General features: G+C 31.4%; 33 protein-coding genes, 2 tRNA genes and 1 rRNA gene (1 of these 36 cut by a window edge). 17 read left to right on the plus strand and 19 right to left on the minus strand.

The genetic code is table 11. The features are described from left to right. Together L0U77_RS10485 and L0U77_RS10490 are read right to left on the minus strand one after the other, a co-directional pair. On the minus strand, positions 1-559 hold the 5' portion of the coding sequence (locus L0U77_RS10485; RefSeq protein ID WP_233901153.1) for an efflux RND transporter periplasmic adaptor subunit. 551 nt of this gene lie to the left of the window's left edge; only the first 559 of its 1,110 coding nucleotides appear in the window; it begins with the start codon at positions 557-559; its stop codon lies beyond the left edge, outside the window. 7 nt (positions 560-566) lie between these two features. Further along, positions 567-1,871 carry a TolC family protein gene (locus L0U77_RS10490; RefSeq protein ID WP_233901154.1) on the minus strand — a complete coding sequence of 435 codons (1,305 nt, stop codon included), beginning with the start codon at positions 1,869-1,871 and terminating at the stop codon, positions 567-569. Positions 1,872-2,021: 150 nt separating this feature from the next. Between L0U77_RS10490 and L0U77_RS10495 the strand changes: the two genes are divergently transcribed. Further along, positions 2,022-3,020 (plus strand): metal-dependent hydrolase, encoded by a 999-nt coding sequence (locus tag L0U77_RS10495; protein WP_233901155.1) that lies wholly within the window; start codon positions 2,022-2,024, stop codon positions 3,018-3,020. 282 nt (positions 3,021-3,302) lie between these two features. Here the strand turns inward: L0U77_RS10495 and L0U77_RS10500 are convergent, their stop codons facing one another. The 3 genes from L0U77_RS10500 to L0U77_RS10510 all read right to left on the minus strand — a co-directional run bounded on the left by L0U77_RS10500 (position 3,303) and on the right by L0U77_RS10510 (position 7,963). Continuing rightward, a complete protein-coding gene (locus L0U77_RS10500) occupies positions 3,303-3,884 on the minus strand; it encodes a methyltransferase domain-containing protein (RefSeq protein ID WP_233897932.1) in 582 nt (193 codons plus the stop codon). Between the two features lie 93 nt (positions 3,885-3,977). Further along, on the minus strand, positions 3,978-5,186 hold the full coding sequence (odhB, locus tag L0U77_RS10505; protein WP_233897933.1) for a 2-oxoglutarate dehydrogenase complex dihydrolipoyllysine-residue succinyltransferase: 1,209 nt from the start codon (positions 5,184-5,186) through the stop codon (positions 3,978-3,980). Between the two features lie 50 nt (positions 5,187-5,236). Further along, entirely contained in the window at positions 5,237-7,963 is a 2,727-nt protein-coding gene (locus L0U77_RS10510; RefSeq protein ID WP_233897934.1) for a 2-oxoglutarate dehydrogenase E1 component, read from the minus strand. Positions 7,964-8,254: 291 nt separating this feature from the next. Between L0U77_RS10510 and L0U77_RS10515 the strand changes: the two genes are divergently transcribed. The 6 genes from L0U77_RS10515 to bioA all read left to right on the plus strand — a co-directional run bounded on the left by L0U77_RS10515 (position 8,255) and on the right by bioA (position 12,121). Then, positions 8,255-8,328: transfer RNA gene (locus L0U77_RS10515), tRNA-Asn, on the plus strand. Positions 8,329-8,395: 67 nt separating this feature from the next. Next, a tRNA-Asn gene (locus L0U77_RS10520) sits at positions 8,396-8,469 on the plus strand. 51 nt (positions 8,470-8,520) lie between these two features. After that, positions 8,521-9,654, plus strand: a complete 1,134-nt coding sequence (locus tag L0U77_RS10525) for an aminotransferase class I/II-fold pyridoxal phosphate-dependent enzyme (RefSeq protein ID WP_233897935.1) — start codon at positions 8,521-8,523, stop codon at positions 9,652-9,654. Between the two features lie 17 nt (positions 9,655-9,671). Next, entirely contained in the window at positions 9,672-10,313 is a 642-nt protein-coding gene (bioD, locus tag L0U77_RS10530; RefSeq protein WP_233897936.1) for a dethiobiotin synthase, read from the plus strand. 86 nt (positions 10,314-10,399) lie between these two features. Continuing rightward, a complete protein-coding gene (locus tag L0U77_RS10535; RefSeq protein ID WP_233897937.1) occupies positions 10,400-10,678 on the plus strand; it encodes a GIY-YIG nuclease family protein in 279 nt (92 codons plus the stop codon). A gap of 177 nt (positions 10,679-10,855) precedes the next feature. Next, on the plus strand, positions 10,856-12,121 hold the full coding sequence (gene bioA, locus L0U77_RS10540) for an adenosylmethionine--8-amino-7-oxononanoate transaminase (RefSeq protein WP_233897938.1): 1,266 nt from the start codon (positions 10,856-10,858) through the stop codon (positions 12,119-12,121). On the opposite strand, the gene L0U77_RS10545 is transcribed toward bioA, so the two are convergent. Next, positions 12,107-12,655 (minus strand): cytochrome c oxidase assembly factor Coa1 family protein, encoded by a 549-nt coding sequence (locus L0U77_RS10545; RefSeq protein ID WP_233897939.1) that lies wholly within the window; start codon positions 12,653-12,655, stop codon positions 12,107-12,109. The two genes, bioA and L0U77_RS10545, sit on opposite strands and share 15 nt — an antisense overlap. An 85-nt stretch (positions 12,656-12,740) precedes the next feature. On the opposite strand from L0U77_RS10545, the gene L0U77_RS10550 reads away from it, so the two are divergent. After that, on the plus strand, positions 12,741-13,883 hold the full coding sequence (locus tag L0U77_RS10550; protein ID WP_233901156.1) for a beta-ketoacyl synthase N-terminal-like domain-containing protein: 1,143 nt from the start codon (positions 12,741-12,743) through the stop codon (positions 13,881-13,883). A 355-nt stretch (positions 13,884-14,238) separates the two neighbouring features. Next, entirely contained in the window at positions 14,239-15,339 is a 1,101-nt protein-coding gene (gene bioB, locus L0U77_RS10555) for a biotin synthase BioB (protein WP_233901157.1), read from the plus strand. An 88-nt stretch (positions 15,340-15,427) separates the two neighbouring features. Here the strand turns inward: bioB and L0U77_RS10560 are convergent, their stop codons facing one another. The 4 genes from L0U77_RS10560 to panB form a co-directional block, all read right to left on the minus strand. Next, on the minus strand, positions 15,428-15,760 hold the full coding sequence (locus L0U77_RS10560) for a hypothetical protein (protein WP_233898488.1): 333 nt from the start codon (positions 15,758-15,760) through the stop codon (positions 15,428-15,430). 33 nt (positions 15,761-15,793) lie between these two features. After that, complete coding sequence (locus tag L0U77_RS10565) at positions 15,794-16,075, minus strand: TM2 domain-containing protein (protein WP_101917847.1); 282 nt, start codon at positions 16,073-16,075, stop codon at positions 15,794-15,796. An 85-nt stretch (positions 16,076-16,160) separates the two neighbouring features. After that, positions 16,161-17,096, minus strand: coding sequence for a 2-hydroxyacid dehydrogenase (locus tag L0U77_RS10570; protein ID WP_233901162.1), 936 nt, complete (start codon positions 17,094-17,096; stop codon positions 16,161-16,163). A gap of 67 nt (positions 17,097-17,163) precedes the next feature. Beyond that, positions 17,164-17,982, minus strand: coding sequence for a 3-methyl-2-oxobutanoate hydroxymethyltransferase (panB, locus tag L0U77_RS10575; protein ID WP_233897943.1), 819 nt, complete (start codon positions 17,980-17,982; stop codon positions 17,164-17,166). Between the two features lie 176 nt (positions 17,983-18,158). Here panB and L0U77_RS10580 point away from each other — a divergent pair, with 176 nt between their 5' ends. The 3 genes from L0U77_RS10580 to L0U77_RS10590 are packed head-to-tail and all read left to right on the plus strand — an operon-like array spanning position 18,159 to position 19,720. Next, positions 18,159-18,731: a sigma-70 family RNA polymerase sigma factor gene (locus tag L0U77_RS10580; protein ID WP_233897944.1), complete on the plus strand. Its 573-nt coding sequence runs from the start codon at positions 18,159-18,161 to the stop codon at positions 18,729-18,731. A gap of 37 nt (positions 18,732-18,768) precedes the next feature. Further along, the gene (locus tag L0U77_RS10585) at positions 18,769-19,041 is read left to right on the plus strand and encodes a hypothetical protein (RefSeq protein ID WP_101917850.1); all 273 of its coding nucleotides are present in this window, start codon (positions 18,769-18,771) and stop codon (positions 19,039-19,041) included. Positions 19,042-19,078: 37 nt separating this feature from the next. Then, a complete protein-coding gene (locus L0U77_RS10590) occupies positions 19,079-19,720 on the plus strand; it encodes an O-methyltransferase (protein WP_233884701.1) in 642 nt (213 codons plus the stop codon). 3 nt (positions 19,721-19,723) lie between these two features. Here the strand turns inward: L0U77_RS10590 and L0U77_RS10595 are convergent, their stop codons facing one another. The 8 genes from L0U77_RS10595 to L0U77_RS10630 form a co-directional block, all read right to left on the minus strand. After that, positions 19,724-20,005 (minus strand): Sec-independent protein translocase subunit TatA/TatB, encoded by a 282-nt coding sequence (locus tag L0U77_RS10595; RefSeq protein WP_233884702.1) that lies wholly within the window; start codon positions 20,003-20,005, stop codon positions 19,724-19,726. Positions 20,006-20,079: 74 nt separating this feature from the next. Further along, positions 20,080-20,373 carry a FoF1 ATP synthase subunit delta/epsilon gene (locus tag L0U77_RS10600; RefSeq protein WP_101917853.1) on the minus strand — a complete coding sequence of 98 codons (294 nt, stop codon included), beginning with the start codon at positions 20,371-20,373 and terminating at the stop codon, positions 20,080-20,082. Between the two features lie 33 nt (positions 20,374-20,406). Continuing rightward, on the minus strand, positions 20,407-21,918 hold the full coding sequence (gene atpD, locus L0U77_RS10605) for a F0F1 ATP synthase subunit beta (RefSeq protein ID WP_101917854.1): 1,512 nt from the start codon (positions 21,916-21,918) through the stop codon (positions 20,407-20,409). A 182-nt stretch (positions 21,919-22,100) separates the two neighbouring features. Continuing rightward, positions 22,101-23,474, minus strand: a complete 1,374-nt coding sequence (locus L0U77_RS10610) for an OmpA family protein (RefSeq protein WP_233884703.1) — start codon at positions 23,472-23,474, stop codon at positions 22,101-22,103. A 239-nt stretch (positions 23,475-23,713) separates the two neighbouring features. Further along, positions 23,714-26,863, minus strand: a complete 3,150-nt coding sequence (locus L0U77_RS10615; RefSeq protein WP_233897945.1) for a UvrD-helicase domain-containing protein — start codon at positions 26,861-26,863, stop codon at positions 23,714-23,716. A gap of 170 nt (positions 26,864-27,033) precedes the next feature. Next, complete coding sequence (locus tag L0U77_RS10620) at positions 27,034-29,910, minus strand: hypothetical protein (RefSeq protein WP_233897946.1); 2,877 nt, start codon at positions 29,908-29,910, stop codon at positions 27,034-27,036. Between the two features lie 223 nt (positions 29,911-30,133). Beyond that, positions 30,134-32,932: a TonB-dependent receptor gene (locus L0U77_RS10625; RefSeq protein WP_233901158.1), complete on the minus strand. Its 2,799-nt coding sequence runs from the start codon at positions 32,930-32,932 to the stop codon at positions 30,134-30,136. Between the two features lie 227 nt (positions 32,933-33,159). Further along, positions 33,160-35,502 carry a TonB-dependent receptor gene (locus tag L0U77_RS10630; protein ID WP_233901159.1) on the minus strand — a complete coding sequence of 781 codons (2,343 nt, stop codon included), beginning with the start codon at positions 35,500-35,502 and terminating at the stop codon, positions 33,160-33,162. A 141-nt stretch (positions 35,503-35,643) separates the two neighbouring features. Here L0U77_RS10630 and L0U77_RS10635 point away from each other — a divergent pair, with 141 nt between their 5' ends. Genes L0U77_RS10635 through L0U77_RS10655 form a run of 5 tightly spaced genes read left to right on the plus strand, consistent with a single transcriptional unit; the run spans position 35,644 to position 40,365 of the window. Continuing rightward, on the plus strand, positions 35,644-36,300 hold the full coding sequence (locus tag L0U77_RS10635) for a metal-dependent transcriptional regulator (RefSeq protein WP_101917860.1): 657 nt from the start codon (positions 35,644-35,646) through the stop codon (positions 36,298-36,300). A 23-nt stretch (positions 36,301-36,323) separates the two neighbouring features. Further along, positions 36,324-37,235 carry a metal ABC transporter solute-binding protein, Zn/Mn family gene (locus L0U77_RS10640; protein ID WP_233901160.1) on the plus strand — a complete coding sequence of 304 codons (912 nt, stop codon included), beginning with the start codon at positions 36,324-36,326 and terminating at the stop codon, positions 37,233-37,235. Between the two features lie 54 nt (positions 37,236-37,289). Beyond that, entirely contained in the window at positions 37,290-38,030 is a 741-nt protein-coding gene (locus L0U77_RS10645) for a metal ABC transporter ATP-binding protein (RefSeq protein WP_101917861.1), read from the plus strand. Further along, entirely contained in the window at positions 38,030-39,160 is a 1,131-nt protein-coding gene (locus L0U77_RS10650) for a metal ABC transporter permease (RefSeq protein ID WP_233901161.1), read from the plus strand. The genes L0U77_RS10645 and L0U77_RS10650 overlap by 1 nt, the downstream gene beginning before the upstream one ends. A 44-nt stretch (positions 39,161-39,204) precedes the next feature. Further along, positions 39,205-40,365: a metal ABC transporter permease gene (locus tag L0U77_RS10655; RefSeq protein ID WP_101917863.1), complete on the plus strand. Its 1,161-nt coding sequence runs from the start codon at positions 39,205-39,207 to the stop codon at positions 40,363-40,365. Positions 40,366-40,969: 604 nt separating this feature from the next. On the opposite strand, the gene rrf is transcribed toward L0U77_RS10655, so the two are convergent. Then, positions 40,970-41,078 (minus strand): 5S ribosomal RNA (gene rrf / locus L0U77_RS10660). Between the last annotated feature and the right edge of the window lie 162 nt (positions 41,079-41,240).

Here is a 41,240-nt window from a genome sequence, read left to right on the forward strand (position 1 = left end):
CAATATTTTTACTCGTTATTACACCAGAAAAAGGAGCGGTTATATTCGTATATTTAAACTGCGAATTCACTTCATTCTTTTGTTGATTTGCCGCTTCTAAACCTGCTTTTGCCATTTGAAAATTAGCAGTTATATCATCCATTTCTTTTTGAGAAACACTATTTTCAGCTAATAAATTTTTAAAACGTGTAAAATCTTTTTCAGCATTTTTATACCCTACTTTTGCTTGAGTAATCCCTGCATTTACTTGCGCACGTTTTGCTTGTAAATCGGCATTATTGATGGCAATTAATAATTGTCCTTTTTTTACTTTATCACCTACATTTACATAAACTTCATTTACAAAACCCATCATTCGAGTACTTAAATCGGCACTTTGTACGGCTTGAGTTTTTCCGCTTGCAGTTACAAATAAACTTGAATTTGTTGCTTCCACTTTTTTGACTGTTACAGCAATTGGTATTGAAGTATCTTCTGATATTTTTTTGGTATCGTTTCCACAACTTGTTATTAAAAAGGATACAGAAACAAGTGCGATTGTGTATAAATATTTTTTCATCTTAAAATTATTCTTTGGTTAAAAATTGTACATAAGCCTTTGCGTAATTATGCTGAAAAACTGTTTGATAATATTCCAATTGTTTTTGTGCATATTTGGTTTCTGCGGATAATAAATCGGTAGTTTTTTCTAAACCTTGTTCGAACCTGTTTTTTTTAATTCGCAATAATTCAGCCGATTGTGATAATGCTAATTGTGTCAGATTTAAATTATTTTTAGCATCTATTAACATTCGTTTTGCACTATTAAGTTCCATGTTACTTTTAGCAAGATACTGCTCAAATGCAATTTCTGATTTATCTAATTCGGCTTTACTTTTTTGAGTTTTCCCAAAGCGTTTTGAACCTTTAAAAATATCCCAACTTAATTCAACACCAACTAAATAGCCATTTGCATCGGCTTTAAAAATTTCATCATCATATAACTCGTAACTTCCAAAAGCATTTAATCGAGGTAAAAAACTCATTTTATTTGCTTTATGAATATTTTTATAACCTTCTTTTGCAAAACGCATCGCTTTAATATCAGCCCTATTTTCGGGTAATTTTTCAATAGCAATAACATCTGATATTATAGTTAATGAATCTGATGGTTTTAAAATTACCGACATTTTATCATTCATCAAAACAGATACATAATTAGACGCATTTTCAATGCTACTTTTAGCATATTGCAATTGATTTGCTATTTCAGCAACACGAACCTCAACGGCTAATACATCTGATTTTTGCAAATATCCTTGTTTAAAATTATTGATAGCTATTCGTTTATTTTCGTTGGCGGTTTGCTGTACTTTTTCTAAAACTGATAACATTTTATAAGCTAATTGTAATTGCATATAGGCTTTTTCAACTTCTAATTGCATATAATCTTTCGTTCGTTCTTGCTGAAAAGTAGTAGCATTTAATTTTGCTTTGGCTGCTTTTCGTTGATAAATTCCATCAAGATTAATTAATGGTTGTTCTACAGCTATTTTAGTCGCAAAATTGTTTATTTGCGAAGGATTGTTTAATAAAGCAGGATTAAAATCATTTTGTGTTAGTATTTCTTGATTCAATTTAAAACCAAAAGCCATCAACGGATTTGTCGTTGCCATTGCCGTGTGTGATGCCGTAATATTTGGTAAAAAAACCGCATTAGTTTGATTATAATCGGCTTTAGCCACTAAAACATCTTGTTTTGACATTTTAATAGTCCTATTATTTTCTTTCACCTTCGTAAGCACCTCATTTTTAGTAATTACAAGTACTTGTTGTGCATTTATCAAAAGTGAAAATAATAGAAAGAATACTATTAATAATTTATTTTTCATGATACTATTCAATTAAGTTATCACAAAACTACTACCTTAATACGCTTTTGTACGTAACATTTGTTACCGTGAAATATTACTGTATCTATTCACGTGAAATTTCTATCATTTGAAAGAATATGTAGTTTACTTGATTTATTTTTGTAGTATATGGATTCATTAACACAAATTATTTTAGGAGCCGCTGTTGGCGAAGCAGTTTTAGGAAGAAAAATTGGAAACAAAGCAATGTTTTACGGAGCTATTGCAGGTACAATTCCTGATTTAGATGTACTCGCTTCATTTTTTACCGATAAAGTAACCGCACTTTATATACATCGTGGTTTTACACATTCCATTGTTTTTTCGGTGCTTTTTGCGCCTATTTCTGCATGGATTGTAACTCGTTACGAAAAATATAAAAACTTTAAAAATTGGACTTGGTTATTCTTTTTAGCCTTTGTAACACATCCTATTTTAGACGCACATACGACTTGGGGAACACAGTTATTTTGGCCTTTTGATATCCGATTAGCTTTTAAAACCATTTTTGTTATTGATCCGCTTTATACTATTCCTTTTTTAGTTTTTCTGATTTTTGCCATGACACAAAAGCGGGTTCATAAAAAACGTGCTTTTTATAATAAAATGGGATTAATTATCAGTTCTTCTTATTTAGTACTGACTTTTTTATTAAAATGGTTGGCTTTTAATCAATTTGAAAAAGCTTTAGAAAATCAGAATATCGAATATTTACAAATTGATACCAGACCTTCTCCTTTAAATACGATACTTTGGAGTGCCAACGTACAAACAAAAGATGCTTTTTTACTAGCTAATTATTCCTTTTTTGATACAAAACCAATCACTTTTACAAAACATCTAAAAAATCATCATTTGTTAGGTAATCTTTCTAAAAATGAAACTGTTAAACGGATGATTTTTATTTCTGAAGGCTGGTACACTATCAATAAAAAAAATGGAGAACTTTATTTTAACGATTTAAGATTTGGGCTTTTAAGTATGAATCCAAACGCAGAAAATTTTGTTTTTAAGTATAAAATTACTGTTGATAATTCTGGAAATGTAACTTTTACCGAAGAACCTAAAGATAAAGGTGATGGTAAAAAATTAATAACTGATTTATGGATTCGCTTAAAAGGAAATTAAAAATTAATTATAAGAACCTGTTTAAATTTTATTCCAAAAATTTTTGTAACATCAAAATAGCATAGCAAGGGGTTTTAACCCCTTGCCGTCATTTTTTGCCACTATATTTTTTTCAGATGAAATTTAAACAGGCTCTAAAAGGAATTAAAATTGTATCGAGAATTTGAATTCTTTTATGTTGATGATTTTTAAGCAAAAAAGTTCTCGATACAATTTTTTTGAAGGAAAAAAATCACTCGAACTGACAGTTTATTTAATTATTAAACAGGCTCTAAAAATAAATTATAACTTTTGAAATATCATAAACAGCTCCATTCCTTGTCTGTTGTGATATGAATTATAGCATTTTTCTAAAACATTAAATCTAAAATAAGGTTTAAAATATGTAATGTATTCCTTTTTATTCCCGCCAAAAGGCGGATGATCTTCATTTAATTTAGCATCAAAAAGTAAGCCTACTAATTTTCCTTTTTCAGTTAGTAGGTCATTCATTTTTTTAGCATAACCTACTCTCAAGTTTGGATTTAAAGCACAAAAAAATGTTTGCTCAATCACTAAATCAAAAGTAGTATTCAAATCAAAAAAATCACCTAAAATCAGTTGATCTTTTGGAAAATCAGGAACTCTTTTCTTTATATTTTCTAAGGCTGTTTTAGATAAATCGACCACAAAAATATTTTTAAATCCATTATTAAAAAGATATTCTGCTTCGTAAGAATTTCCACCACCGGGAATTAATATTTTTAATTCTTTATTTTCTAATTGATCAAAATATTTTCTTAAAGGAGGTGAAATTTGTCTTAAATCCCAACCTATTTTATTATTCAAATATTTTTTTTCCCAGAAATTTTCAGATAAATTCATTCTTATTTTTTATTTATTAAATAAATTAAAATATATAAAAAAATCCCAAGCTATCTGCTTGGGATTTTAATATATATAAAACTAAAATTTAGTTTACATTTCTAATGCTTTTTTAACATCATTGTCCATTAATAACTCAACAGGATTTTCTAAAGCTTCTTTAACAGCTACTAAGAATCCTACTGACTCACGACCATCAATAACTCTGTGGTCATACGATAATGCAACATACATAATTGGTTGAATTACTACTTCACCATTAACAGCCATTGGTCTGTTTACAATGTTGTGCATTCCTAAAATTCCACTTTGTGGAGGATTTAAAATTGGCGTTGATAACATAGAACCAAAAACACCACCATTTGTAATAGTAAATGTTCCACCAGTCATTTCATCCACCGTAATTTGCCCGTCTCTAGCACGTAAAGCTAAACGTTTTACTTCGCTTTCAACACCTCTAAAAGATAAATCTTCAGCATTTCTAATTACAGGAACCATTAATCCTTTAGGACCAGAAACTGCAATAGAAATATCTTGAAATTCATTTTTAATTTGGTAATCTCCATCAATCATAGAATTTACGTCAGGATATAATTCTAAAGCTCTAACAACTGCTAAAGTGAAAAAAGACATAAATCCTAATCCAACTCCGTGCTTTGCTTTAAAGTCTTCTTTATATTCTTTACGTAAATCAAAAATTGGCTGCATGTTTACTTCGTTAAACGTTGTTAACATTGCAGTTTCGCTTTTTACAGCTACCAAACGTTGCGCTACTTTTCTACGCAACATTGACATTTTTTTACGTTCAGTTCCACGAGAACCGTTTGTAGGTTGCGTTCCCATAGAAGGTACTGCTTTTACAGCATCTTCTTTAGTTACACGACCACCTTTCCCAGTTCCTTTTACAGAACCAGCAGGAATTCCTTTTTCTGCTAACACTTTTTTAGCTGCAGGAGAAGCTGTTCCTGTAGCATAGGTTGTAGCCTTTGGAGCTACTGCTTTAGGAGCTTCCAATTTTGGTGCTTCTTCTTTTGTTACAGTTGAAGATTCACCTGCTGGTTTTGCAGCGCTCATATCAATAAGACACACTACAGCGCCAACTTCTACAGCATCGCCTTCTTCTGCTTTTAAAGTGATAATTCCGCTTTCTTCCGCAGGTAATTCTAAGGTTGCTTTGTCAGAATCTACTTCGGCAATTGGCTGATCTTTTTCAACATAATCACCATCTTCAACTAACCACGTTGCTATTTCTACTTCTGTAATTGACTCCCCCGGAGAAGGAACTTTCATTTCTAAAATCATCAGTACTAAATTTTATATATCTGAAATTATTCTTTTTTAATCGAGTTTTTTTAATCGAAAACTTTGTCTAACACTTCTTGGTGACGACGTTTGTAACGTGCACTTGAACCTGCTGCTGGTGCAGAATGATAACCTCTCGATGCACATTCTAACTTCGCTAATTCAAAACGCTCTAACATATAACTCCAAGATCCCATGTTTTTAGGTTCTTCTTGTGCCCAAACATAACGTTCTACATTTGGATACTTATCCATTACAGCTTTTATTTGCTCATTGTGTAATGGGAACAACTGCTCTATTCTTACTAAAGCAATATCTTGTCTTGCTAATTTTTCACGTTCTGCTAGTAAATCATAATAAAATTTACCTGTACAGAATACCATTTTTTTCACTTTTGAAGTATCAATAGTATCATCAATTACTTCTTGGAAACTTCCATTTGCTAAATCCTCAATCGAATTTACAGCTTTTGGCGAACGCAATAAACTTTTAGGAGTAAAAACGACTAAAGGTTTTCTAAATTCACGTTTCATTTGACGACGCAAAATATGATACATATTTGCTGGTGTCGAACAATTTGCAATGGTCCAGTTATCAATTGCTGATGACTGTAAAAAACGCTCTATTCTACCAGATGAATGTTCAGGTCCTTGCCCTTCATATCCGTGAGGTAATAACATTACCAGTCCGTTTTGTAATTTCCATTTTGCTTCTGCCGAACAAATATATTGATCGAATACAATTTGTGCTCCATTGGCAAAATCACCAAATTGTGCTTCCCAAATAGTTAAGGTATTTGGAGCAGCCATCGCATATCCGTAATCGAATCCTAAAACACCATATTCCGATAAATGAGAATTGAAAATAGTCATTTCCCCTTTATTTTTGGTATTGGTATTTAATAAATTAACACGCTCTGAAGTTTCTTCATCACGCATAATTGCATGACGGTGCGAGAATGTTCCTCTTTCTACATCTTCTCCAGAAATACGAACATTAAACCCTTCTTCTAATAAAGTTCCGTAGGCTAAATTTTCTGCGGTTCCCCAATCTAAAGTATTTTCTTCAAAGACCATTTTTTTACGTCCTTGTAAAATACGTTCTGCTTTACGAACAAATTTATGTCCTTGTGGAGTTGTAGAAATTACTTTAGCGATATCTTTTAATGCGGCAACCGAATACGTAGTATTTATAGGTTGTAACATTTCTTGTAATTGTTTACGTGCAAATCCCTCCCATACCTCTGGCATGAATTCTTGTATCTTAGAGGTTGTTTTCTTCTTCGATGCTGCAAATTCTACTTCCAGATGTGCTTTAAATTCATCTGTAATTTGTTTTACATAATCGGCAGAAATTGTTCCTTCTTCAATTAATTTTGCTGCGTATATTTCTTTGGCATTTTTATGCTTAGAGATTGCTTGATATAATTTAGGTTGTGTAAAACGTGGCTCATCACCTTCGTTATGACCATATTTACGATATCCTAATAAATCAATATAAATATCTTTTTTGAATTTCATTCGATATTCAACAGCCATTTCCATAGCATGACAAACTGCTTCGGCATCATCTGCATTAACGTGTAATACTGGCGATAGCGTTACTTTTGCGATATCGGTACAATACGTACTAGAACGTGCGTCTAAATAATTGGTTGTAAATCCTACTTGATTATTTACCACAACATGAATAGTCCCTCCTGTTTTATAACCGTTTAAGGTCATCATTTGAGCTATTTCATATACGATACCTTGTCCTGCAATTGCAGCATCACCGTGTACTAATATTGGTAAAATTTTACCATTATCGCCATTATAATCTAAATCTATTTTAGCGCGAACAATTCCTTCAGCAACAGCATCTACGGTTTCTAAATGTGATGGATTTGGAACCAAATTCATCTTCATTTTTTGCCCACCTTTATACGCTTTACTTAAAGTTAATCCTAAGTGATATTTTACATCACCATCAATATCTTGATCTTCAAAATCTTTTCCTTCAAATTCGCTAAATAAATCACGAACTGGTTTTTTGAAGATATTTACCAAGGTATTTAAACGACCACGATGCGCCATTCCTAAGACACATTCTTCTACGCCGTATTTCTCAGCAGCATCACGAAGTGCTACACTAACTCCAGGAATTAATGTTTCACCACCTTCTACAGAAAAACGTTTCTGCCCAACATATTTTGTTTGTAAAAAACTTTCAAATGTTGATGCTTGGTTTAATTTTGTTAAAATGTATTTTTTTGCTTCTACATCATAATTAGACTGGTTATCGTTTTTATTCAAACGATTTTGCCACCAATTTAATTCTTCAGGATTACGTAAATACATATATTCAACCCCAATGCTTTCGCAAAAGATTGCTTTTAGATGATGTATTATTTGAGCCAAGGTTGTTGCCCCGATGCCCAAAACACCTCCTGCATTAAAAACGGTTGTTAAATCGGTTTGATGTAATCCAAAAGTTTCAAGATCTAAGGTAGGATTGTATTTTCTACGATCCCGAACTGGATTTGTTTTGGTAAACAAATGCCCTCTTGTTCGGTAGCCATTTATTAAATCGATCACTAAAAATTCCTTTCGTACGGCATCTGGTACTTCTACCGAAACCTCATCTTCTGTTAACGAGTAATCTTCATTGGCTAGGTCATAACCTTGAAAAAAACTCCGCCAACTAGCTTCTACTGCGTCAGGATTTTTTTGATACTGTTCATATAAATCACTTATAAAACCTGTATGTGCTGCGTTCAAGAACGAAAACTTGTCCATATATTTTACTATGCTTTTCTGTCAATAAGAATAATCGACACAAAAATACAACTTTTACTAAAAATAAGACTTTATTTTACGCTTATTTTGATACCTTTATTTTTTTTCAACAAAAAAGCAAAACAACATCATTTTTCACACACACAAACATAAACACCTGATATACAGCACAAAAACATAAAATTGTAAAATTTATTTCATTTTTACTCAAAAAAACTTTGTATATTTGAAAAAAGGTCTTAAATTTGCACTCGCATTTTAAAACTTTTTTTTATTAAAATCGTTTTAAATTCCTCCTTAGCTCAGTTGGTTAGAGCATCTGACTGTTAATCAGAGGGTCTTAGGTTCGAGTCCTAAAGGAGGAGCAAATTAAACATAGGAAACTGTAACTTCCTTAATAGTTACAACACATATTTTGTTCTATATGAACATTCCTCCTTAGCTCAGTTGGTTAGAGCATCTGACTGTTAATCAGAGGGTCTTAGGTTCGAGTCCTAAAGGAGGAGCTTTAAAAAAAGACTTACATTTACGTGTAAGTCTTTTTTATTTTATACGCTATGTCATTTCCAAAAAAACTCAGTGCCAAATTACTTGTTCGAACTAAAAATCAAGCATTAAGAACACTTGATCAAGTAAATAACACCCCTATTTTAATTGATTTTTCTTCGAATGATTATCTAGGTTTTGCAAAATCGGAAGTGATTTTTAATAAAACACATCAGTTTTTAGTTGATAACAACATTTTACAAAATGGCGCAACGGGTTCTCGCCTACTTTCAGGAAATCATCCTTTATATAATAGTATCGAAAAAGAACTGGCTGAATTTCATAACACCGAAGAAGCGTTAATTTTTAATTCGGGTTACGATGCTAATATTGGTTTTTTCTCATCAGTACCTCAACGGGGCGACATTATTTTATATGATGAATTTATCCACGCTTCTATTCGTGATGGAATTCAGTTATCGAATGCGCAATCTTTTAAATTCAAACATAATAATTTAGATGATTTAGAGAAGAAAATCAGCAAACATCGCTTAAAAAACGATGCTGAAATTTATGTAGTAACAGAAGCTGTTTTTTCTATGGATGGTGATGCTCCTGATTTAATAGCAATGTCTGAAATCATCCAAAAAAATAATGTTTATTTAATTATTGATGAAGCACATGCTGTTGGAGTTTTCAATAAAGGATTAGTACAAGAATTAAACATAGAAAGTACTATTTTTACTAGAATAATCACTTTTGGAAAAGCAATCGGATGCCATGGAGCTGTTATTTTAGGAAGTAAAGAATTGAAACAATATTTAATTAATTTTTCGAGAAGCTTTATTTATACCACAGGATTATCGCCTCATTCATTAGCAACCATAAAATTTGCGTATTCCGAATTAATCAGAAATAAAGCAACAGAAAATCTTCAAGAAAATATTTTATTTTTCAAACAAGAAATCAACAGATTACAGCTTCATTTTATAGCAAGTAATTCAGCAATTCATTGTTGTATTATTTCGGGAAATGAAAATGTAAAAGCAATTTCAAAAAAATTGCAAGAAAAAGGATTTGATGTAAAAGCAATTTTATCGCCCACAGTAAATAAAGGAGAAGAGAGGTTGCGTTTTTGCTTACATTCTTATAATTCTTTTGAAGAAATCACTGCTGTTTTAGAACATCTTGCTACTTTTGTTTAAAATAAAAATCCTTTTAAATGGCTACATATTTTATTACAGGAATTTCTACAGAAGTAGGAAAAACAATTGCATCGGCAATATTTACCGAAGCATTAGAAGCTGATTATTGGAAACCTATACAAGCTGGTGAATTAGATGATTCTGATTCTCATAAAATCAAGAAATTTATTTCTAATAAAAAAACAATAATCCACCCAAATTCATACGCTTTAAAAACACCGATGAGCCCACACGCAGCGGCAGAAATCGAGAACATTACTATTGATTTAGCTAAAATTATCGAACCAAAAACTGATAACGAAAATTTAGTTATTGAAGGGGCTGGCGGACTTTTTGTTCCTTTAAACAATACCGATACTATTTTAGATATTATAAAACCAACTTATAAAGTAATTGTGGTTTCTCGTCATTATTTAGGAAGTATTAATCACACTTTATTAACCGTAAATTTATTGAAAGAAAAAGGTTTTGATGTTTCCATTCTTTTTTCTGGAGATGAACATAAAACCACGGAAGAAATAATCAAAAAGATGACAGGTGTTCCTGTAATTGGTCGAATTGATGAAGAACCTTATTTTGATAAAAGTGTAATTAAAGAATACGCTGAAATTTTTAAAAATAAACTTCGTCACCCTGAATTTATTTCAGGGTCGCATTAACATAAGAACATTCTATTTTGATAAAAAATATGCTGAATTTTGATATGATACTGAAATAAATTCAGCATAACGGAAATTATAATTTTATGAAAGAAAGTTATATTTATATATTGACAAATAAATATCGAACGACATTTTATATCGGAATCACGGCTAATATTTCCAAAAGAATGATAGAACATAAAGAAAAAATAGCATCAAAATTCACTGAAAGATATAACACAAGTGATTTAATTTATTTTGAAAAATTTACAGATATAAATCAAGCTATTTCAAGAGAAAAACAATTAAAAAATTGGCGTAAAGAATGGAAGATTAATTTAATTAAAAAATTAAACCCAACTTTAGATACGTTAAATTATTGATGAATTTTGATGCGATGCTGAAAGTCTAAAAATATACATCACACTGAACTCGTTTCAGGGTCGCATCAACATGAGAACGCTCTATTTCGATAAAAAATAATTACACTGGATATTGATGCGATGCTGAAATAAATTCAGCATGACGAAAAGAAAGAAAACCTAGCCAAAACATAAATTATGAATTTACAAGAAAGAGATAAAAAACATTTGTGGCATCCTTTAAAACAGCACCAAACACACCCGAATAGTTTGGGAATTGTAAAGGCGAAAGGATGTATTTTAACAGATGAAAATGGCAAGGAATATATTGATGCAATTTCATCGTGGTACACCTGTATGTTTGGGCATTGCAACGATTTTATTACGAGTCGGGTTTACAAACAAATGCAAACATTAGATCAAATAATGTTTAGTGATTTTACGCACGAACCTGCTGTAAAATTATCCGAAGAACTGATTAAAATTTTGCCTAAAAATCAAAATAGAATCTTTTTTAACGATAATGGCTCAACGGCAGTTGAAGCGTCTATTAAAATGGCGTTGCAATATTATTTTAATAAAGGCGAAAAACGAAGTACTTTTATTGCTTTTGAAAACGGTTTTCATGGCGATACTTTTGGCGCAATGTCAGTTTCTGGCTTATCGGCTTACAATGGTCCTTTTGAAGATTTTTTAATGGATATTAAACGTATTCCTGTTCCAAATGGCAAAAATAATGATGAAATTTTATCGCAATTAAAAGAAATAATTTCTAAAAATGATATTGCAGGTTTTATTTACGAACCTTTAGTGCAAGGCGCTGCGGGAATGAAAATTCATGAAGCTGCCGATTTAAATGAAATTTTAAAATATCTTAAAAACAAAAATATTTTAACAATTGCTGATGAAGTAATGACTGGTTTTGGTAAAACAGGAAACAATTTTGCTTCGGATGAAATTGCCACAAAACCCGATATTATTTGCCTAAGTAAAGCCTTAACTGGCGGATTAGTGCCGATGGCAATTACTTCTTGTACCGAAGAAATTTACAGTACTTTTTTAAGTAATGATATTTCTAAAGGATTTTTTCACTGTCATACGTATTCGGCAAATCCGATAGCTTGTAGTGCCGCTTTAGCTACTATCGAATTATTACAAACTAAAGAAATTCAAGATAGTATTCAGTTTATTTCAAATGCTCATAAAGTGTTTGAAGATAAAATTAAGCAACATCCAAAAGTAGCTTCAACACGTTCGAAAGGCGTTATTTTAGCGATTGATTTGAAAACAAATGCCAATCGTTACGGAACTTTACGTGATGAATTATTAAAATATTTTATGGAAGATGGTGTTTTTTTACGTCCGTTAGGAAATACCATTTACATTCAGCCACCTTATATAATTACCGAAAAACAACTAAAAAAAGTATATACAACTATTGAAAAGGTTTTAGATATCTTCTAAAACCTTTTGGTTATTATTTTTCTTGTTATTTTCTTTACTATTTTCTTCAACTTTTTCTTTAGGATTATTTTGACTCTTTTTATCTATAGTATCTTCCTGAATGGTTTGTTCAGGTAACAAATTAATAATTTGATTTGTATTTTGAACACGTACATATAAATCTTCATAAATCCATTCGCCATTAAAACGCATTCCTCGAACAACTAAAGTTCCAGCTTCTTTCGAACCTTTTATAGCGATAGAAAAATCAACTTCTCCATTTTCATTTTCTAATGATATATTTCCTGATGGAATACCAACTTCTTCAATTGGTTCTCCTAATAAATTGATAACTTTTTTATTTATTGATGCCTGTTCTACAGCATATGTTACAGGTGTTGCATTTATTATTGTATCAAAAACACTAAAAATAGTCGCACCAATCCCTAAAAAAGCGAATAAAACAAACCCTAAACAACCACATCCGCAACCACCTACAGGCACAACCCAACCCCAATTTCTAGCAAACCAACTTTTCTGTTCTTGTACTTCCATTTACTTTGTTTTTTTTCACAATATTAATATTTATTTATTTCGTTATACTTGATTTTACCTTTATTTTTACACAAAATTAAACGTATTGAAACAAGCTATTTCTATCACCTCTTTTGCCTCGGTTTCTCCTTTGGGAAGTAAGCCTGCGCAAATTTGGGAGAACTATTTAAACGACCATCATTTCTTATCGCAAGAAAATGATATTTGGGCAGGAAGATTAACTTCTGATGATAAAATTGCGATTCAAGAAATTCGAAATTCCGATACTAAATATAAAAATTTAGACGATTCGGTTTTATATACCATTTATGTTGCCAGAAAAGCAATTGAAAAAACAAATTGGACATCAGAAGATAATTTTGGAATTAATATTGGTTCGTCAAGAGGTGCGACTTCTTTGTTTGAAAAATATCATAAAGAGTTTTTAGAAACAGGAAAATCATCAACTTTAAGCTCGCCAACCACTACTTTAGGAAATATTTCGTCTTGGATTGCTCACGATTTACAATCAAATGGTCCTGAAATTTCGCATTCTATTACCTGTTCGACGGGTTTGCATTCGTTATTAAACGGAATTGCTTGGTTACAATCGGGGATGTCGGAAAAATTTATGATTGGCGCAAGTGAAGCTTCTTTGACAAATTTTACCTTTGCACAAATGCAGGCTTTAAAAGTGTATTCGAAAGAAAATGACCAATATCCGTGTAAAGCTTTTGATTTAGATAAAAAAAGAAATACCATGGTTTTGGGTGAAGCGTCGGCGGTTTTTTGTTTAGAAAAAGGTATCAAAGAAAATGCAATTGCCCTTATTAAAGGCATCGGTTTTGCTACGGAAGTTTTAAAACATAATACATCTGTTTCGGCAAATGCTGACTGTTTTCAAAAATCAATGAAAATGGCTTTAGGAGAAATTTCTATGGATGATATTGATGTTATTGTAATGCACGCTCCTGGAACTATTAAAGGTGACTTATCTGAAATTAATGCAATTCATGCAGTTTTTGGCGATAAAAAACCTTTTTTAACCACCAATAAATGGAAAGTCGGACATACTTTTGGTACTTCTGGATTACTTAGTTTAGAATTAGCAATACTGATATTACAACATCAGAAAGCTATTGAAGTTCCGTTTGCTGAAAAACAAAATCATCCGAAGAAAATAAGAAACATTTTAGTAAATGCTGTTGGTTTTGGCGGAAATGCTGTTTCTGTTTTAATATCAAAATAATATTAATTTAGATTTTAAATGCCTTATCTATTTTCGTCATGCTGAATTTATTTCAGCATCGCATCAAAAAGAGAACTACGGCAAATCAGGATGCGAACCTGAAATAAATTCAGGTTGACGGATTCGATTTCTTATTTTCTTGTGATATTTTTTTCAAATAAAATTTAAAGAAACTCTAAACTATGAACTTTATTTAGTGGTTTAGCCCTGATTGAACGGCTTGTTTGAGCTCTTTTTTATTTTTCTTTTCGAAAAAATAAAAAAAGCGAGTAGTGAAAGCAGGAAATAGCTTCTAAAAAGAAATAGAAAGCCAATTAGTTTTTTTATTTTTGACATTACAAATAACTTGATTTTTATGAGTGAAGTAAGACATAACTGGACGAAAGAAGAAGTTCTTGAAATATATAATAAACCATTAATGGAGCTTTTATATGAAGCTGCAACAATTCATAGAAAAAGTCATGATCCTAATGTAGTACAGGTTTCTACATTGTTATCTATAAAAACTGGTGGTTGTTCGGAAGATTGTGGATATTGTCCGCAAGCAGCTCGTTATCACACCAATGTTGATGGAAACGATTTAATGTCGGTAAACCAAGTAAAAGCACAGGCTTTAAGAGCTAAATCGAGCGGAAGTTCTCGTGTTTGTATGGGTGCGGCTTGGAGAAATGTAAAAGATGGTCCTGAATTTGACCAAGTTTTAGACATGGTTAGAACCATTAATAAATTGGATATGGAGGTTTGCTGTACTTTAGGAATGGTTACTGAAAACCAAGCACAACGTTTGGCAGAAGCTGGTTTATACGCCTATAATCATAACTTAGATTCATCGGAAGAATATTATAAAGAAGTGATTTCTACACGTGGATATCAAGATAGATTAGATACGATTGATAATGTGCGTAAAACAAACGTAACTGTTTGTTCTGGTGGAATTATTGGAATGGGTGAAAATGCAGAAGATAGAGCTGGAATGTTAGTGGCTTTATCTACTTTAAGTCCTCAGCCAGAATCTACGCCAATTAATGCGTTGGTTGCTGTTGAAGGAACTCCTTTAGAAGACCAAAAACCTGTTGAAATTTGGGATATGGTTCGTATGGTAGCTACTGCACGTATCGTTTTACCTGAAACTCAGGTTCGTTTATCGGCAGGAAGAACGCAAATGAGTAGAGAAGGACAAGCAATGTGTTTCTTTGCAGGTGCAAATTCTATTTTTGCTGGTGATAAATTATTAACAACGCCAAATCCTGATGTTGATGAAGATATGAAAATGTTTAAAATGCTAGGTTTAAATCCTCAGAAACCTTTTACTAAAAAGGTACAACCACAAACGGTAGAAGCAAAAGATTCTGCTTTTGAAAACTTAGGTGAAAAACCTAAATGGACACGACCTGAACATAAAATTGAACGTAACGAAGAGAAAAAACAAGAAGCGTTAGAATTACGTAAAAAATAAAAAATACTGTTTTATTTCTTTTTTGATTTATTAAATTAAAAAGCATCGTTTATTAAAACGATGCTTTTTTATCTATTATTTCTTAATACTAATCTAATAAATCTTTGATGATTTTCTTAGCTTTCGTAGTTGCTTCTTTAAACTCTTCTTGAGCATCTTCAGCAAAATCAGCAAGCTCTTCACTTGCTTTACTCGCAAACTCTGATGCCTTTTCAGACACTTCTTCTAAAGTTTCTTTAGCTTCATCAGCAAATTCAGCAGCTTTATTTTTGATGTCTTGAACTGTTTCATCTGATAAGACTTCACCTACTTTTGCTTTTACACCTTCCATTGCGTCGGCAACGTGTTCACTTGCTTTTCCAGCAAATTCTGATGCTTTTTCTTTTAAATTTTCTTTCGAAATGTTGTTGCTTTCTTCCATTTTATTTTTTTATTACACGTTTTCTAAAACGAATTAAAACCAACCTTTTTTATTTACTTGATACATATTTATAAATTCTTCATCAGATTTTGTTAAATACGTAATTCCTTCAACTAAAGAAATAATTGCAAAAATAGGTGCTGCTAATCCGCAAGTAAGAACACTTCCTAATAACATTATTAAGCCTTCTTTGGTATATCCTAATGCAAATTTATGAATACCTAATGGTCCTATTAAAATTGCTAAAACACCTCCTAAAACACGTTTACTTTCCTGATTTTGAACTGTTAATTTATTTTCATCAATTAAACTCATAGTAGTATATAGTATTATTATTATTGAATGCTAAATGTATAAAAAAGAGGTGAATTTTAATTAATTAAACTTATTTATTCTACCTTTAAATAATCTTTTTTATTTTATCAACAATAGTTTGGGCTAATTTTTGCTTACTTTCTAAGGTCCAACCTGCTACGTGTGGCGATAATAAGATATTATCTGCCTTTATTAAATATTGGAATGCTTCGGGCATCTCTTGATTTACAAATAAGTTTTCGAAAGATTTTTTCTCATATTCTAACACATCTAAACCTGCGCCTAAAATTTTTGCTGATTTCAAGGCTTCCACTAAATCCGAAGTAACGACCGATTTTCCTCTTGCCGTATTTAGTAACCAAAAAGGTTTCGAAAAAGCATTGATAAAATCGGTATTTATCATATTTGTAGTTACTGCAGTTTGTGGTGTGTGTAAACTTAAAACATCGGCTTTTTGTTGTAATTCTTCTAAAGAAACTTGGGTACAATTTTCATCACCAACATTAGGTTTGATATCATAACAAAGTACTTTTACATCAAAACCTCTTAATTTTTTAGCGAAAGATTTTCCCATATTTCCGTAACCAATTAAACCAACGGTTTTGCCATCTAATTCGATTCCTCGATTTTCTTCTCGCAACCATTTACCATTTCTAACTTCAGTATCTGCTTTTCTAAATTTATTGAAAAGTGATAATAACATTCCTAAAGCATGTTCACCAACAGCATTTCTGTTTCCTTCAGGAGCTGAAATTAAATGAATTCCTTTTTGACTCGCATATTCACAATCAATATTTTCAAGCCCTGCGCCTACTCTTCCGATGAATTTTAAGTTGGTGGCTTTGTCTAAAAATTGTTTATCAATAGTGAACCTACTTCGGATAATAATTCCATCATATTGATTAATTTTAGTTTCTATTATTTCTTTTGATGCGGTATAATCTTGTTCATTTATAAAACCTAAATCGTTTAATTGATTTAAAAGTAATGCGTGATTTGAATCTAAGTGTAGTATTTTCATCATCTTTTAAAAAGTCTTTAAAATAAAAAAAGCCTTCTTTTCAGAAAGCTTTTTAATGGATACGCTATTAATATTGTTCCTTTTCGTTTGGAAAGTCTTTCGATTTAACATCGGCAATATAACTTTCAAAAGCACCAGTCATTTCGGTATATAAATCTAAATATCTACGTAAAAAACGCGGATTAAATTCATGGGTCATTCCAATCATATCATGAGTTACTAAAACCTGCCCGTCTACGCCACCACCAGCACCAATTCCGATGACAGGTATCGTTAAACTTTCGGCAACTTTTGTTGCTAACGCTGCGGGAACTTTTTCTAAAACTAAGGCAAAACACCCTAATTCTTCCAATAATTTGGCATCTTTTAATAACTTTTCTGCCTCTTCATCTTCCTTGGCTCTAACGGTGTAGGTTCCAAATTTATAGATCGATTGTGGCGTTAATCCTAAGTGTCCCATTACAGGAATTCCTGCGGTTAATATTCGAGAAATAGATTCTCCAATTTCGCTTCCTCCTTCTAATTTCACGGCGTGTCCACCAGATTCTTTCATGATTCTGATAGCGGAATCTAAGGCATTTTTAGAATTTCCTTGATAGGTTCCAAAAGGCAAATCAACGACTACCAAACAACGCTCAATAGCACGAATTACCGAACTCGCATGATAAATCATTTGGTCAAGCGTAATAGGCAACGTAGTTTCATGCCCCGCCATTACATTCGATGCTGAATCTCCAACCAAAATAACGTCAACTCCTGCTCCGTCTACAATTTTTGCCATTGTATAATCATAGGCAGTAAGCATCGAAATTTTTTCTCCGTTTGCTTTCATGTCCACTAATGATTTCGTGGTAACTCTTTTATATTGCTTTTTTGCTACTGACATTTTTTAAATTTTCTTGTTGGTAAAAATACGGAAATATTTTATTGAAAAATCTGTAAAAGTAAAGTTCCAACGTATTTTATTTTTGATGATTCATAGGCTAATAATATCTTTTTCTGATAGATTGCTCCATCAAAAATAAGTCCTTTTAAGTAAAAAATAACTTATATTTGAAAGTGATGAGCCAAACCAATAAATCCAATACTTTAACGCCCGATAAATGGGTCGATTTATATGCAGATTATTTATTTAAATATGCAATATCTCGAGTAAATGATGCTAATATTTCTAAAGATTTAGTACAAGAAACCTTTTTTGCAGGACTTAAATCAGCCAAAAATTTTCAAGGAAAAGCAAGTGAAAAAACGTGGCTAATTTCCATCTTAAAAAGAAAAATTATTGATTATTATCGAAAAATAAATTCAACAAAAGGAAAAGCTGAAGTTCGAATGAATTTTTATGAAAGTGGTGATAATCAAGGCGATTGGATTGAAGAGTGTATCCCCCAAGATTGGAATAGTGACATTGAAAAAAACATTGAAAATGAAGAATTAAAAACACAATTAGAACATTGTATCAATAGCCTTCCTGAAAAATATGCCATCGTTTTTAGAATGAAAACAATTCAAGAATTTGAAACCGAAGAAATTTGTAAGGAATTAGGGATTACACCGTCAAATTTATGGGTTATTATTCATAGAGCAAGAACACAACTAAGAAACTGTATGGAAAAAAATTGGTTTCATAAATAATACTTAATCTTAAATATGTTCAATAAACGAGCAAAAAATGTTTAAAAAACTGAAAATATCCTGTAATAAAGCAACTACTATTTGTAATAAAGCACAATATAAAGAGGCTTCTTTAATTGAAAAAATACAACTTTACACCCATTTAATTGCTTGTAAAATTTGTTCACGTTATTCCAAACAAAATACTAAAATGTCGCATATCTTTAAAATGAATGCCAACATTTGTAACAATGAAATGCCCTGCTTATCATCAAAAGAAAAAGAAAAATTAAAAAAAGAATTAGCTATTTTAAAAAAATCAACTAATTAATTTCAATATATTTAATTAATATTTATAATAAATAATCATGCACTTTTTACCAGATAAAATCGACCAATATGTTGTGAATCATTCGCAACAAGAACCGAAAATATTACAAGAATTAACCCGAGAAACTTGGCAAAAAGTATTAAATCCACGGATGCTAAGCGGTGCTTTTCAAGGAAGAGTTTTATCGATGATATCAAAATTAATACAGCCTAAAACAATTTTAGAAATAGGAACTTATACAGGATATTCCGCCTTATCATTAGCCGAAGGATTGCATAAAAATGGAACGCTACACACTATCGATAAAAATGAAGAATTAGAAGAACTTCAGGCTACTTATTTTGAAAAATCTGATTATAAAAATCAAATAAAGCAATATATCGGAAATGCTTTGGATATCATTCCTACAATAGACAGCAAATTTGACTTAGTTTTTATTGATGCCGATAAATCAAATTATCTAAATTATTTTGATTTAATTATTGATAAAATGAATACTGGTGGCGTTATTTTATCAGATAATGTACTTTGGAGTGGAAAAGTTGTAGAAGAATTAAATCCTAAAGATATTGATACAAAAATTCTTTTAGAGTATAATAAAAAATTAAACGAAGACCCTCGTATAGAAACGGTTTTATTACCAATTCGTGATGGATTAACGATTAGTCGGGTTAAATAAATTTTAAAACTGACGTTTTATTGGTCCTGTAAAATCATCAATATCGTCTTTAACCTTGGTTACTTCTTTATCGATATCTTTTACAAAATCAGTATCTATGCCCTGATTTTTTGCTGTATTATTGATTTCTTTTTTAATATCATTCGTTGCATCTTTTACCTGACGGATACCTTTTCCTAAGCCTCTGGCAATTTCAGGAATTTTATCTGCACCAAATAACATGACCACAATTAATATGATTACAAAAATCTCTGGACCTCCAATAAATAAAAATGCTACTTTCATACGAAACAAAGATACTTAAAATAAAAAAAAGCCAAACATAATGTTTGGCTTTTTTAATTTATGAAGTTAAATAATTAATCTGCAAGAATAATTACTTTATTATCTTTCATTTCTAAAGTTCCTGATTTGATATCTAAAGTTAATACTTTAGAGTCTGCAGGTAAAGGAATAATACTTGCATGTAAATCATCAAAGACTAAATGATCTTGTGTATGTACGTGTATTTTAACAGTTCCTTTTGTTAAAATAGACACCACTGCGGCGTGATTATTTAACATTTGGAATTCACCATTAATTCCTGGTACACTAACAGCATCTACTTCTGACGAAAACAAGATAGCTTCTGGAGTTACAATTTCTAAAAACATAATTTAATTAATTATTGTTAATTATTCGTTGAATTATGCTTCAGTTAACATTTTTTCACCAGCATCAATTGCTTCTTGAATTGATCCTTTTAAGTTAAACGCTGCTTCTGGATACTTATCTAATTCACCATCCATAATCATGTTAAATCCTTTAATGGTATCTTTAATATCAACTAAACATCCTTTCAATCCTGTAAATTGTTCTGCTACGTGAAATGGCTGTGATAAGAAACGTTGTACACGACGTGCTCTGTGAACGACTAATTTATCTTCTTCAGATAATTCTTCCATACCTAAAATTGCAATAATATCTTGCAATTCTTTATAACGTTGTAAAATTTCTTTTACTCTTGTTGCTGTATCATAGTGTTCAGCTCCTAAAACTTCAGCAGATAAAATTCTTGAAGTAGAATCTAAAGGATCTACTGCAGGATAAATACCTAATTCTGCAATTTTACGAGATAATACTGTAGTTGCATCTAAATGGGCAAATGTTGTTGCTGGTGCTGGATCTGTTAAATCATCTGCAGGTACATAAACTGCTTGTACAGATGTAATAGAACCTTTTTTAGTAGAAGTAATACGCTCTTGCATTGCTCCCATTTCGGTAGCTAATGTTGGTTGGTATCCTACTGCAGATGGCATACGACCTAATAAAGCCGATACCTCAGAACCTGCTTGTGTAAAACGGAATATATTATCAACGAAGAAAAGAACGTCTTTTCCTTGTGCTTCTCCTGCTCCATCACGGAAATATTCAGCAATAGATAAACCAGATAAGGCAACACGTGCACGTGCTCCAGGTGGTTCGTTCATTTGTCCGAATACGAAAGTAGCTTTAGAGTCTCTCATTCCAGGTTTATCAACTTTTGATAAATCCCATCCTCCTTCTTCCATAGAATGCATAAAATCATCACCATATTTGATAATTCCAGATTCTAACATCTCTCTTAATAAATCGTTTCCTTCACGAGTTCTTTCACCAACACCTGCGAATACAGATAAACCTCCATGTCCTTTTGCGATATTGTTAATTAGCTCCTGAATTAATACGGTTTTACCTACTCCTGCTCCACCAAATAATCCAATTTTACCTCCTTTTGCGTACGGCTCAATTAAATCAATTACTTTAATACCTGTAAATAAAACTTCTGTTGATACAGATAAATCTTCAAATTTTGGTGCTTGACGGTGGATTGACAAACCTGCATCTCCTGTTTTAGGTAAATCACCTAAACCATCAATAGCATCTCCTGTAACGTTAAACAAACGTCCATAAATATCTTTACCTATTGGCATTTGAATTGGATTACCTGTAGCGATAACTTCTGTACCTCTACTTAAACCATCAGTTGCATCCATTGAAATAGTACGAACTGTATCTTCACCTATATGTTGTTGAACCTCTAATACTAAAATTGAACCATCAGCTTTTTTAATTTCTAATGAATCGTAAATTTTTGGTAATTCAGCATTTTCTGTATTAAACTCAACATCGATAACTGGACCAATAATTTGAGAAACTTTACCTGTTATTGTAGACATTACTATATGTAATTAAAGTTATTTAATTTGCTAGCGTGAGCTTTAGCTCCTTTTTTCAATGTGCAAAGGTAATTTTTTTAGGGGAATTTAAAAAACCTTTACGCCTATTTTTAATAAATTTAGTAAATAAAAAAAAGCCTCACTTGCGTGAGGCTTTTAATATTATAAATGTTTTAATAAAATTATTTTACCAATTTAATTTCAACACGTCTGTTTTCAGCTCTACCTGATCTTGTTTTATTAGAAGCAATTGGATAGTCTTCACCAAATCCAGCAGAAGTTAATCTAGAAGATGGAATACCTGCTTTGTTAGCTAAGTAATCTAAAACAGCTTTCGCTCTTTTTTCAGATAATCTTAAGTTACTAGCAGCTTTACCTTGGCTATCAGTATGACCCTGAACACTAAAGTTAGCTTTAGAGTATTCCTTCATAATTGACGCAATTCTATCTAAATTAGCAATAACACCAGGCTTAAAAGTAGTTCTTCCTGAGTTAAAGTAAATAGCTCTTGCGAAGTCATTTAATTTCTTTTCAGCAGCTTTAGTAATTACTACTTCAGGACATCCATTGTTAGAAGCAACACCTGCAACTTTAGGACATTTATCGTCTTTATCTAAAACACCATCTTTATCAGTATCTGCGTAAGGACAACCATTGTTATCTACAGGACCTGCAACAGTAGGACATTTATCTTTAGAATCAACAACACCATCACCATCAGTATCAGGACATCCGTTGTTCGCTTTTGTTCCTTTTACAGTAGGACAAGCATCATCTTTATCAGCAATTCCATCACCATCAGTATCAGGACAACCGTTTAAAGCAGCTAAACCTGCAACTTCTGGACATGCATCATCTGCATCTTTAATTCCATCAGCATCTGTATCAGGACAACCATTAAATTCTTTTAATCCAGCAACTTCTGGACATGCATCATCTTTATCAAAAATACCATCACCATCAGTATCAGTACCTCCAAATTTGAAAACTAAACCAATAGAGTGTTGATAGTGACCTCTTACTTTATCACCAAAATCATGCTTTGCTCCTGTTTGGAAGTTTAATCCTAAGTTATCATTAAACCAAGTATTAAATCCAGCTCCAGCATTTAACATTGCAGTACCTTCATCAGCTAAAGAAGTATAACCTCCTCCTAAATATACATAAGGATCAAAATATTGAGTTGTTCCTTTGAAAATTAAATCTACTAAAGGATCTAAATCATACTTTACGTTTGCATCGATAGCCCAGTAAAGCTCATCCATATCATCTTTTTTAAGATATGTTTCAATCTTATTTAAAGACCCAGCTAATTGTAAAGAAAAACCTTGATCTAAATATCTGTCAACAGATATTCTTGATACAGATGGTAAGATATTCCAGTCTGAAGTACCTAATCCGTCTTTAACTAAATCTCCAAAGTTTCTTGCACCTCTTACATCTACACTGTTAACACCAAAACCAACAACCCATGGGTTATCTGAATCTTGTGCGCTTGTTGTTGCTATAGTAGCAAACGTAAACAAAGCTATCACAGCTAATTTGATTTGTTTCATTATAAAATAATTTAAATTAAAAGTTCGTTTTATATATACCGCAAATGTAAGTTGTTATAACTTATTTACAAAAGCAAATCTACAAAAACTTATTACAAAAAAAAGTTTTTAAATTAATATATTTAAATCTGTATAAAGTCTTTATTGATTTCTTAGAAAACACAGTGGTTTCTCCTTGTTAATATTTACAGTTTAGGAGCTAATTAATTGCTTATTAATTACTAAATTTTAAAAAAAAACTATACTTCTTCCACTAAAATTTCTTTATTTATATATATGAGTAATTTTTTAACAACTTTATAATTAATTGATTTTAAGACACGTTCATAGCGTAATAATTGCTGATGATAACTTTTCGATGGTTTTCCTGTTTTATAATCTAAGATCGTTACGTCATTGTTTTGTGAAAGCACTAATCTATCGGGAATTAGGATTTGATTATCGACATCTACAATTTCTCGTTCATTATATACGGTTACATTTTTGGCGTAAAATTGTTTTAATTTTGGGTGATTTACAATTTTATAAATATCATTTTGAATATTTTCGGCTTGTTTTTTATTTATAATTCCTTGTTGTTCATATTGATGCACAACTTTTTCAACATCATTTTGATTGATAATTTTCGCCATCATTTCATGAATTAAATTTCCAAATTCGATGGCTTTTCCTTGTTCGGTATCCCATAATTTCGAGGCACTCGCCAACATATGGATATTATGATTTTGCCAAGGCGTTGAAATAAATTCTTGTTGAATTTCAGCGGTAGAAAAATTTTCTTTATGCGTACTTATTCTTTTTGATTCTCCAAAATAATAGTCTAATTGTCCATCATTCCAACGATTTTTTTCTTTTAGATAGTTGATAAAAATCCCTGAATAATGATTGGTATTTTCTTCTCCTTTTGTAGTGATTTTATATTCTGTAATGATGTGTAATTGCTCTACAGCACGAGTTAGTGCGACATATAAGAGATTAAAATTATCCAATTCAACTTCTTCTCGTTGTTGCTGATAAATTTCTAAACTTCGTTCATTTATTGATTTTAAATCGCTGTTATACGGCACTAATAATTCTTGAAAACCATCAAAATTTGTTGGTAATTCATCGAGCCAAATTTTAGGGTTTATTTGTCGATAAATATCTAAATCATAGGGGAAAATAACGACAGGAAACTCCAATCCTTTGGATTTATGAATGGTCATAATTTGCACAGCATTGCCTGTTTCGGGAGCTACGATGCTTAAATTTTCTTTTTTATCGTTCCAAAAATCTAGAAATTCTTGAATACTTGTTCCTTTTCGTTGTTGTTCCAAAACGATGTCTAGGAAAAATTGCACATACGCATCGGAAGCTTCAATTAATTTAAAACTTCGGATAATTTCTTCTATTTTTTCATAAAATGGTAGTTGATGAAAATTAATTAAATCGAATGAAATTTGATATTTTTTAAATTCTTCAAAAACGGCATCAAGTGGTTTCTGAATCATTTCTGAAATAAATAAATTTTTAGCTATTTCTAGTTTCAAATGATGTTGTAAAAAATAGAGTACTTCTAATAATGCTTCTTTATCATTTGGATGCTGAATTACTTGTAAAACATCAGTAATAAAGGTAACTTTCGCGCTATTTTTGAGTAATAATGTTTCGGAAGAAATAATTTGAACGCCATTTTCTGATAAATAATTTGCTACAGCAACGCCATCTTTTTTCTTACGCACCAACACGCAGATTTCATTTAAAGAAAATGTTTTTTGAACTTTTTGAATAGTTTCTAAAACTTTCTTCGGATATTTTAAAACCTCATCAGCTTTTTCTTCTTCTTTATCTAAAAAGGAAAGGGATACAAAACCGCCTTTTTTAGCTGTTGTTGATTGTTTATTTCCTTCAATAAATAGGTTTTTATAGTCTTGATTTTCCAAAAAATTAGCGGTATGTTGAAAAAACTGATTATTAAAATCAATAATTTCGCTATAACTTCTAAAATTGGTATCTAGTGTTTTTATTTCTTTGTCGATATGAAACGGATTTTCGGCACTAGCTCCCAAGGAAATAAATTGTGTTGCTTTTCCACCACGCCAACGATAAATAGCTTGTTTTCCGTCTCCGACTAAAAGCAAATTACTATCTTCTTGTGCCAAGGCATTGTCTATTAACGGAATAATATTTTCCCATTGTAACACTGATGTATCCTGCATTTCATCAATAAAATAATGCATAAATCGTTGTCCAATTCGTTCGTAAATAAATGGTGCGGGTTGGTCTTTTATATTATCAGAAATTAATTGATTAAATTCAGCATTTAATCGCAAGTTATTTTCTTCTTTGATATGTGTTAATTCAAGATTTATATAATTTAAAACGGCTAACGGAATTACGCTTTTTAAGGCTAATCTGTTCATTAAAAATTGCTGATACAACTTTTCAGATTCCATATATAAAGATAATAATTCTGGTAAAATTCCTTCAATAGCATTTTTTATAGAGGCTGATTTTGATTTTGCATAAAAGAAATTTTCTTCAATACGTTCTCGAAGTTTTGTTTGTTCAAAAAATTTTGCTTTGGCAGGATTTTCAGATAACGCTAAAAAATGCTTTGGCAACATAGAATAGTAAAAATCTTTATGTTCTAATTGTGTGGTTTCAATTATTGCGATTCCTTTTTTTCCAATTTCTAAGAATCGGGTTTTAATTTGTTGTTGATCTTTAAATAATTTACTTTTTAAATTGGTAAAATCGCTTAATTTTTTATCTTCAAGTTTTCTAAAGTGCTGGATATCATCTTCATTTAATAAGATTCTCGAAAACTCATTTAATTCAAGTGAAATATCCCATGATTTATCATCATCAGCTTTATCGAGCGAAAAATCGATTAATAGTTTGGTTAAATCGGTATCGACCCCGATTTTAGAAATTAACACATCAACGGCTTGATTCAATAATGAAATTGCATCCATTTCCACTTCAAAATTTAGTGGCAATCCTAAATCGTAGGCAAAGCTTTTGATGATTTTATGGGTAAAACTATCAATAGTTGTAATTGAAAATGCCGAATAATTTTTTAAAATTGCTTCGACTATTTTTTTGCTTCGTTGCTGTATTTTTTGTGTATCAATTTTGGTTTTAATTTGTGTATCAAGCGAAATTTCTTTGATAATAATTTTTAACAAATCATTTTCTTTTCCTTCGGAGAATGTTTGTAAATTTTCTAAAACACGTGCTTTCATTTCACCCGCTGCTTTGTTGGTAAAAGTAATGGCTAATATTTTTTGAAACTTAAAAACATCGTCTGTTTTTAATAAAACTTTTAGATATTCTTTAACGAGCGTAAAGGTTTTTCCACTTCCAGCTGATGCGTTGTATACTTGAAAAGTTGATAAATTTTGCACAGAATAATTTTTAATGCAAAATAACCTTTTAAAGAATAGTAAACAACTTTTAAAAAGCGCGAAAAATTATCTTCGAAAAATTATCCTCAAAAAAAAATCCAGAGAAGCGAACTTCTCTGGATTAATTAATATTTAAAAATTAGTAAGCAAATTGCTTTAAATTTTTAGGCTTATAAACTTGCGTTTTTCCAAGACCATTTTGAAGTATCAACTTTAGTTCCTTCGTTATAGGCATCTTCTTTTGAAGCATCAGCACCATCAATTTTAACATTTGATAACTTTCCATTATCTTTCATGTCGATGTTTTTATCATATCCATCTAAATGTAAGTTTGTAATGGTAGCTCCAGATTCTTTCTTAAATTGTAATGCAGTTCCGTTTACACTAGAAACAGCCGTTAAGTTAATAAACTTAGGGTTGTTATTTGCTTTATCTCCTTCTAAGGCAGTTGAAAAACCGTCTTTTGTATGAGATATATAACTATTTTTAACAGTTCCATTCCAACCTTCTGTCCAGTCGATTGAATCGTCTTCGTTGTTTTCTAAGTAAATATTTGTAACAGATACTGTTCCTCCAAAAAATTCAATACCATCATCAGCTCCATCAATTACAGCTACATTTTCAATTACTGTACCTGAACCAACTGCGTATAATGAAATTCCATTATATTGAGATTCAGAGTTAATTGAAGCTCCTGTTCCTTTAATTACTAAGTTTTTAATTGATCCTGAACTATCAGCATCAGAAGTTCCTCCGTATTTAAAACCTCCAACTTCAGCTTCAGCTTTTACACCAGCGGTTGTTGTTGCTTTTCCACAGATGGTTAAACCTCCCCAATCTCCAGGTTTCCCTTTTGGTGAAGACATTATAACAGGAGTACTTTCTGTACCTTGAATTTCAATTTTACCACCCATTAATACGGCAATATATGCTTCTGTACCACTTCCTGTAACGGTAATTTTAGTTCCAGCAGGAATGATTAATTTTCCACCAGCTTGTATAATATAAGAACCTGTTAATTTATAAGCTACTGATGGATCTAAAGTAACTTCACCAGTAACAGTTCCTTGTAATAAGTCTGAGTTTACATCGACAGATGAATTTACCCAACCAAAGTCTTTTACGTTTACTGTAGCGGCTTTTGTGTAGTTTGTTGCTGGATTCGCATCCTCACCTTCAATTTTAACATTTGATAACGCTCCGTTATCTTTCATGTCAATATTTTTACCATATCCTGTTAAAGATAATCCTGTAATAGTTGCTCCTGATTCTTTTTTGAATTGTAAAGCAGTTCCTTCTACAGTAGAAACAGCTGTTAAATTAACAAATTTAGGATTGTTGTTTGCTTTATCTCCTTCTAAAGCAGTTGAAAAACCAGTTTTAGAGTGTGAAATATACGCATTTTCAACAGTTCCATTCCAACCTTCTGTCCAGTCAATTGAATCGTCTTCGTTGTTTTCTAAGTAGATGTTTTTAACAGATACTGTTCCTCCAAAAAATTCAATTCCATCATCAGAACCATCGATTACAGCTACATTTTCAATAGTTGTTCCTGATCCAACAGCATATAATGAAACTCCATTATATTGAGATTCTGAATTAATAGAAGCTCCTGTTCCTTTTATGATTAAATATTTAATAGAACCAGAATTATCAGCATTTGTAGTTCCACCGTATTTGAAACCTCCAACTTCAGCTTCAGCATCTACACCAGCCGTTGTTGTTGCTTTTCCACAGATTGTTAAACCTCCCCAATCTCCAGGTTTTGCGTTTGGCGATGACATGGTAACAGGATTACTTGCTGTTCCTTGAATGTCAATTTTACCACCCATTAATACAGCAATATATGCTTCTGTACCACTTCCTGTAACTGTAATTTTAGTTCCAGCAGGAATGATTAATTCCCCACCGTCTTGTACAATGTAAGAACCCGTTAATTTATAAGCAATTGATGGATCTAAAGTAACTTTACCTGTAACTTTTCCTTGTAATAAATCAGTATCTGCATGAACAGATGAATTTACCCAACCAAAATCTTTTGCATTTACGGTAGCTGCTTTTGTATAGTTTGCTGTTTTACTAGCATCTTCACCTTCAATTTTAACATTTGATAACTTTCCATTATCTTTCATGTCAATATTTTTACCATATCCTGTTAAAGATAATCCTGTAATGGTTGCTCCTGATTCTTTTTTGAATTGTAAAGCAGTTCCTTTTACTGTAGAAACAGCTGTTAAATTAATAAATTTAGGATTTTTATTTGCTTTATCTCCTTCTAAAGCCGTTGAAAAACCGTCTTTTGTATGAGAAATATAAGCATTTTCAACAGTTCCGTTCCAACCTTCTGTCCAGTCAATTGAATCGTCTTCGTTATTTTCTAAGTATATGTTTTTAACAGAAACGGTACCTCCAAAAAATTCAATACCATCATCAGAACCGTCAATTACAGCTACATTTTCAATAGTTGTTCCTGATCCAACAGCGTATAATGAAACTCCATTATATTGAGATTCTGAATTAATAGAAGCTCCTGTTCCTTTTATCATTAAATATTTAATAGAACCAGAGTTATCAGCATCAGCAGTTCCACCGTATTTGAAACCTCCAACTTCTGCTTCAGCTTCTACACCAGCCGTTGTTGTTGCTTTTCCACAGATTGTTAAACCTCCCCAATCTCCAGGTTTCCCATTTGGTGATGTCATAACAACAGGCTTGCTTGCTGTTCCTTGAATGTCAATTTTACCACCCATTAATACAGCGATAAAAGCTTCTGTTCCTGTTCCTGTAACTGTAATTTTAGTTCCAGCAGGAATAATTAATTGTCCACCATCTTCTATAATATAAGAACCTGTTAACTTATATTCTTTTGAAGCATCTAAGGTAATTGTACCACTAACTCTTCCTTCAAGTTTAGTTCCTTCTTGGTTAGTACCTGTTCCTGTACCACCTTCAATAACTTCTGGCTCATCACTTCCACAACTAATGAAAGTCGTAGTTCCTGTTAATAATGCCGCTACTACAAAAGCTTTTAAGACTATTTTTTTCATTTTGATTTGTTTAATTTCTGTTATACAAATTAAGCGTATGTTTAACTATTGTTATTTAATTAAAGGTTAACAGTTTGCCTTTAGTGTTAATAAATGTTTACTTGTTTTTTATTGATTTTCTATAATATTTGATTACGTTTTTTAATTTTTAATCAAAAAAAAATCTTTGTGAATTTCACAAAGATTTTTTTGATTAAGTATTATTTTAAAAGTTAAAGGTTTCTTAGAAAGAAAGGCTTAGTCCTAAACTAAGTTGTTGCCCTTTTTTATATAACTGAACAGTTTCATTAGTTTCAATACCTGTACTTGTATTTCTAACTAATTGTGTTTGTTTAATTTCAGGATTTAATAAATTTTTACCGACTAATTTAACTGTTAAGTATTTTGTAATTTCTTTACTAAGAATTGCATCTAAAGTAAAAAAACCTTTTTGAATAATTTGGTCATTATATAAAGTAGCTCTATCATCTTGACTACGAGGTGCTCCTAAAGAAAATATTTTATCTGAAGAATAGTTTCCTGTTACTGTTCCGATGAAAGGTTTTTCCGTTTGTGAGTTATAACTTACAGAACCATTGAAAATAAAGTTAGAAGCTCCTTGTAATTTTGATTCTGTTACATCTTTATATTGAAATTCTTTATGTAAATCTTGATTTAAATACATTACAGTAACATTTCCAGTTGCACTTAATAAGCTTTTTTCGTCTTCATTTTTAATCAATCCAACTTTTCCTTCCACTTCTAAACCTAACACATCTGCTTTATCTCCAGTGTTTTCAAAAATGAAGTTTCCTGATGAACCTCTTGTTAATCCTAAGTTGATAGGATTTTTAATTTGCTTATAAAATACTGTTGCCGATACCAATTCTTCTCTACTTGGAAAGAATTCCCATTTTAAATCGATATTATAAATATCTGATTTTTCTAAATCAAGATTTCCTCTGGTAACACGTCCTGTTGGCGATACATATTCTAAAGGAGCAAGTTCTTTAAACTCTGGTAATGTTTGTGTTACACTTGAAGCGAAACGTAGGTAATTTTTTTCGTTCAATTCGTATTTTAAATTTACACTAGGATAAAGACCTTCGTATTTTTTATTCAAACTACCAATTCGTTCTTTTCCTGTTATTTGATCGATATAATTGGCAACACTCCAATCCATGTTTATTTCATCTTTCTCAAAACGCAATCCTAAGTTTCCTGAAAGTTTTTCATCAAGTTGAAAATCAAAATTTACAAAAGCTGCATAAGCTTTTAAATCTGCTGAATACGTATCATTTGGACGAACTTTTAATTCTAAATTAGGATATAAATCAGGATTAAAATTACTAGCAGTAAAAGTATCGGTAATATTATCAACTGAAGGAGCTTTCATTCCTTTCGCTTTCACACCTACAAATAATGATTTAAAACTTCTTTCTTTTTTACGGATATTTATTCCATAATTTAAAGCGTGTGGTTTCTTTTCGAATTCATCAGCACTTTGTCCTAAAGCAAGTTTATTTTGAATTAATGCATTATAATCGTTGTCTTCAATTTTCTGGCTTGATTTACGTTGTTGATAATCTCCAACGTGTGCATATTGAATTTGTGATGAAGGTTTTTCAGGATCTAAAATATTTACTTCATTTCTAATTCTGTTAGGTTCTTCAGCTAACACAAAGTTGTAACCTCCAGCCCAGTTTAACGTATTGTTTTCGTCTAACTTGTGCTCTCCCATTAATTGGTTTACAAAAAGTGTTGTTTGTTTAAAATTTTGATCTCTTACAAAAGCACCATATTCACTAGGATCTTGATCGTAAACATATCCGAAACCTTTTCTTCCTTGTTCGTATAATAAGTCTTGACTTTTATTTACAACTAAAGTATTGTACTTTAATTTATTGTTGTCATTTAACTTTAAACTGAAATTGATATATCCTGTTGCGTTGGTATTTGTAATATATTTTTCAGTGTCATGTTGTTCATTATAAGAAAAACCTTTATCTAAAATATTCGCTTTATAACTTCTAAATAATCCTTCTTGATAACTATTTGAAGAAGAGTAAGAAGCCGATGCTACAAATTTTAAAGCTTTTCCGAAGATGTCAAATTTATAACCACCACCGATAGAAGCGCCATAATTAAAAGGAATATTGGTTGTTTTCGTATCCCAACCTTGTCTTGTTAAAGCGTCTTGTAAGGCGTATTTTTTCTCATGAAAACCAAAAGTAACATCTTCATTGATGATTGTTTTTCTAAAATCACTTAATTCCATAACATTGGTATTACTACCTCCGCTTAAACCGATTTTAATTCCTTTTTTAGAAAATTCTTTTGAAATAATATTTACAGAACCAGAACCTTGATCTGCATAATTATTAGTGGTATATGTTTTCGAAATTCCTACATTTTGAATGATGTTGGTATTAAATAAGTTTAGGTTGATATTTTTATTATTTACATTATCCGAAGGAACAGGCAAACCGTTCATTGAGGTTGATAAATAACGATCTCCTAAACCACGAATATAAATATCGCCAGTACCTTCACTTTTAGTTACTCCTGATATTTTAGTAGTTGCTGCCGCGGCGTTACTAACTCCTTTTTTTGATAATTCTTGCGCTCCAATACTTTCAATAATTACAGTTGCTTTCTTTTGTTGTAATAACAAAGCACTTTCTTTTTCTCTACTAACGGTTGCTTTAATTTCAATTTCGTCTAAAGAAACGCCTTCACTAGCACCAAGTTGTTGGTTTACAACTAAATTTTGATTTGCTTTTACAGCAATTGCTTTTTCAACGGTTTGATATCCTACAAAACTAAATACAATTGTTTGACTTCCACTTGGAACACTTAAAGAGTATTTACCATCCATATCAGTGGTTGCTCCAATTGTTGTTCCTTTAATAAAAACATTTGCGAAAGGGAGTACTTCTCCGTTCATCTCTTTATCAGAAATCGTACCTGATACCGTTCCTTTATCTTGTGCATACACAAAACTACAAAGGCTTAAAAGAGTAATAATTATTAATTTTTTCATTATACGTAATACTTATCTTGGGTTCTTAATATATACACTGCAAATCTGATGCTATGTTGTAAATCTAATGTTACTTGAAAATTATGGTTGCTTTATTAGAATGTTTCTTTAATGTTAATTAAGTCGATATTAAGGGATCTAATATTAAGTTAATATTACGAAAAACAGGGAGCTTTATGGTAAAACTCCCTGTTTCAGTACATTATAAAATGTATTATTTTAAATGCTTATTGAAATATTTTAAAGCCTAGTGTATATGTTCTTGGCGTTGCGGGTCCATATATGAAATTGCTATCTCGTTCTTTTCCAATATCAAACGTTGTTTGATATTCATCAAAAAGATTTTTAACACCTGCCGAAACTTCAATATTAGTTTTTAAGTTTTCCAACTTAAAATTGTAGCTAGTTTTGATTCCGACATTAAAAAAATTAGGTGATTTTAGGTATTCATCTTGTGTTAAATTTTTATCCGAAGCTAAATGTAATACGTCCATTTCTCCAGTATAAACAAGGTTTAATGCGGTTTTAAATTTTTGATTTGGCGTATAAGTTGCTGTTGCATATCCATAAGTTTTCGGTGTTCTTAAAAACTCTTTTTTGTTTTCAAGAGCATCCGAATTATTTACAGCGGTATTGTATTTACTAGATTGATACGTAAAACCTGCATCAAACTGAAAAATTCCATCATAATTCAAGCGTGTTTCTAGGGTAATTCCATTTACAACAGCGCCATCACCATTTCTTTTTTTGAAAACTTCTCCAAATTCATCTTCGCCAATTCCTTCTAAATAAAAAGCATCGTTTAATTCGGTATAAAAACTTTCAACAGTAAATCCATAGATATAATATTCGGTTGGTTTATCATAATTAAAAGATACGGTATAGCTATTTGAGCGTTCTTTTTTTAAGTCATCGGCAAGTTGTACTCTTGAGATTCCACCACCTGCAAAGGCCATATGTAAATCAGTATCAAAAGCTTGTGGCGCTCTAAAACCAGTTCCCCAAGTGGCGCGTAGTTGTGCTTTTTCGAAGGGTTTAAATAATACCGAAACACGAGGACTTGCTACATTATTAGTAATTGATTTCTTTGTTTTATCTTTATTGAGCGCTTCTAATTTATGATGATCGTAACGGACTCCTGCTAATAAATTCCATTTATTATTGATTTCCCAATCACTTTGAAAGAAGAAACCGTAGTTTTGAGTAAGTTGGTCTACTTTATATTCATAGGCTTTAATTTCATCAAAAACATCATCTTGTACAAATTCCGACCCGATAGTAAGTACGTTATTTCCTTTTAAGAAATCTTCTAATTGATGATTAAATTGAAGTCCTCCTTGAAGCGTGGTTGTATCTGAGTTTCCGTACGGCGGATTTGCTAGATGCACGGTATCTTCGATTACATTTTGAGTTCCAGGACGGATTCCTGTATAATGATCTCTTCCTGTATATTGAGAAGCAAAATATGTAATTAACGAACTTTTATCATCATTAAAATTAAGTTGATAATCAACATTTCCAACATATACATCGTGTACTCTTTCTTCGGATTGCAGGGCAAAATGCGGTGCATTTTCAATCATTTCACCACCATAACGATATTCGTTCATTTTGCTAAAATTGATTTCTATTTTTTGATTATCGGTAGGTAAGAAAAACAAATTAGCACCAAAAGAGTTGTTTTTTAATTTCGGAAGTTCGGAGAAATTATCATCATTATGGTCATAAATTTCACGAGTTCTATTATTGATAAAAAATGAAACTCCTGCATTTTTATCTTCATTAACGACCGTTGCATTTCCTGCAATAATATGGTCGGAAGTTCCTTTAAAATTTTGATAATTATAGCCAATACTAAAGTTGTTTTTCTTTGGGATTTTGGTAATTACATTCACCGTTCCACCGATGGCACTTGAGCCGTATAAAGCCGAGCCACCGCCACGAACTACTTCAATTCTATCAATCATATTAGTTGGAATTTGTTCCAAACCATACAAACCAGTTAGCGGGCTAAAAATTGGGCGACCATTGATTAAAATCTGCGAATATCCACCAGATAAACCATTCATTCTAAGTTGTGTATAATTACAAGTTTGACAATCAGTTTCTACACGTAAACCCGTTTGAAACTTCAATCCTTCGGATAAATTACAAGCTTGTACATCGGCTAACGTTTGGCTGTTTATTACGTTTACAATCACAGGGTTTTTGGTACTTCGTCTGTCTGTTCGAGTTCCTGTTACCGTAATTTGATCTAATAATTCGGCGTGTTCTGTCAGGCTAAAATCAATAATTGTTACTTTTTCTTTGGATATATTTATTCTTTTTTGAGAAGACATAAATCCGATAGCAGAAGTAATTAACGTAACTTTTTTCTGATTGTTTAGCTTGATATTCTCTAAAAGAAACACGCCATTTTCATCGGCAGTTACGCCAAGATTGGTGTTTTTAACCAAGATATTCGCAAACGGTAATATGGCACCTTTGGAAGTGGTTATTTTTCCTTTGATTGTTTGTGCTTTAGCAAACGATGCAATTAATATAAAAGTAAATAAGAGTAATTTTTTCATCACTGTATGATTATTTTTTTAGTTTAGACTTGTTTTAAATTTAATGCAAACATAAAATAATTTTTAGACTTGTCTAAAAATTATTTTATATAAATGAAAAATTATATCTTTGTCCTATTAAAAAAATACTATCAAAAAAAGATGTTTAGTCAATCAGAAGAAAATTATATTAAAACAATTTATCATTTAGCCTTAGTATCCGATAAAGGAATTACCACTAACGCAATTGCAAATATGTTGGTTACCAAAGCATCATCGGTAACCGATATGATTAAAAAATTATCCGATAAGAAATTAGTTGTTTATAAAAAATATCAAGGCGTTACTTTAACTAATTTTGGTAAAAAAACGGCTGCTAATATTATTCGGAAACACCGTTTATGGGAGGTTTTTTTAGTTGAAAAACTTAATTTTTCTTGGGATGAAGTCCATGAGGTTGCCGAACAATTGGAACATATACATTCGCCCAAATTAATTGATGAATTAGATGCATTTTTAGGACATCCGAAAACAGATCCGCATGGCGACCCAATCCCTGATAAACAAGGGAATTTACCCCAAATCAAAAAAAGTTTATTAGCAACATTGCATAAAAATGAACAAGGAGTTTGTGTGGGCGTAAATGATACTTCTTCCGAATTTTTACGCTTTTTAGATAAACAAGAAATCGGCTTAGGACAACATATTCAAATACTGGATAAAGAACCTTTTGATGATTCGTTTTTAGTGAAAATAAATGATAAAATAATGACCATTTCAAACAAAGTTGCCAATAATATTTATATTCAAAAAATCTAAAAAAAAGCAAAATTCTAAAAAACATGAAAAAAATATACTTAATACTCCTAGTTTTATTAGCGATTAGCTGTAAAACATCCGAAGAAAAAAAAGATGGAAAATTAAATATCGTAACCACCACTACAATGGTTACCGATTTGGTGAAAAATATCGGTGGCGATAAAATAAATGTAAATGGATTAATGGGTTCAGGTGTTGATCCGCATTTATACAAAGCCAGTGAAGGCGACGTTTCTAAGCTTTTTAATGCCGATATTATTATTTACAGTGGATTGCATTTAGAAGGAAAACTAGTAGAGGTTTTTGAAAAAATGGAACATCAACATAAAAAAACTATCGAAATTTCAGATGCAATTGCTAAAAAAGATTTGATAGGTTCAGAATTATTTGCCTCAAATTATGATCCGCATATTTGGTTCGATATTACTAATTGGACAAAAATGACTTCTTATCTTGCTGATAAATTAGCCGAAATAGATACTGAAAATGCCACGTTTTATAAAAATAATGCTAAAATTTATCTCGATAAATTACAGGATTTAAACATAAAAGTAACACAAAAAATCAATGAATTATCCGAAGAAAAAAGAATTTTAGTAACCGCTCACGATGCGTTTAATTATTTCGGAAGACAACACAAATTCAATGTCGTTGGTTTGCAAGGATTATCAACAGCTACCGAAGCAGGCGTTCAAGATGTTCAAAAATTAGCAAAATTTATTATCGAACATAAAGTAAAAGCAATTTTTGTAGAAACCTCTGTGCCAAAACGAACTATTGAAGCTTTACAAGCAGCCGTAAAATCAAAAGGACACGAAGTTGTTATTGGTGGAACGCTATATTCTGATGCTTTAGGAAGCGCAGGAACCACTGAAGGAACGTATATCGGAATGTATAAAGCAAACGTAAATACAATTGTTAATTCATTAAAATAAAAACGTATAATTTATACTGATAATCTAAAACGTATAATAATAAAAGAACAGTTAATGAGCGATATAAAATATGCCGTAACCGTGGACGATTTAACGGTTGCTTATAATTACAAACCCGTACTTTGGGATATTGATTTAGCCATTCCCGAAGGCGTTTTAATGGCGATTGTTGGACCAAACGGTGCAGGAAAATCGACCTTAATAAAATCAATTTTAGGCATTATAAAACCGATTGCGGGAAGCGTTGCGATATTTGGAGAGTCCTATGAAAAACAACGAAAGTTAGTCGCTTATGTGCCACAAAAAGGAAGTGTCGATTGGGATTTTCCAACCACAGCTTTAGATGTCGTTACCATGGGAACTTACGGAAGTTTAGGGTGGATAAAACGCCCAGGAAATGCACAGAAAAAAATCGCCTTAGAAGCTTTGGAAAAAGTAGGAATGTTAGCCTTTAAAAATCGCCAAATTTCACAACTTTCAGGCGGACAACAACAGCGTGTTTTTTTGGCCAGAGCTTTGGCGCAAAATGCATCTATTTATTTTATGGATGAGCCATTTCAAGGCGTAGATGCAACTACCGAAATTACGATTATCAATATTTTAAAAGAATTACGAAAAGCAGGCAAAACAGTAATTGTAGTGCATCACGATTTGCAAACTGTTCCTGAATATTTTGATTGGGTTACTTTTTTAAATGTCAAAAAAATCGCCACAGGACCGGTTAAAGAAATTTTTAATGATGATAATTTAACCAAAACGTACGGAATTAATTATAAAGTAAGTGTACAACAATAATGGATTTACAAGAATATTTTAAGCTCGTTTTTTCAGATTATACCCTTCGAACAATTACCATTGGAACGGCTATTTTAGGAGCTATTTGTGGTATGCTAGGAAGTTTTGCCGTATTGAGAAAACAAAGTTTACTAGGCGATGCCATTTCACACGCATCGCTTCCTGGGATAGCTATTGCCTTTTTAATTACAGGCACAAAAGATACGAATGTATTATTATTAGGTGCTTTAATTAGTGGAATAATTGGCGCTTTTTGGATTCGTAGTATCGTAAAAAATACGCATTTAAAAACTGATACCGCTTTAGGATTAATATTGTCTGTTTTCTTCGGATTTGGAATGTTATTATTAACTTTTATTCAAAAACAGCCCAATGCAAATCAGTCTGGATTGGATAAATTTTTATTTGGTCAGGCAGCAACTTTATTAGCCAAAGATGTGTGGTTTATGGCAATTGTAACGGCAATTTGTTTGGGTGTCTTATTACTTTTTTGGAAAGAATTTAAACTCTTATTATTTGATGCCGATTATGCAAAAACTTTAGGATTTAACATCCAATTTATTGATGCGTTAATTACGAGTTTTATTGTGTTGGCAATCGTTTTAGGTTTGCAAACCGTGGGCGTAGTTTTAATGAGTGCGATGTTATTAGCTCCCGCCGCCGCCGCACGTCAATGGACAAATAGTTTGAGTACGATGGTAGTTTTAGCAGCGATTTTCGGAGCATTTTCAGGGGTTGTAGGAACAGGTATTAGTGCGAGTCAAGCAAATTTATCAACAGGTCCTGTAATTGTTTTGGTTGCCGCAGTTTTTGTGGTGTTTTCTTTTATTTTTTCGCCCTCAAGAGGATTGCTTTTTCGTCAAATTCGTTTTTTGAAAAACAGACGTGATTTAGAATTACACAAAACACTTTCTTTTATGTTTGATTTAGTGAAAACTCATCAAGATAAATCGCATCCTCATGCTGTAAAAATTTTAAATAATTTTCAAGGATATACGATCGGAACATTAAAAAAACTAGAAGAAAAAAAATATATAAAAGTACAGGGAAAAATGTGGTCAATGACAGAAGAAGGATACCAATTTGCAGGTAATTTATATAATCAAAATATAGATGATTTAGAAAAATAATCATCAAAATAATTTAAAAAAACACTAAAAAATAACGAACTAAAATGAGTAGTGCTCAAATTGAAATACAATTAATAGCAAGCTTAGTTGCCGTAGCTTGTGCAATTCCTGGCGTGTTTTTGGTATTGCGAAAAATGGCATTAATTAGTGATGCCATCAGTCATTCTATTTTACCTGGATTAGTCATCGGTTTTTTTATTACACACGATTTAAATTCACCCTTATTAATATTAATGGGAGCTTTATCAGGAATTATAACCGTGGTTTTAGTCGAATATATTCAAAAAACAAAATTAGTTAAAGAAGATACCGCAATTGGTTTAGTATTTCCAGCATTATTTAGTATTGGTGTACTTTTAATTGCAAAAAATGCTAATGATATTCATTTGGATGTTGATGCCGTTTTATTAGGAGAACTCGCTTTTGCACCCTTTGATAGATTATTAATTGGAGGTGTTGATATTGGTGCGAAATCACTATGGATTATTGGTATTATTTTACTAATAACGATAGGTTTATTACTTGCTTTTTTTAAAGAATTAAAAATAAGTACGTTTGATGCTGGTTTGGCAACTTCTTTAGGTTTTTCGCCTATTATTATTCATTATGGATTGATGACTGTCGCTTCGATAACTACCGTGGGAGCTTTTGATGCCGTTGGTGCAATTTTGGTTGTTGCCTTAATGATTGCTCCTGCAGCGACTGCTTACTTATTAACGAATGATTTGAAAAAAATGCTTATTTTTTCAATATTTTTTGGTATTTTTTCTGCAATTTCAGGCTATTGGATGGCACATTGGCTCGATGCTTCTATTGCTGGTTCTATGACAACAATGCTTGGTTTGGTATTTTTATTAGTATTTTTATTTGCTCCAAATCGAGGGCTTATTTCGGTACTTTATCGAAATAAGCAACAACAAAAAGAAGTGCAATTACTTACTTTTTTATTGCATTTAAATAATCATAAAGAAGAAAAAGAGCGTCATATTAATCATTTGAATGAACATATTAATTGGCATAAAGTCAAAGCAAAAGCTATTGTAGAGTTAGCCGAAAAAAATAATTTAATTCATATTGATACTCAAATTATATCACTTACTCAAAAAGGAAAAAACTTTACTGAAAAAGCAATCGATTATATTATTACGAATGATGATTCTCAAATCGAATCTATGAAAAAAGACTTTTTTCTATTTCGAGGATAATTTTTTTTATTTCATCTAAAAAAATCGAAGCGAATTTATTTCAGTTTCTCTTTTTCGTCTATTTGAGTAATTTTAATGATTTAAAAAATTATATTGAGAGTCGGTAAAGCTAGTCTTATTTTCAACTCTAAAAAAGTTATTTCTCTAATCTATTTTTCATGAATTAGATTAAAGATTTCATTATTTTTTATTAGGAGCTATTCCCGCTTTCCGCACTCGCTTTTTTTTGAAGAAAAATCAAAAAAAGAGCTCAAACAAAGCTTCAATCGGGGCTAAGTCTATTTATTGAGTTTTGGCTATCTGATAAATTAGTTTTTATTTATAAAATCCAGTCATTTCAAAGAATCTTTTTAAGAGATACGCGTAGTAATTATTAGAGTCTGTTTAAATTTTATCTGAAAAAAATATCAGAGAAAAATAAGAAATAGAATCCGTCAACCTGAATTTATTTCAGTTTCACATCCTCATTTGCCATTTTCCATAGTTTTTACGATGCTAAAATAAATTCAGTATGATGTTTATAGATTAAAAAAGAGCTTTAATCATTTCTTTCAGTTTAGCACAAAAAAAAAACCTCAATCTTTTTATAGATTGAGGTTTAAAAGAAAGGCAACGACCTACTCTCCCACCATTGGCAGTACCATCGGCGCAAATGGGCTTAACTTCTCTGTTCGGGATGGAAAGAGGTGAGCCCCATTGCGATAATCACCTTAAAATGTTTCAGTATATTGCAACTGTATAAGTTAACATATTGGTAAAAATTATATCGTAAATAATCAAAAGAGTTGGTGCTTGCGCCCTTTCGAGCGCAAGACTTCTACATAAGCCTATGGGTTATTAGTAATACTTGGCTATGACATTACTGCCTTTACACC

Origin of the sequence: Tenacibaculum piscium, from assembly GCF_021390715.1 — a bacterium.
GTDB lineage: Bacteria > Bacteroidota > Bacteroidia > Flavobacteriales > Flavobacteriaceae > Polaribacter > Polaribacter piscius.

What these genes read in the sequence shown, in the direction of transcription:
- L0U77_RS10490 (WP_233901154.1), bottom strand. Translation starts at nt 1,871, where the DNA reads ATGAAAAATAAATTATTAATAGTATTCTTTCTATTATTTTCACTTTTG.
- L0U77_RS10495 (WP_233901155.1), top strand. Translation starts at nt 2,022, where the DNA reads ATGGATTCATTAACACAAATTATTTTAGGAGCCGCTGTTGGCGAAGCA.
- L0U77_RS10500 (WP_233897932.1), bottom strand. Translation starts at nt 3,884, where the DNA reads ATGAATTTATCTGAAAATTTCTGGGAAAAAAAATATTTGAATAATAAA.
- odhB (WP_233897933.1), bottom strand. Translation starts at nt 5,186, where the DNA reads ATGATTTTAGAAATGAAAGTTCCTTCTCCGGGGGAGTCAATTACAGAA.
- L0U77_RS10510 (WP_233897934.1), bottom strand. Translation starts at nt 7,963, where the DNA reads ATGGACAAGTTTTCGTTCTTGAACGCAGCACATACAGGTTTTATAAGT.
- L0U77_RS10525 (WP_233897935.1), top strand. Translation starts at nt 8,521, where the DNA reads ATGTCATTTCCAAAAAAACTCAGTGCCAAATTACTTGTTCGAACTAAA.
- bioD (WP_233897936.1), top strand. Translation starts at nt 9,672, where the DNA reads ATGGCTACATATTTTATTACAGGAATTTCTACAGAAGTAGGAAAAACA.
- L0U77_RS10535 (WP_233897937.1), top strand. Translation starts at nt 10,400, where the DNA reads ATGAAAGAAAGTTATATTTATATATTGACAAATAAATATCGAACGACA.
- bioA (WP_233897938.1), top strand. Translation starts at nt 10,856, where the DNA reads ATGAATTTACAAGAAAGAGATAAAAAACATTTGTGGCATCCTTTAAAA.
- L0U77_RS10545 (WP_233897939.1), bottom strand. Translation starts at nt 12,655, where the DNA reads ATGGAAGTACAAGAACAGAAAAGTTGGTTTGCTAGAAATTGGGGTTGG.
- bioB (WP_233901157.1), top strand. Translation starts at nt 14,239, where the DNA reads ATGAGTGAAGTAAGACATAACTGGACGAAAGAAGAAGTTCTTGAAATA.
- L0U77_RS10560 (WP_233898488.1), bottom strand. Translation starts at nt 15,760, where the DNA reads ATGGAAGAAAGCAACAACATTTCGAAAGAAAATTTAAAAGAAAAAGCA.
- L0U77_RS10565 (WP_101917847.1), bottom strand. Translation starts at nt 16,075, where the DNA reads ATGAGTTTAATTGATGAAAATAAATTAACAGTTCAAAATCAGGAAAGT.
- L0U77_RS10570 (WP_233901162.1), bottom strand. Translation starts at nt 17,096, where the DNA reads ATGAAAATACTACACTTAGATTCAAATCACGCATTACTTTTAAATCAA.
- panB (WP_233897943.1), bottom strand. Translation starts at nt 17,982, where the DNA reads ATGTCAGTAGCAAAAAAGCAATATAAAAGAGTTACCACGAAATCATTA.
- L0U77_RS10580 (WP_233897944.1), top strand. Translation starts at nt 18,159, where the DNA reads ATGAGCCAAACCAATAAATCCAATACTTTAACGCCCGATAAATGGGTC.
- L0U77_RS10585 (WP_101917850.1), top strand. Translation starts at nt 18,769, where the DNA reads ATGTTTAAAAAACTGAAAATATCCTGTAATAAAGCAACTACTATTTGT.
- L0U77_RS10590 (WP_233884701.1), top strand. Translation starts at nt 19,079, where the DNA reads ATGCACTTTTTACCAGATAAAATCGACCAATATGTTGTGAATCATTCG.
- L0U77_RS10595 (WP_233884702.1), bottom strand. Translation starts at nt 20,005, where the DNA reads ATGAAAGTAGCATTTTTATTTATTGGAGGTCCAGAGATTTTTGTAATC.
- L0U77_RS10600 (WP_101917853.1), bottom strand. Translation starts at nt 20,373, where the DNA reads ATGTTTTTAGAAATTGTAACTCCAGAAGCTATCTTGTTTTCGTCAGAA.
- atpD (WP_101917854.1), bottom strand. Translation starts at nt 21,918, where the DNA reads ATGTCTACAATAACAGGTAAAGTTTCTCAAATTATTGGTCCAGTTATC.
- L0U77_RS10610 (WP_233884703.1), bottom strand. Translation starts at nt 23,474, where the DNA reads ATGAAACAAATCAAATTAGCTGTGATAGCTTTGTTTACGTTTGCTACT.
- L0U77_RS10620 (WP_233897946.1), bottom strand. Translation starts at nt 29,910, where the DNA reads ATGAAAAAAATAGTCTTAAAAGCTTTTGTAGTAGCGGCATTATTAACA.
- L0U77_RS10625 (WP_233901158.1), bottom strand. Translation starts at nt 32,932, where the DNA reads ATGAAAAAATTAATAATTATTACTCTTTTAAGCCTTTGTAGTTTTGTG.
- L0U77_RS10630 (WP_233901159.1), bottom strand. Translation starts at nt 35,502, where the DNA reads ATGAAAAAATTACTCTTATTTACTTTTATATTAATTGCATCGTTTGCT.
- L0U77_RS10635 (WP_101917860.1), top strand. Translation starts at nt 35,644, where the DNA reads ATGTTTAGTCAATCAGAAGAAAATTATATTAAAACAATTTATCATTTA.
- L0U77_RS10640 (WP_233901160.1), top strand. Translation starts at nt 36,324, where the DNA reads ATGAAAAAAATATACTTAATACTCCTAGTTTTATTAGCGATTAGCTGT.
- L0U77_RS10645 (WP_101917861.1), top strand. Translation starts at nt 37,290, where the DNA reads ATGAGCGATATAAAATATGCCGTAACCGTGGACGATTTAACGGTTGCT.
- L0U77_RS10650 (WP_233901161.1), top strand. Translation starts at nt 38,030, where the DNA reads ATGGATTTACAAGAATATTTTAAGCTCGTTTTTTCAGATTATACCCTT.
- L0U77_RS10655 (WP_101917863.1), top strand. Translation starts at nt 39,205, where the DNA reads ATGAGTAGTGCTCAAATTGAAATACAATTAATAGCAAGCTTAGTTGCC.